Genomic DNA, 42,124 nt, shown 5'->3' on the forward strand with positions numbered 1-42,124 from the left:
GTGGCTGTGCATGGGGTGCGGAGTTTGTTGTTGGTGTCGCGTCGGGGGTTGGCGGCTGAGGGTGCGGTGGAGTTGCGGGACGAACTGGTTGCTGCAGGTGCTGATGTTTCGGTGGTGGCGTGTGATGTGGGGGATCGGGAGGCGTTGGCGGGCGTGTTGTCGGGGGTGGAGTTGTCGGCGGTGGTGCATACGGCGGGTGTGCTGGACGACGGTGTGGTGACGTCGTTGACGGCGGAGCGGGTGTCGGGGGTGTTGCGTCCGAAGGTGGACGGGGCGTGGAATGTGCATGAGTTGACGCGTGGTATGGGTCTGTCGGCGTTTGTGATGTTCTCGTCGGTGTCGGGTGTGATGGGTTCGGCGGGGCAGGGCAGTTATGCGGCTGCGAATGTGTTTCTGGACGCGCTGGCGGTGCACCGTCGTGCGGAGGGTCTGCCGGGGCAGTCGCTGGCCTGGGGTGCGTGGGCGCCGACGGGCGGGATGACCGCGACCCTGTCCGAAGCGGACCGGCAGCGCATCGCTTCCTCCGGTGTTCAGCCGCTCTCCGTCAAGCAGGGGCTGGCGCTACTCGACACGGCGCTGGCCACCGACCACCCCCACCTCGTCCCCCTCGGCCGGATCGCCACCGGAGCCGGGGCACGGCTGCTCGGCGACGTACCCACGATGTTCCGCGGGCTGGTCCGCGGCCGACGGCGGATGGCCGCGACCACCGCTGACGGGGCAGCGGCAGCCGTCGCCCTCGCCACCCGGCTGGAGGACATGAGCGACGCCGAACGCACCCGTACCGTGGTCGAGATGGTGCGCACGGAAGCCGCGTCCGTCCTCGGACACGCCTCCGCACAGACAATCAGCGCGGCCCGGGACTTCCACGACCTGGGAGTCGACTCCCTCACCGCACTGGAACTGCGCAACCGCCTCACCGAGGTCACCGGCCTGCGCCTGCCCGCCACCCTCGTCTTCGACCATCCCACCCCCACCGCGCTGGCGACCCATCTCCTCGCCGAGCTGCTCGACGAGAACGGAGACGTACGCCTTCCTGCCGCCGTGGCCACCGGAGTGTCCGACGATCCGATCGCGATCGTCGGCATGGCCTGCCGGCTGCCGGGCGGCATCGACTCGCCCGAAGACCTGTGGGACCTCGTCCTCCAGGGCCGGGAAGGGACCGCAGACTTCCCCACCGACCGCGGCTGGGACCTGGACACCCTCCTCGGGCCGGGTGACGGTCCGGACGGGCGAGGCCGCAGCGCCACCGCGAGAGGCGGATTCCTGCACGGTGTGGCCGATTTCGACGCCGGCTTCTTCGGGATCTCGCCCCGCGAGGCCCTCGCCATGGACCCCCAGCAGCGGCTGCTGCTGGAAACCTCCTGGGAGGCCATCGAGCGCGCCGCCATCGACCCGGCAGCCCTGCGTTCCAGCGCGACCGGTGTGTTCGTCGGCACCGGCGGCCAGGACTACCTGACCCTCGTGATGAACTCCCCCGAGGACATCGAAGGCCATGCGAGTACCGGGCTCGCGGCCAGCGTCGTCTCCGGGCGGGTCTCCTACGCCTTCGGGCTGGAAGGCCCGGCCGTGACCGTGGACACGGCCTGCTCGTCCTCCCTGGTGGCCATGCACCTGGCAGCCCAGTCGCTGCGCAGCGGAGAGTCCTCACTCGCCCTCGCCGGAGGCGTCACCGTGATGTCCTCCTCGCTGGGGTTCCCCGGCTTCACCCGGCAGGGCGGCCTCGCCACCGACGGCCGCTGCAAGGCGTACGCGGACGCCGCCGACGGCACCGGCTGGTCCGAGGGCGTCGGCGTGCTCGTCCTGGAGAGGCTTTCCGACGCCCGCCGCAACGGACACCGGGTCCTGGCCCTGGTCCGCGGCTCCGCCGTCAACCAGGACGGCGCTTCGAACGGCCTCACCGCCCCCAACGGGCCCGCCCAGCAGCGGGTTATCCGACAGGCCCTCGCCAACGCGGGCCTCACGGCCGCCGATATCGACGTGGTCGAAGGACACGGCACCGGCACCACCCTCGGCGATCCGATCGAAGCGCAGGCCCTGCTGGCCACCTACGGCCGGGACCGGGGCGAGAACGGCCCGCCGCTGCTCCTCGGCTCGCTGAAATCGAACATCGGGCACACCCAGGCCGCGGCCGGGGTGGCCGGTGTGATCAAGATGGTCATGGCCCTGCGGCACGACACCGTCCCGCGGACTCTGCACGTGGACGCACCCTCCACGCACGTCGACTGGTCCGCCGGTGAAGTGCGGCTGCTCACGGAGAACACACCGTGGCCGGCGGTCGCCCGGCCGCGCCGGGCCGCCGTGTCGGCCTTCGGCATCAGCGGCACCAACGCCCACACGATCATCGAACAGGCCCCGCCGGACGGGACACCGGCCGGAGAACCCGCCGTGCTGCCCACCGTGGTGCCCTGGGTGGTGTCCGGTGCATCCGAGGCCGCGCTCGACGCCCAGACGGACCGGCTGGCCCTGCTGCCCGGCACCCCGCCCACGCTGGACGTGGCGTACTCGCTGGCAGCCGGACGCGGCGTGTTCGACCACCGGACCGTGCTGGTCGACGGCGTCGAGATCGCCCGCGGGACGGCTGCGGAGAGCCGGATCACGGCCGTGCTGTTCTCGGGGCAGGGCTCCCAGCGGCTCGGCATGGGCCGGGAGCTGTACGCGCGCTTCCCGGTGTTCGCCGAGGCCTTCGACGCCGTGTGCTCGGCGTTCGACGAGCACCTCGCCCTTCCTCTCCGTACGGTCCTGTGGGGCGAGGACGAGGAGGAGCTGAACGGTACGGCGTACGCACAGGCGGGGCTGTTCGCCGTCGAAGTCGCGCTGTTCCGGCTGGTCGAATCACTCGGTGTCCGGCCCGAGTTCGTGGCCGGTCACTCGGTCGGCGAGATCGCCGCCGCGTATGTCACCGGCGTCTTCGGCCTCGCCGACGCGTGTGCGCTCGTCGCGGCCCGGGGGCGGCTGATGCAGGCCCTCCCCGAGGGCGGCGCGATGATGGCCGTCCAGGCCACGGAGGAGGAGCTGCGGCCGCTGCTCGATCCGGCCCTGGCGTCGATCGCGGCGGTCAACGGGCCGTCCTCGGCCGTCGTGTCCGGAGCCGCCGACGCGGTCGCGCGGATCGGTGCGCACTTCGAGGCCGAGGGGCGCAAAGTCACCCGGCTGCGGGTGTCGCACGCGTTCCACTCCCCACTGATGGACCCCGTGCTGGACGAGTTCCGGGCCGTGGCGGCCCGGATCACCTTCGCCGAACCGCGGTCGGCGCTCGTATCGAACCTGACGGGTGCGGTGGCCGGACCGGGCCTGGTCACCACCCCCGACTACTGGGTGCGGCACGTCCGCGAGACCGTCCGCTTCGCCGATGGCCTCGGCGCGCTGCGCGAGGCCGGGGCCACCGCGTTCCTGGAACTCGGCCCCGACGGCACCCTCACGGCCGCCACCCGTACCGCCATCGGCGTGGACGACGACGCCTCCTGCGTCGCCGTACCCGCGCTGAGGGCCGGCCGGCCGGAGGAGCGGGCCCTGATCGAAGGTCTGGCCCGGCTGCACGTCAGCGGTGTGAACGTCGACTGGACACGGCTTTTCGACGGCACCGCCGCCCGGCACGTCGACCTGCCCACCTACGCCTTCCAGCGCACCCGCCACTGGCCGGAGACCGGGACCGCCGCCCGCCCCGCCCCGCCCCACGCCGATCCCGCCGACACGGAGTTCTGGACGGCTGTCGAAAGCGAGGACCTGGCCGCCCTGGCCACCGGCCTGGACGTGGACGGCGAGGCGCTCGGCGCCGTACTGCCCGCACTGTCGAACTGGCGCAGGCACCGCCGCGATCAGGCGTTGCTCGACGCCCTCCGGTTCCAGGAGGCATGGCGGCCGCTGGACACGGTGGCGGACGGCACACCCGCCGGGACGTGGCTCGTGGTCGAACCCGCGGGTGGCGCGGACGACGACTGGGCCGCTTCGGTACGGGCAGTGGCCGGACCCGGCGCCCCCCACCTCGCCGTGGCGGCCGGAACGGACCGGACGTCACTGGCCGCACTGCTGAAGCAACTCCGGCAGCCCGGAACGGAGTTCACGGGCGTGCTGGCCCTCCCGGCCCCCGACGAGACCGCCACCGTGGCGACGGCCCTCCTCTTCCAGGCCCTGGCCGACGCCGGGATCACGGCACCCCTGTGGTGTGTGACCCGGGGCGCGGTCGCCGTCGCCCGGACCGAGGATCTGCCCTCCCCGGTCCAGGCCGGTGTATGGGGACTCGGCCGGGTCGCCGCCCTGGAACACCCACAGCGCTGGGGCGGGCTCGTCGACCTTCCCGAAGCCCTCGACGCGCGGGCCGCCCGGCGGCTCGGCGCCGTCCTGGCCGGCCTCGACGGAGAGGACCAGATCGCGGTCCGCGACTCCGCCGTGTACGGACGACGGCTGGTGCCCGCGCCCGCCGGGGCGACCGCCCCGGGCCGGCCGGCCGCCACCGCCGACGGCGCGACGCTGTTCGCCGGGGGAGTGGACACGGGCGGGCAGCCCGGCGCCGTCGACGGGACGGTGCTGCTCACCGGCGGAACCGGCGGCCGGGGCAGCCGTACCGCCCGCCGGCTCGCGGCCGCCGGTGTACGCCGCCTGCTGCTCGTAGGACGCCGCGGCCCCGACGCGCCCGGCAGTGCCGAACTCGTCGAAGAACTGCGATCCCTGGGCGCCGAAGCCACCGTCGTGGCCTGTGACACCGCCGACCGGGACGCCCTGGCCGCCGTACTGGCGGCCGTCCCCGCCGCGCATCCGCTCACGGCCGTGGTCCACGCGGCCGGTACCGTCGACGACGGGGTACTGGACGATCTGACCCCGGAGCGGCTGACCGCCGTCCACCGGGCCAAGGCACTGACCGCACTCCACCTGGACGAACTGACCCGCGGCCGCGACCTGTCGGCGTTCGTGCTCTTCTCGTCCGTGGCCGGCGCCGTCGGCACACCCGGCCGGGCGGCCGTCGCCGCCGCGAACGCCGTCCTCGACGCGCTGGCCCAGCAGCGCCACGCACGGGGCCTGCCCGCGACCTCGCTGGCCTGGGGCGCCTGGATGGACGGCGAACCCGAACCCGCCACCGCCCGCACGGACGCCACCGGGCCTGTCGGCCACGAGCGGACCGCCGACCCGGCGGGGACCGCCACAGCGGGTGGTCGTACACCCTCCGGTGAAGCCCCGGCCACCGGCCCCGGCACCGGCCGGGACGGAACCACCGCACGGCGTACGGCCGTCCCCGCAGTCCACCCCGAACTGGCGCTCGCCGCCCTGTGGCAGGCCGTCACCCGGCCCGACCCGACCCTGATCCTGCTCGACCTGCGGCAGCCGCATATCCTCGACACCCTGGTAGGACTGCGGGGCAACCCGCTGCTGGCCGGAATCCCCGCCGCCCGGCAGGCCCTCGCCGACGCCGAAGCAGCCCGCGAGGACATCACCTCACAGGCACACGAACTCACCCTGCGGCTCCGTGCCCTGCCCACCGCCGAACGGCTCGCCCTCGTCACCGGCCTCGTACGTACCCACGTCGCCGCGGTCCTCGGCCACAGCGGCAAGGCCGCCGTCTCCGCCGACCGCAAATTCCGGGACCTCGGATTCGATTCGCTCACCGCCGTCGAACTCCCCGCCCGCCTCCACCTGGCCACCGGCCTGAAACTCTCCGCCACGGCCGTCTACGACTACCCGACCGCCACCGGCCTCGCCGAGCACCTGCTCGGCGAACTCCTCGGCGAACAGCGGCCGGACGGCCAGGCGGCCCGGACAGCCGGCCCCGCCCCCGACGACGACCCGATCGCGATCGTCGGGATGGCCTGCCGTCTCCCCGGCGGGGTCCGTACGCCCGAGGATCTGTGGCAGATGGTCTCCACCGGACGCGACGGCATCGAACCCTTCCCCACCGACCGCGGCTGGGACCTGGGAACGCTCGGCGCCGGCGACCGCGACGGACGAGGCCGCAGCGCCACCCTGGAAGGCGGATTCGTCCCCGGCGTGGCCGATTTCGACGCCGCCTTCTTCGGGATCTCGCCCCGCGAGGCCCTCGCCATGGACCCGCAGCAGCGGCTGCTGCTGGAAACCTCCTGGGAGGCCGTCGAACGGGCCGGTATCGCACCGGGCTCCCTGCACGGCAGCCCCACCGGCGTATTCGTCGGCACCAGCGGCCTCGACTACGCGACACTGATGATGAACTCCCGCGAGGACATCGGCGGCCACGCCGGCACCGGCCTCGCCTCCAGCGTGCTGTCCGGGCGCATCTCCTACACCCTCGGCCTCGAAGGGCCCGCCGTCACCGTCGACACTGCCTGCTCCTCCTCCCTGGTGGCCCTGCACTCGGCCGCCCAGGCACTGCGGGCGGGCGAATGCTCACTCGCCCTGGCCGGCGGAGTCACCGTCATGGCCACCCCCGTCGGCTTCGCGGGGATGACCGTCCAGGGCGGCCTGGCCGCCGACGGCCGCTGCAAGGCGTACGCGGACACCGCCGACGGCACCAACTGGTCCGAGGGCGTCGGCATGCTCGTACTGGAACGCCTCTCCGACGCCCGCGCCAACGGACACGAGGTGCTGGCACTGGTCCGCGGCTCCGCCGTCAACCAGGACGGCGCCTCGAACGGCATCACCGCCCCCAACGGGCCCTCCCAGCAGCGTGTGATCCGCCAAGCCCTCGCGGCCGCCGGACTCACCCCCGCCGATGTGGACGCCGTAGAGGGCCACGGCACCGGAACCGCACTCGGCGACCCCATCGAGGCCCAGGCGCTGCTGGCCACCTACGGCCGGGACCGGGACCCGGACCGGCCGCTGCTGCTCGGCTCGCTGAAGTCCAATATCGGGCACGCCCAGGCCGCCGCCGGCGTGGCCGGTGTGATCAAGACCGTCCTCGCGCTGCACCACGGCATCCTGCCGAAGTCCCTGCACATCGACGAACCCTCGACACACGTCGACTGGACTTCCGGGGCCGTCGAACTGCTCACCGAGGCCCGGCCGTGGCCGCGGGCGGACCGCCCCCGGCGGGCCGGAGTCTCCTCGTTCGGCATCAGCGGCACCAACGCCCACACGATCATCGAACAGGCCCCGCCCGCCGAAGCCCCGCCCGCCGAAGCGTCCGAAGCACCGTCCCCGAAGCCCTCCGCCGTACCCTGGCCGGTGTCCGCGGCCGGCCCCGCCGCCCTGGCCGACCAGCTCACCCGCCTCACGGCCCACGCCGTGGGCCGGGACCCGCTCGATATCGGCCACTCCCTCGCCACCTCCCGGACCGCCCTCGCCCATCGGGCCGTGCTCATCGACGGCACGGAGGTCGCCCGCGGAGAAGCCGCCGGACACACCACCGCCTTCCTGTTCTCCGGGCAGGGCGCACAGCGCCTCGGTATGGGCCGGGAGCTGTACGGCCGCTTCCCCGTGTTCGCCGAGGCCTTCGACGCCGTCTGCGCGCAGCTCGATCCGCTCCTGGAGCGGCCGCTGCGCGAGGTGATCTGGGGGGACGACCCCGAGCCGGTCGACCGGACGGAGTACGCCCAGACCGGGCTGTTCGCCGTGGAGGTGGCTTTGTTCCGGCTGCTCGCCTCCTTCGGCGTACGCCCGGACCTGGTCGCGGGACACTCCGTCGGCGAGATCGCCGCCGCCCATGCGGTGGGCGTGTTCACGCTCCCCGACGCCTGCACCCTGGTCGCCGCCCGCGGCCGGCTGATGCAGGCGCTGCCCGAAGACGGTGCCATGGCCGCCGTCCAGGCCTCGGAAGAGGAAGTACGCCCGCTGCTCACCACGCGGCTGGCGGTCGCCGCCGTCAACGGACCGAACGCGGTCGTCGTCTCGGGCGCCACCGAAGCCGTGGACTCCGTACGGGGCCATCTGGAGCGGAAAGGGCGGAAGACAACGCGGCTGCGGGTCTCGCACGCCTTCCACTCGCCGCTGATGGACCCGATGCTGGACGAGTTCCGGGCCGTTGTGGCCGGTTTGGCCGTCGCCGAATCGGACACTCCGCTCGTCTCCACCCTCACCGGCACCGAGGTCGGAGCCGAACGGCTCCGCGACCCCGGCTACTGGGTCCGGCACGTCCGGGAAACCGTCCGTTTCGCCGACGCCGTGCGCACCCTGGGCGAAGCGGGGACCTCCGCGTTCCTGGAAGTCGGCCCCGGCGCCACCCTCGCGGCCCTGGTCCCACAGACCCTCGGCGACGACAGCCCCGACAGCCCCGGCGACACCGACAGCATCTGCGTACCGGCCCTGCGGGCGGATATGCCCGAGGAGACCGCGCTGGTCACCGCCCTGGCCCGGCTGTACGTCACCGGAGTGGGCGTCGACTGGCCGAAGCTCTTCGACGGCACCGGAGCCCGCCGCACCGGCCTCCCCACCTACGCCTTCCAGCACGACCGGTACTGGCCGCGCCCCGCGCCCCTGTCCGGGGACGTCACCTCGGCCGGTCTGGTGCCCGCCGAACACCCGCTGCTCGGTGCGGCGGTCCCGCTCGCCGGAGCCGACGGCACCCTGTTCACCAGCCGGCTCTCGCTCCGTGTCCACCCGTGGCTGCTCGACCACCGCACCGGCGGGACCACCCACTTCCCCACCACAGCCTTCCTCGAACTCGCCGTCCAGGCGGGCGACCAGGTCGGCTGCGGACACGTCGGGGAGTTCACCGTCACCGCACCCCTGCCGCTCTCCGGCGGTGCCGAACCCGTCATCCAGGTCTGGGTCGGCGCACCCGACGAGGCCGGCGGAGACCGTACGGTCGCCTGCTACGCGCGACCGGGCGACGCGGCCCCCGACGAGCCGTGGACCCGGCACGCCACCGGCGTCCTGACCGCGCGGGCGTTCACCGCGACCCCGGCCCCGGCCGTGTGGCCACCGGCCGGAGCCGCGGCCGTCGACCTCGACGGCTTCTACGGCGACCGCGCACCCGGGCCCGTCTTCCGGGGCCTGCACGCCGCATGGCTGCACGGCGACCAGGTGTTCGCCGAGGTACGGCTGGACGGCGAGGCAGCCGACGACGCCCGCTGGTTCGGCCTGCACCCGGCGCTCTCCGCCGCATCCCTGCACGCGGCCGCCCTCCTCGGCCTCGGCGACGAGGAGCAGCTGCCGCAGCCGCAGGCGTGGCAGGGCCTGACCCTGCACGCCGGCGGCGCCTCCGTACTGCGGGTGCGCCTCGCGCGGTCCGGCGAGGACACGGTCGTCATCGACGCGTACGACGCCGAAGGCGCCCCTGTCCTGTCCGCCGCTTCGGTCACCCTGTCCGCCGCCGGCACCGGACCCGGCACCGCCCGCGCCACCGACCGTGAGCCGCTGTTCCGGCTGGAATGGATCCCGGCCGGCACGGAGGACGCGTCCTCCGCGGTGCCGGCCGCCGTCGCGCTCGGCGCAGACGACCCCTACGGCCTCGGCACCCGTACTGCCACCCTCGCCGAACTCGCCCGGCCCGGCAGCCGAGTGCCGGAACTGGTCGTCGTACCGCTGCCCGAGTGCACCGGCGGCGAGGTGCCCGCCGCCGTGCACACACTGACCCATCAGGTACTGGCCCTGGTACGGGAATGGCTGGACGGGGAGCGGTTCGCCGCCTCCCGGCTCCTCCTCGTCACCCGCCGGGCGATCCGCGCCGCCGACGGCGACACCGTCGACGACCTCGCGGGCGGAGCCGCGTGGGGACTGGTGCGTTCGGCGAACTCCGAGCACCCGGACCGGTTCGCCCTCCTCGACACCGAGAGCGACACCGACGTCGCCGAGGCCGTCGCCCGGCTCGCCGGTCCGCTTGCCGCGGGCGAGGCCCAGTTCGCGGTACGCGACGGAGTCCTGCACGTCGCCCGGCTCGCCCGGCTGGCGACCGCCCCGAGCCTGCTGCCCCCGGCAGGTGAGGGCTGGCGGCTGGCCCTGGCCGAAGACGGCGCGGACGGCGAGCTGCGGCTGGTGCCCTGCCCCGGCCCGGCCCGGCCGCTCACCGAAGGCGAAGTACGGGTCCGCGTCGCGGCCGCCGGCCTGACGGGCGAAGTCACCGACGGCCCGGCCGCCCGGATCGCCGGCACCGTCAGCGCCACCGGACCCGGCGTGACCGGCCTGCGCACCGGCGACCGGGTGATGAGTACGGAACCGGCCGCCGCCGGCCCCTTCGCCGTCCTCCCGAGGAGCGGCCTCGCACCCGTCCCGGACGACTGGACCTGGGCCCGGGCCGCCGCCCCGGCCGGCCCGGCCGCCTCGTACGACATCCGGCACGCCCGGACGGTCCTGCGCACCCGCACCCCGGACAGCGGACCCCTGGACGGCACGGTGCTCACCATGCCGCCCGTATGGAACCCCGAGGGAACCGTCCTGATCACCGGCGGTACCGGCGCACTCGGCCGCCACCTCGCCCGCCGACTGGCCGCGCGGGGCAGCCGGCACCTGCTGCTCACCAGCCGGCGCGGCGCGGCCGCGCCCGGCGCCGCCGGACTGGCCGCCGAACTGGAGGCCCTGGGCGCATCCGTCACCGTCGCCGCCTGCGACACCGCCGACCGGGCGGCCGCGGCCGCCCTGATCGCGGACATCCCGGCCGCACACCCGCTCACCGCCGTCGTCCACACCGCCGGTGTGCTGGACGACGGCATCATCACCTCGCTGACGCCCGCACGGCTGTCGGACGTCCTGCGGCCCAAGGTCGACGCGGCCTGGCACCTCCACGAACTCACCCGCGGCCTCGACCTGGCCGCCTTCGTCACCTTCTCGTCCATCGCGGGTGTCATGGGCAGCCCCGGCCAGGGCAACTACGCCGCCGCCAACTCCTTCCTCGACACCCTCGCCGAACACCGCACGGAACTCGGACTCCCCGGCACCTCCCTGGCCTGGGGCCCCTGGGTGCAGGACGCCGGCATGACCAGCGAACTCAGCGAAACCGACATGCGGCGGATGCAGTCCGGCGGTATGCCCCCGCTCTCCATCGACCAGGGACTCACCCTGTTCGAGGCGGCCCTCGGCTCCGCCGAACCGCTCGTCATCCCGATCGGGCTGACCGGCGCCGGGATGCGCCCGCAGGGCGAGGTCCCCCCGCTGTTCCGGGGCCTGGTCCGCACCGCGCGGCGCACCGCCGCCAACACCGCGGGCGGCGACGCCACCGGCGATCTCACCCGGCAGCTCCTCGCCCTCGGCGAGAAGGACCGGCTGCGCTATCTCACCGATCTGGTACGGACCGAGGCGGCAACCGTGCTGGGCCACGCCTCGGCCGACGCCGTCGACGCCGAACGGGACTTCTACGAGCTGGGATTCGATTCGCTGACCGCCGTCGAACTGCGCAACAAGCTGGCCGCAGGCACCGGTATGCGACTGTCCGCGACGGTCGTCTTCGACACCAGGACCCCCACCGGCCTGGCCGGCTGGCTCCGCGGCGAACTCGCCGAACAGGCCCGCGGCGAGGACACCGCGGGCGCCGGCACCGGCCTGGCCCGTACCTCCGGCGAACCGGAACCCGGCTCACTGGAGCGGCTGTTCACCGACGCCCTGGCCGCCGGGAAGGTCACCGAAGCCCAGCGCATGCTCGCCGCCCTGGCCGCGCTCCGCCCCGTCTTCGAGGAATCCGCCGAACTGGAGGATCTGCCCTACGCGTCAAAACTCTCCGACGGGCCCGCCGCCCCCCGGCTGATCTGCGTCAGCGCACCCACCGCCAACGCCGGTATCCACCAGTACGCCAGGCTCGCCGCGCACTTCCGCGACCAGCGCCAGGTCGCGGCGCTGCCGCTGGTCGGTTTCGAAACCGGGGAACGGCTGCCCGCCACCCCGGAGGTCGCCACCCGGGTGATCGCCGAAAGCGCCCTGCGGGCGGCCGAAGGCAATCCGTTCGTCCTCGTCGGGCACTCCTCGGGCGGCTCCTTCGCCTACGCGGCCGCCGGACTCCTGGAACACACCTGGGGCATCAGGCCCGCCGGCGTGGTGCTGCTGGACACCTACAGCTTCCAGCACAACGACGGAGAAGGCATCGACTACCGGGGCGTGATGCGCCTCAACTTCGCCAACACGGAACCCCGGGACGGCTCCGCGGACGGCCCGGTGGTCCGGCTCACCAACGCCCGGCTGTCCGCCATGGGCCGCTGGATGGTCCTCCTCAGCCGGCTCCGGGTACAGCACACCAGCGCCCCCGTACTGCTGGTGAAATGCGCCAGGCAGCTGTTCGGAACCGACGACCGGCCGATCGAACAGCAGCCGTCGGCGGAGCGCGCGCCCCTGGTCGCCGGAGCCCATGAGCGGGCCGTGGACGCCGACCATCTGTCGATGATCCGCGAGGACTCGGCGCTGACCGCGCAGATCATGGAGGAGTGGCTCACCGCGTACGCACCGACCCCCCGCGGCTGACCCCTACCGCACCGGACACGGACTCCGCGCCCAGTGTCCCGACCCGTACCGCACCGGACACGGACCCCCCTCCGTGTCCGGTGCGCCCCCGTGGTCCGCCGCCGCGGCACGCCTCTAGGGAAAATCGCAGTCCGCGCTGGTGAGACTGGGCGGGAACCCCGGCATCTCACCGCGAGAGGTTGACATCCTGATGTCGAACGAGCAGAAGCTTCGCGCGTACCTGAAGCGGGCCATCGCCGACCTCGACGAGACGCGTGAGCAGCTGCGAGAGGTTCACGAGAAGAGCCGGGAACCCATCGCGATCGTCGGCATGGCCTGCCGCTACCCGGGCGGTGCCGACACGCCCGAGCGGCTGTGGGAGCTGGTACGGGGCGGAGTCGACGCCGTCTCCGCCTTCCCCGCCGACCGCGGCTGGGACCTCGACGCCCTCCACGGCGGCACCGGCACCACCGCGGACGGAGACCCGGCCCGCGGGGCCGCCGGATATCCGCGCGAAAGCGGATTCCTGCACAGCGCGGGCGAGTTCGACGCGGGCTTCTTCGGGATCTCCCCGCGCGAGGCCCTCGCCATGGACCCCCAGCAGCGGCTGCTGCTGGAGACGGCCTGGGAGGCGGTCGAACGCGCCGGGATCTCCCCGCACGCTCTGCGCGGCACCCGGACCGGGGTCTTCATCGGCGCCGGTCACGGCGGCTACGACACGGCCGCCACGACCACCGGCTCCGGACGGATCCGTGAAGAGGTCGCGGGACATCTCCTCACCGGGAACACCGTCAGTGTCGCCTCCGGGCGTATCTCGTACGTCCTGGGCCTGGAAGGCCCGGCCATCACCGTCGACACCGCCTGCTCCTCGTCCCTGGTCGCCCTGCACCTGGCGGTCCAGTCGCTGCGGCGCGAGGAATGCTCGCTCGCGCTCGCCGGTGGTGTCACCGTCATGTCCACCCCGCAGATGTTCGTGGAGTTCGGCCGCCAGGGCGGGCTGGCCGCCGACGGCCGCTGCAAACCCTTCTCGGCCGCCGCCGACGGGACCGCGTGGAGTGAGGGCGCCGGCGTCCTCCTGGTCCAGCGGCTCTCCGACGCCCTGCGGGCCGGGCATCCGGTGCTGGCCCTCGTCCGCGGCTCCGCCGTCAACCAGGACGGCGCCGGCAACGGCCTGACGGCCCCGAACGGGCCCTCGCAGCAACGTGTCATCCGGCGGGCCCTGGCCGACGCGGGCCTCACCGCCGCCGAGGTGGACACGGTGGAGGCGCACGGCACCGGCACCCGGCTCGGCGACCCCATCGAGGCGAACGCCCTGCTGGCGACCTACGGCCAGGGACGTCCGGCGGACCGGCCGCTGCTCCTCGGCTCGATGAAGTCCAATATCGGCCACACCCAGGCCGCGGCGGGTGTCGCGGGCGTCATCAAGACCGTACTCGCCCTGCGCCACGGCATCCTGCCCGGAACCCTGCACATGGACGAGCCGTCCCCGCACGTGGACTGGACGGCGGGCCGGGTACGGCTGCTCACGGACGAGACCGCCTGGCCCGCGGACGGGGACCGGGCGCGGCGGGCGGCCGTCTCCTCCTTCGGCGTCAGCGGCACCAACGCCCATGTGATCCTCGAACAGCCGCCCGCCGCACCCGACGGACCGGTTGCGGCGGACGGCGGAGACGACGCTCCCGGGGTGCTGCCGTGGGTGCTGTCGGCGAGAACCGCCGGGGCGCTGCGCGCCCAGGCGGCACGGCTGGCGGCACACGTCCGGGCCCGCACCGAGCTGAACCCGGCCGATATCGCCTTCTCCCTCGCCACCACACGCGCCGCGCTGGAACACCGGGCCGCGACCGTCGCGGGAGACCGCGCCGCCCTGCTGGCCGGCCTCGACGCCCTCGCGGACGGCGAGGGCATGACCGCCCTCGCGGAGAAGGCCCCCTTCGCCGTGCTCTTCTCGGGACAGGGGGCGCAGCGGCTCGGTATGGGCCGGGAGCTGTACGCGCGTTTCCCGGTGTTCGCGGAGGCCTTCGACGCGGTCTGCGCGGAGCTGGACCTGCCGGTGCGGGAGGTGGTGTGGGGTGAGGACGCCGACGAGCTGAACCGGACGGTGTTCGCCCAGACCGGGCTGTTCGCCGTCGAGGTGGCGCTGTTCCGGCTCGTCGAGTCCTGGGGTGTGCAGCCCGATTTCGTGGCGGGCCATTCGATCGGCGAGGTGGCCGCTGCCCATGTGGCGGGGGTGTTCTCCCTCGCCGACGCGTGCACGCTGGTCGCGGCGCGCGGCCGGCTGATGCAGGCGCTGCCCGAGGGCGGCGCGATGCTCGCCGTCCAGGCCGCGGAGGACGAGGTCCTTCCGCTGCTGGACGCGTCGGTGTCCATCGCCGCCGTCAACGGCCCCACGGCCACCGTGGTCTCCGGCGCCGTGGAAGCGGTCGACACGGTCCGCGCCCACTTCGAGGCGCTGGGTCGCAAGACCACCCGGCTGCGGGTGTCGCACGCGTTCCACTCGCCGTTGATGGACCCCATGCTGGACGAGTTCCGTACGGTCCTGGCCGGGCTGTCCTTCGGAGTGCCCTCGCTTCCCCTCGTCTCCCATCTCACCGGACGGCTCGCCGCCACCCGGGAACTGTGCGACCCGGAGTACTGGCTGCGCCATGTCCGCGAGCCGGTCCGCTTCGGCGACGGCATCCGCACCCTCACGGACCTGGGCGTGACGCGGTATCTGGAAATCGGCCCGGACGGCGTGCTGTCCGCCGCGGTCGCCGAGACCGAGGGCGGCGCGAGCGCCGTCCTGATACCCGCACTGCGCAAGGGCGCGGACGAGGAGACGTCCCTCGTCCGCGCCCTCGCCCGGCTGCACATCTGCGGGGTGGACATCGACTGGGCCGCCTTCTTCGCCCCGGCCGGCGCCGGCCGGACCGACCTCCCCACCTACGCCTTCCAGCATCAGCGCTACTGGCCCTCGGCCGACGGCACGGACCTCCCGCGCGACAGCGGTCCGCAGACCGTCACCGACGCGGTGGAGACAGCCTTCTGGGAGGCCGCCGAACGAGGGGACCTCGCCGCCGCATCCGCCGTACTCGGCATCGAAGACACGCCCGCCGAGGCGTCCCTCGACGAACTGCTCCCCGTCCTCGGAGCCTGGCGCGCCCGCCGCCGGACCCGCGCCGCGGTCGACGCCTGCTCCTACCGGACCATCTGGACCGCCCTCGACAGCCCCGCCGCCGGGCCGCCGCCCGGCACCGGCTGGCTGGCCGTCCTCCCCGAACCGGCGGCGGACGACGCAGCCCTCGGCGCGCTGCTGTCGGCCCTGACCGGCCTCGGCGCACACGTCGAACGGCTCGTCGTGCCCACCGCCGAAGACGCCGACGCTCTCGCGGACCAGGTCCGTACGGCCCTGGCCGGCGCCACCGGCCCGGTATCCGGCGTACTGTCCTTCCTCTCCTTCGACGAACGCCCGCACCCCGCCCACCCGGCGGTCCCGCGCGGACTCCTCGCCACCGCCCACCTGGTGCGCGCCCTGGAGGCCGCCGAACCGGCGGCACCCCTGTGGTGCCTCACACACGGCGCGGTATCCGTCGACGGTACGGAACCGCCGGCCGGCCCCGTCCAGGCACAGACCTGGGGCCTGGGCCGGGTCGCGGCCCTGGAGCATCCGCAGCGCTGGGGCGGACTGATCGACCTTCCCGCCGCCCTCGAAGGCCCCGGCCTCGCGGCCCGGGTGGCCCGCGTACTCGGCGCGGACACGGCCGAGGACCAGATCGCCGTACGGTCCTCGGGCACCTATGCGCGCCGCATCGCCCGCATCGCCCCCACCCGCGACCCGGAGCCCTGGACCGCCCCGCGCGGCACCGTCCTGGTCACCGGCGGTACGGGAGCCCTCGGCGGCCGGGTCGCCCGCTGGCTGGCCGCCGCGGGCGCCGAACACCTGCTGCTGGCCGGCCGCCGCGGCCCGGCCGCCGAAGGCGCGGCCGAACTGGCCGCCGAACTGGAGGCGGCGGGCGCCCGGGTCACCGTCGCGGCCTGCGACACCGCCGACCGCGAGGCGCTGACCGCTCTCCTCGCCGCCGTCCCCGCCGGGCTTCCGCTGCGCGGTGTCGTCCACGCCGCCGGAGTCCTCGACGACGGTGTACTGGACGCACTGACCGGCGCCCGGTTCGAGACCGTGCTGCGCGCCAAGACGGAATCCGCCCGGCTCCTCGACGAACTCACCCGCGACCCGCGAGGCGGCCACGAACTCTCCATGTTCGTGCTGTTCTCCTCCGTCTCCGGTGTGCTCGGCAACGCCGGACAGGCCAACTACGCCGCCGCCAACGCGAGCCTCGACGCCCTCGCCGAACAGCGCCGCGCCGCCGGCCTGCCCGCCATCTCCGTCGCCTGGGGCTCGTGGGCCGAAGCGGGCATGGCCGCCGGCAGCGACGCCCTCGCCGAACGGATCCGCCGCGGCGGCATGACACCCATGGCGCCCGAACTCGCCCTCGCCGCCCTCCAGCAGGCCCTCGCACGCGGTACCGGTTGCGTCACCGTCGCCGATATCGACTGGGACACCCTCGCACCGGCCCTGACGGCCGCCCGGCCCAGCCCGCTCATCGGTGACCTGCCCGAGGTGCGACGCCGCCCGGCACGGAGCGCGGAGAGGACCGGCGAAGAGAGCCCGCGGCTGCGGGGGCGACTGCTGGGCCTGGCGACCGACGCCGAGCGGGAACGCGTACTCACCGATCTGCTCCGTACCGAAATCGCCCGCGTCCTCGGACACGCCTCCGCGGCCACCGTCGACGCCCACCGGGCCTTCCGCGAACTCGGCTTCGACTCCCTCACCTCCGTGGAGCTGCGCAACCGGCTCACGGCCGTCACCGGCCTGCCCCTGCCCGCCACGCTCCTCTTCGACCACCCGACCGCGGCCGCCGTGGCCGCCCGGCTCCGTACCGAACTGCTGGACGGGCAGCCGACGGCCACGGTCGCCACGGTCCGGGCCGAGGCGGACGAACCGCTGGCGATCGTCGCGATGGCCTGCCGCCTCCCCGGCGGCGTCGGCTCCCCGGAGGAGTTCTGGGAACTGCTCGCCCGCGGCGGCGACGCGGTGTCGGGCCTGCCCACCGACCGGGGCTGGGACACCGACGCGCTCTACCACCCCGACCCCGAACACCAGGGCACCAGCTACGTCCGCGAAGGCGGCTTCCTCACCGGCCCGGCCGGCTTCGACGCCGGCTTCTTCGGGATCTCGCCCCGCGAGGCCCTCGCCATGGACCCGCAGCAGCGGCTGCTGCTGGAAACCTCCTGGGAGGCCGTCGAACGGGCCGGGATCGCCCCCGACACCCTGCGCGGAACCCCGACCGGTGTGTTCGTCGGCTCCAACTTCCAGGACTACCAGCAGCTCCTGGACACCTCGCCGGACGACATCAGCGGACATCTGATGACCGGCAACGCGGCCAGTGTGGTCTCCGGCCGGATCGCCTACGCCCTCGGACTCGAAGGCCCGGCCGTCACGGTGGACACCGCCTGCTCCTCCTCCCTGGTCGCCCTGCACCTGGCCGCGCAGGCGCTGCGCCGGGGCGAGTGCACACTGGCCCTGGCCGGAGGTGTCACCGTCATGGCGACACCGCAGATCTTCGTGGAGTTCTCCCGGCAGCGCGGCCTCGCGGCCGACGGGCGCTGCAAGCCGTTCGCGGCAGCCGCGGACGGCACCGGCTGGGCCGAGGGCGTGGGCCTGCTGCTGGTGGAACGCCTCTCCGACGCCCGCCGCAACGGACACCCCGTCCTCGCCGTGCTGCGCGGCTCCGCCGTCAACCAGGACGGCGCCTCCAACGGCCTGACCGCCCCCAACGGCCCCTCCCAGCAGCGCGTCATCCACCAGGCCCTGGCCGACGCGGGACTCGGCGCCGCCGAGGTCGACGCGGTGGAGGCGCACGGCACCGGCACCCGGCTCGGCGACCCCATCGAGGCCCAGGCGCTGCTGGCCACGTACGGCCGGGACCGGGATCCGGACCGGCCGCTGCTGCTGGGCTCGGTCAAATCCAATATCGGCCACACCCAGGCCGCCGCCGGGGTCGCCGGGGTCATCAAAATGGTGCTGGCCATGCGCCACGGCGTGCTCCCGCAGTCCCTGCACATCGACGAGCCGTCCCCGCACGTCGACTGGTCGGCCGGCGCCGTCGAACTCCTCGCCGCCCCCATGGCCTGGCCCGCGGCGGACCGCCCGCGCCGGGCGGGCGTCTCCTCCTTCGGCGTCAGCGGCACCAACGCCCACGTCATCCTGGAAGCGGCCGATCCACTGCCGCAGGGGCAGGCCATGACCGGCGAAAGCACCCGGTCCGGCGGCGGCCCCGCACCCGCATCGTCCGGTACGGGCCCCGGGGCGGCGGGCCGGGACCCGGACGCGCCGCCCGTGACCAGCCGGCCGGAGCCGGACCGTGCCCTCCCGTACGTCCTGTCCGCCCAATCCCCGCAGGCGCTGCCCGCGCAGGCCGCGAGGCTGGCGGCGCACCTGCGGGGCACGGAGGACGCCATCGAGCCGGGCGCGCTCGCCCACGCCCTGGCGACCACCCGTACCGGCATGGAACACCGTGCCGTCGTCGTCGCCTCCGACACCACCACCCTCCTCACCGGACTGGACGCACTCGCCGAGGGCCGGGGCCAGGCATCGCCCGCCATCCTCGAAGGCACCGCCGAAAGCGACGCCGACACCGTCTTCGTCTTCCCCGGCCAGGGCTCCCAGTGGGCCGGTATGGCCCGCGAACTGCTCGACACCTCACCGGTGTTCGCCGCTCGAATGTCCGCATGCGCCACGGCCCTCGACGCGTACACCGACTGGTCCCTGACCGACGTGCTGCGCGGAGCCGAAGGCGCCCCCGCGCCGGAGCGCGTCGACGTGGTCCAGCCCGTGCTGTTCGCCGTCATGGTGTCCCTGGCCGAACTGTGGCAGGCCCACGGCGTCCGCCCGGCGGCCGTCGTCGGGCACTCCCAGGGCGAGATCGCCGCCGCCTGCGTGGCCGGCGCCCTCACCCTGGACGATGCCGCACGTGTGGTCGCCCTGCGCAGCCGGGCCCTGACCGCACTGTCCGGGCAGGGCGGCATGGTCTCCGTCGCCCGGCCCGCCGACGCGGTACGCGCCCTGCTGGCCCCCTGGGGCGAGCGGCTCTCCCTCGCCGCCGTCAACGGACCCGCCTCCGTCGTCGTCTCCGGCGAGCCCGAAGCCCTGGACGCCCTCCTCGACGCCTGCGCCCGGGACGGTGTCCGCGCCAAACGGATTCCCGTCGACTACGCCTCGCACTCCGCGCATGTCGCCCGTATCGAAGAGGAACTGAGCACCGCCCTCGCACCGGTCACCCCCCGCGCGGCAGATATCCCCTTCTACTCCACGGTCACGGGCGCCCCCCTCGACACCACCCTCCTCGACGCCGCCTACTGGTACGCGAACCTGCGCGGCACCGTCGAATTCGAGCAGACCACCCGCGCCCTCCTCGAAGCGGGCCACCGGGTGTTCATCGAGGTCAGCCCGCACCCCGTGATCACGACCGGAGTACAGGACACCATCGAGGCCGCAGGCTTCTCCGCGGCCGCCACCGGCACCCTGCGCCGCGACGAGGGCGGCCTCGACCGGTTCACCCTGTCCCTCGCCGACGCCCACGCCCACGGCACCCGTATCGACTGGGAAGCCTTCTTCGGGTCCACCACCGGCGCCCCGGCCCCCACCGGCCCGCCCCTGCTGCCCACCTACGCCTTCCAGCACCACCGCTTCTGGCCCCGCCCGGCCACCGGCCGCGCCGGGGACATCGCCTCCGCCGGAATCGGCCCGCTCGACCACCCGCTGCTCGGCGCCGCACTGCCGCTCGCCCTCGGCGACGAACTGGTCGCCACCGCCCACTGGTCACGGCGCGCCCATCCCTGGCTCGCCGACCACACGGTCGGCGGCACCGTCATCGTGCCCGGCGCCGCACTCGTCGAGGCGGCCGTCCGGGCCGGCGACGAACTCGGCTGCGGCCGAATCGGGGAACTGACCCTGCACACCCCCGTCCTGCTGCCCGAACGCGGCGGTATCCAGGTACAGATCGCGGTCGGCGCCGCCGGCCCCGACGGGCTGCGGACCGTCACGCTCCACACCCGGCCCGACGACACCCAGGAAGCGGAGTGGACCCTCCACGCCGACGGTACGCTCACCGCGCCCGGCGCGGAGCCCACCGCCGACGCGTTCGCCGCCTGGCCCCCGCCGGGTGCCGAGCCCGTCCCCGCGATCGACGGCTACTACGCGTCCCTGCGCGCCGAAGGGTACGAGTACGGGCCGGTCTTCCAGGGCCTGCGGGCAGCCTGGCGGCTCGGCACCGACATCTACGCCGAAGCGGCCCTGCCCGAGCCCGCCCTCGCGGACGCCGCCCGCTTCGGCATCCACCCGGCTCTGCTCGACGCGGCGCTGCACGCGGCCGGACTCGGCCCGCTGAGCAACACCGAGGGCAGTACCGGGCTCCCGTTCGCCTGGACCGGGTTCACCCTCCACGCCACCGGCGCCACCGCCCTGCGGGTCCGGCTGCGCCCCACCGGACCCGGCACGGTGTCGGTCCTGATGGCCGACCCGCTCGGCCACCCGGTCGCCACCATCGACGCCCTGGCCGTACGGCCGGTGGCGGCAGGCACCCTCGGTGCCGACGACACCGCCTCCCGTACCGTCCGCGAAGCCCTGTTCCACCTCGAATGGGCCCCGCTGGAGCCGACCCCCTCCCCGGCCGCCACCGCCCGCTGGACGGTCGTCGGTGCCTGCGAAAGCGTCCCGTCGGCCGCCCTCACCGAGGGCGGCGCGGCCCTGGCCCACGGGGACGGCGCCGCCGCACCGGCCACCGGTCTGCCGGGGACCGGCACCCCGGACGTCCTGCTGCTCGCCGTCGGCGGGGCCGGACCGGCGGAGACCGGTACCGGGGCCGCTGCCCCCCACCCGGCCGCCGACCCCGCGGCCCGCGCCGCCGACGTACTGGAGCAGGTACTCGGTCTGCTCCAGGACTGGCTGGCCGACGACCGGTTCGACACGACCCGGCTGGTGGTCGCCACCCGAGGCGCCGTCACCCCCGACCCCGGCGGTGCTGTCACCGATCTTCCCGGCTCGGCCCTGTGGGGACTGCTCCGTTCGGCGCAGACCGAGCACCCCGGCCGGATCGTCCTCGCCGACCTCGACGACGACCCCGCCTCCTGGCGGGCCCTGCCCCGCGCGCTCGCCACCGGCGACGAGCCCCAGCTCGCCCTCCGCCAAGGGGCCGCGTACGCACCCCGCCTGGCCCGTACCCACACCTCCGGCACCCTCACCGCACCCGGCGGCACGGCCCCCTGGCGGCTGGACATCCCCGACAAGGGCAGCCTGGACCGGCTGGCCCTGCTGCCCGCCCCGCAGGCCGCCGCGCCACTCGAACCCGGGCACGTGCGGATCGAGGTCCGCGCCGCCGGACTGAACTTCCGCGACGTCCTCAACGCCCTCGGCATGTACCCCGGCGGCGCCGAGTTCCTCGGCTCCGAGGCCGCCGGCCTCGTCGTCGAAACCGCCCCCGGCGTCACCGGCCTGAACGTCGGCGACTGCGTCTTCGGCATGGTCGTCGGCGGCTTCGGCCCCCTCGCGGTCGCCGACCACCGCGTCCTCACCCGGATGCCCGCGGGCTGGACCTTCGCCCAGGCCGCCGCCACCCCCGTCGCCTTCCTCACCGCGTACTACGCGCTGTGCGACCTCGCGCACCTCACCGAGGGCGAATCCGTCCTCGTCCACGCGGCGACCGGCGGCGTCGGCATGGCCGCCGGCCGGCTCGCCCGGCTGTGGGGCGCCGAGGTCTACGGCACCGCGAGCGAACCCAAACAGCACCTGCTGCGGGCCGGGAGCGACGGCCTGCCCGCCGGCCGCGTGGCCTCCTCCCGCACCCTCGACTTCGAGGACGCCTTCCGCACGGCGAGCGGCGGACGCGGAGTGGACGTGGTCCTCAACTCCCTCGCCGGAGAGTACGTCGACGCCTCACTCCGCCTCCTGGCACCCGGCGGCCGGTTCGTCGAGATGGGCAAGACCGATATCCGCGACACCGCCGATATCGCCCGCGACCACGACGGAGCCCACTACCGGGCCTTCGACCTGACCGAGGCGGGACCCGAGCGGATCGGCGAGATGCTCACCGAACTCGTCGCCCTCTTCGAACAGGGCGACCTGCTGCCGCTCCCGGTCACCGCCTGGGACATCACCCACGCACCGGAGGCCTTCCGATACGTCTCCCGGGCCCGCCACACCGGCAAGGTGGTCCTCACCGTGCCCCGGCCGTGGCACCCCGACGGCACCGTCCTCATCACCGGCGGCACCGGAGAACTCGGCCGCGCGCTCGCCCGCCACCTCGTCACCGAACACGGAATGCGGCATCTGCTGCTCGCGGGCCGCCGGGGCCCGGACAGCCCCGGCGCCGCCGAACTCCGTACCGAACTGGCCCAACTGGGCGCCGAGGTCACCCTGGCGGCCTGCGACGCCGCCGACCGCGACGCTCTCGCCGGCGTACTCGCCGCCGTTCCTGCCGAACACCCGCTGACCGCCGTCGTCCACGCCGCCGGTGCCCTCGACGACGGTGTGGTCACCTCCCTCACCCCGGAGCGGCTGCGCACCGCACTCCGCCCGAAGGCGGACGCGGCCTGGCATCTGCACGAGCTGACCCGCCATCTGGACCTCGCCGGTTTCGTCCTGTTCTCCTCCGCGGCCGGAACCTTCGGCAACGCCGGACAGGGCAACTACGCCGCCGCCAACACCTTCCTGGACGGACTCGCCCGCCACCGGCAGCTCACCGGTCTGCCCGCCACCTCACTCGCCTGGGGCCTGTGGGCCCGGGACAGCGAGATGACCGGACACCTCGACGAGAACGCCCGCGCCCGCGCCCGCTCCACCGGCGGACTGCCGCTCACCACCCGCGACGGGCTCACCCTGTTCGACGCGGCACTCGCCGCACACCGGCCGCACCTCGTACCGGTACGCCTGAACAACACCGTGCTCCGCCGCCGTACCCCCGAAGCCCTGCCGTCGATGCTGCGCACCCTGTTCCGGGGCTCGGCCGGACGGCGCGCGGCCGACACCGGACCCGGCACCGCCGTCGCGGGCGGACTGCGGCAGCGGCTGGCCGCGCTGCCCGCAGCCGAACGGCGGACCGTCCTGGTCGACCTCGTCACCAGCTACGCGGCCGCCGTACTCGGCCACGCCGACGCCGGCCCGATCCACACCGGGAAGGCCTTCCGCGACCTCGGCTTCGACTCGCTGACCGCCGTCGAACTCCGCAACCGGCTGGCCGCCGCGACCGGCCAGCGGCTGCCCGCGACCCTGGTCTTCGACCACCCCAACCCCGTCGCCCTCGCCGAACACCTCGGCGGCCTGCTGACCGACGCCGCACCCACGGCCGGGGGCGCCGCGGCCCACGCCCCCGCCGCCCCGGACGACGACCCCGTCGTCATCGTCGGCATGGCCTGCCGCTACCCCGGCGGCGTCCGCTCCCCCGAAGACCTGTGGACGCTGCTGGCCGACGGCACCGACGCCGTCGCCGGCTTCCCCACGGACCGGGGCTGGGACCTGGAGCACTTCTACGACTCCGTCCCGGACGACCCGGACGCCTCCCGCACCCTGGAAGGCGGATTCCTGTACGACGCCGCCGACTTCGACGCGGACTTCTTCGGCATCAGCCCCCACGAGGCCACCGCCATGGACCCGCAGCAGCGGCTGCTGCTGGAGACCGCGTGGGAGGCGGTGGAGCGGGCCGGAATCGACCCGGTGTCGCTGCGCGGCAGCCGGACCGGTGTCTTCGCCGGTCTGTCCTCCAGCGACTACATGACGCGCGGCGCCGAGGTCCCCGAGACGCTCGCCGGATACGTCAACACCGGAAACGCCGTCAGCGTCGTCTCCGGCCGGGTCTCCTACGCCCTCGGTCTGGAGGGCCCGGCCGTCACCGTCGACACCGCCTGCTCGTCCTCCCTGGTGGCCCTGCACCTGGCCGCCCAGGCGCTGCGGGCCGGTGAATGCACGCTCGCCCTGGCGGGCGGAGTGACCGTGATGTCCTCCCCGGTGATCATCGTGGACTTCTCGCGGCAGCGCGGACTCGCCGCCGACGGCCGCTGCAAACCCTTCTCGGCGGACGCCGACGGCACCGGCTTCTCCGAAGGCGCCGGACTGCTCGTCCTCGAACGCCTCTCCGACGCCCTGCACCACGGCCATCAGGTCCTGGCCGTCGTCCGCGGCTCGGCCGTCAACCAGGACGGCGCCTCCAACGGGCTCTCCGCCCCCAACGGACCGGCCCAGCAGCGGGTCATCCGCCAGGCCCTCGCCAACGCCCGCCTGACCGGCGCCGATATCGACGCGGTGGAGGCGCACGGCACCGGCACCCGGCTCGGCGACCCCATCGAGGCCCAGGCCCTGCTGACCACCTACGGCCGGGACCGGGGCACGGACCGGCCACTGCTGCTGGGCTCCGTCAAATCCAACCTCGGACACACCCAGGCCGCGGCCGGTGTCGCCGGAGTGATGAAAATGGTGCTCGCCATGCGGCACGGCACCCTGCCGAAGTCGCTGCACGCCGACAAAGTGACCCCGCACGTGGACTGGTCGGCGGGTACCGTACGCGTCCTGGACGAGGCGGCCGCCTGGCCGGCCCCCGACGGCCGCCCGCGCCGGGCCGGCGTCTCCTCCTTCGGTATCAGCGGAACCAACGCGCACCTGATCCTGGAGCAGGGCCCGGATACCGCGCCGGCCGCCGGTGCAGCACCCCCCGCCTCCCCGGCCGTCGGCAGCTCGCCGGGTGCCGCTACCGCCCCCCACCCGGTGAGGGCCACGGCGACCAGCACGGACGATCCCGCTCCGGCCCCCGCTGCGGAAAGGACCATGGCGAGCAGTACGGACGATCCGGTTCCGGCCCCGGACACCCCCGACGCGGCGGACGCGCGGCCCGCCCGGCCCCTGCCCTGGCTGCTGTCCGCGCGCAGCGCACCCGCACTGCGCGGACAGGCGCAAGCCCTGCTCACCCACCTCGACACCCCCACCGGCGGCCGGTCCGCACCGCTCGACCTCGCGGCCTCCCTCGCCACCCGCCGGGCCACCCTCGAACACCGCGCGATCGTCATCGCGGCAGATCCGCACACCCTGCGCACCGCGCTGGCCGCACTCGCCGACGGCACCCCCGCCCCCGGCCTCGTCCAGGGCCGGCACACCTCGGGCCGCGACCGCAGGACCGTCCTGGTCTTCCCCGGCCAGGGCTCCCAGTGGACCGGAATGGGCGCCGGACTCCTCCGGGCATCGGACGAGTTCGCCGCCCGGATCGCCGCCTGCGAACGGGCCCTCGCCCCGTACACGGACTGGTCCCTGACCGCCGTACTCCGCGGCGGACCCGCCGCCCCGCCGCTCGCCCGCGTCGACGTGGCCCAGCCCGCGCTCTGGGCCGTCATGGTCGCCCTCGCCGAGGTCTGGCAGGCCCACGGCGTCCGCCCGGCGGCCGTCGTCGGCCACTCCCAGGGCGAGATCGCCGCCGCCTGCGTGGCCGGCGCCCTCTCCCTGGAGGACGGCGCCCGCGTGGTCGCCCTGCGCAGCCGGGCCATCGCCGCCGGGCTCTCCGGCCTCGGCGGCATGGTCTCCGTGGCGGCGTCCCACGAGGACGTCCTCACCCGCCTCACAGGCCTGGGCGAGGGGATCTCCGTCGCAGCGGTCAACGGCCCCGGCTCCGTCGTGGTCTCCGGCGAGCCGGACGTCCTCGACGCACTCATCGACGCCTGCACCCGCGACGGCATCCGCACCAAGAAGATCCCCGTCGACTACGCCTCGCACTCCGCGCACGTCGAACGCATCCGCGAGACCGTCCTCGCCGACCTCGCCGGCATCGAGACCCGTGAACCGCGTATCCCCTTCCTCTCCACCCTCACCGGCCGGTGGATCGCCCCCGGCACCGCGCTGGACGCCTCCTACTGGTACGAGAACCTGCGCCGCACCGTCCGGCTGGAGGACGGCCTGCGCACTCTCCTCACCCAGGGCCACGACGTCTTCGTCGAATGCAGCCCGCACCCGGTGCTGACCGCCGCCATCGAGGACACCATCGCCGCCGCCGGAGCGGACGCCTCGGCCCTCGGCTCGCTGCGCCGCGAGGACGGCGGCCCCGAACGGCTGCTGACCTCCCTCGCCGAGGCGCACGCGCACGGTGTACGGGTCGACTGGAGCGGCATCCTGAGCGGCGGCCGGTCCACCGAGCTGCCCACCTACGCCTTCCAGCGCAGCCGGTACTGGCTCGACGCGGCCCCCGCCGGGCCCCGGCCCTCCGAGGCCCTGTTCGAAACCGTCTGGACGGAACCGGACCCGGCCCCGGCCCCGTCCGCTCTCGCCGAACCGGCCACCGGCATCCAGTCCTTCACCGGCCTGCCCGCTCTGGCGGAGGCCATGGCAGCCGACGACACCCGCACCTTCGCGGAGACGGTGCTGCTGCGCCTGCCGGCGGCCGGCGACGCCGAGCCCGGTGCCGACAGCGCCCCCGTACGGGACATGCTGCACCTCGCCCGGACCTGGTCGGCGGATCCACGCTGCGCGGACTCCCGGCTGGTCCTCGTCACTTCGGACACCGACGCCGCACTCACCGACGCCGCGATCCACGGCCTGATCCGCTCGGCGCAGGCCGAACACCCCGACCGGTTCCTGCTGGTCGACACCGACGGCGACCCGGCCTCCGAGCAGGCGCTGCCGGGCGCCGTCACGGCCGCCGCGGCCGCCGGCGAAACCCGGCTCGCCCTGCGCAACGGCACGGTGACCGTGCCGAGGCTCCGGCGCACCGCACCCCCGCAGACCCCCTCCAACCCCCCGGTCTGGCAGTGGGACACCCACGGCGACGGCACCGTACTGATCACCGGCGGCACCGGCACCCTCGGCGCCCTCGTCGCCCGCCACCTGGTGACCCGGCACGGCGTCCGGCAGCTGCTGCTCATCGGCCGCCGCGGCCCCGCCGCCCCGGGCGCCGAGGATCTGCGCGACCAGCTCACCCGCCTGGGGGCGACCGTCACCATCACCGCCTGCGACGCCGCCGACCGCGACGCCCTCGCCGGCGTACTCGCCGCCGTTCCTGCCGAACACCCGCTCACCGCCGTCGTCCACGCGGCCGGAGTCCTCCGGGACGGGCTCCTGGAGAACCTCACCACCGAGGATCTGGACCTCGTCTGGCGCCCCAAGGCCGAAGCCGCCTGGAACCTGCACGAGCTGACCCGCTCCACCGGACTCTCCGCCTTCGTCCTCTTCTCCTCCTTCGCCGGAACCATCGGCGGCCCCGCCCAGGCCAACTACGCCGCCGCCAACTCCTTCCTCGACGCCCTCGCCCACCGGCGCCGGGCCCAAGGCCTCACCGCCGTCTCCCTCGCCTGGGGATACTGGGGAGATTCCAGTGAAATGACGTCCAGGCTGGACCCCGTGGATGTCGCCCGTTTCACACGCTCCGGAATACTTGCGCTCTCGGCGGACCAGGGACTCGCCCTGCTCGACGCCGCCGCGACCGTCGACCGTGCCCTCCTGGTCCCCGTACGTCTCGACCCACGGGCCCTCGCGACCGCGGGCCCCACGCCTGCCCTGCTCCGCGGACTCGCCCCGGTACGGACGGCGGTACGGATCCCCGCCGGCCCGCTCGACGCCGCCACCGGGCCGGGGACCGGGCACGACGGCTTCGCGGAGCGGCTCGCGGGACGGACCGAGGCCCAGCGCGACGCCCTGCTGCTCCACCTGATCACCGGCCACGTCGCCACGGTCCTCGGCCATGAATCGCCCGCCGCGATCGAAGCCGAACGCGGCTTCCTCGACCTGGGCATGAGTTCCCTCACCGCCGTGGAACTGCGCAACCGACTCAACGCCGAGACCGGGCTCCGGCTGCCGACGACCGCAGTCTTCGACCATCCGACCCCACTGGCCCTCGCCCGGCATCTGCGCGCACAACTCGCCTCCGGCGACGGCGCGGAGCCGGCCGGCTCCCTGCTGCCGGGGCTCGACGACCTGGAGCGGGCCTTCGCGTCCGGTGCGGACTCCGCGCTCGACGCGGTCGGCCGCGCCCGCCTGACCGCCCGCCTCAAAGCCCTGCAATGGAAGCTCGACGACACCGCCGATGACACCCGCGAAGGGCATGAAGAGCACGAAGAGCATGCGGACGGCACCGCTGTCGACGCCGATCTCGAAGCGGCCTCGACGGACGACGAGATCTTCGGCCTGATCGACAAGGAACTCGGCCTCGCCTGACCGAGCCGGCCGCCCGTACCGAGCCGGCCGGCCACCGCACCACGCGTACCGCCCTTCCCGACTGTGAGGTTCTCCCACCCATGGCACCCAAGGCCGGCCCCTCCTCCGAGGACAAGCTCCGCGACTATCTCAAGAAGGTCACCGCCGACCTGCGGCGCACCAAGCAGAGGCTGGAGTCCGTCGAGGCCCGGGACCACGAGCCGATCGCCATCGTGGGCATGGCCTGCCGGTTCCCCGGCGGCGTCCGGTCCCCCGAGGACCTGTGGACGCTGCTGGCCGACGGCAGGGACGCCGTCGGCGACCTGCCCGAGGACCGCGGATGGGACACCGCGGCGCTCTACGACCCTTCCCCGGGCACCCCGGGGAAGAGCTACGTACGCCACGGCGGTTTCCTCGACGCGGCCGCCGACTTCGACGCCCGGCACTTCGGCATCGCCCCCCGCGAGGCCCTTGCCATGGACCCGCAGCAGCGGCTGCTGCTGGAAACCTCCTGGGAGGCCGTCGAACACGCCCGGATCAGCCCCGACGCCCTGCGCTCCACCGAGACAGGCGTGTTCATCGGCGGCGCCGACACCGACTACGGCTCCCTCGCCGAACAGGCCGCCGAAACCGAAGGCCATCTGCTGACCGGCGGCGCGGTCAGTGTCCTGTCCGGCCGGATCGCCTACGCCTTCGGGCTCGAAGGCCCGGCCGTCACCGTGGACACCGCCTGCTCGTCCTCCCTGGTCGCCCTGCATCTCGCCGTACGCGCCCTGCGGGCCGGCGAATGCACCATGGCCCTGACCGGCGGTGTCGCGATCATGCCGACCCCCCGGCTGTTCACCGAGTTCTCCCGCCAGCGGGGCCTCGCAGCCGACGGCCGCTGCAAGCCCTTCGCCGAGGCCGCCGACGGCACCGGATGGGCCGAAGGCGTCGGCGTCCTGCTGGTGGAGCGGCTGTCGGACGCACGCCGCAACGGCCACCGGGTCCTCGCCGTCGTCCGGGGAACGGCGGTCAACCAGGACGGCGCCAGCAGCCGCCTCACCGCCCCCAACGGGCCCTCCCAGCAGCGCGTCATCCAGGCGGCACTCGCCAATGCGCAGCTGACCGGCGACCGGATCGACGCCGTCGAGGCCCACGGCACCGGTACCACCCTGGGTGACCCGATCGAAGCTCAGGCACTCCTCGCGACCTACGGCAGGGACAGGCCGGCCGGCCAACCGCTGCTGCTCGGCGGCATCAAATCGAATATCGGGCACGCGCAGGCCGCGGCCGGTGTGGCCGGCGTCATCAAGATGGTCATGGCGATGCGGCACGGCGTCCTGCCCAAGAGCCTGCACGTGGACCGGCCGACCTCGCACGTCGACTGGAGCGCGGGCGCCGTCGAACTCCTCACCGAGCGGACCGACTGGCCCGCCACCGGCCGCCCGCGCCGCTCGGCGGTCTCCGCTTTCGGAATCAGCGGCACCAACGCCCATGTGGTGCTGGAACAGGCCGAACCGACCCCGGCGGAGACGGAGAGGGAGACGGCGACGGCCGGGCCCTCGGTGGTGCCGGGACCGGTGCCCTGGGTCCTGACCGGCCGCACGGAGGAGGCATTGCGGGACCAGATCGCGAACCTGTGCGGAGACGGGCAGCACTCCGGCGCCCACCCGGCCGATATCGCCCTGACCCTCGCGGCCGGCCGGTCCGTACTCGGCCACCGCGCGGTACTGCTGGACGGCGCGCAGCCGGTGGCGGAGGGCGTGGCCCGGGGAGGCCGGACGGCGTTTCTGTTCTCGGGGCAGGGGTCGCAGCGTCTGGGGATGGGGCGTGAGTTGTATGCCCGTTTCCCTGTCTTCGCGGAGGCTTTTGATGCGGTCTGTGCTGAGTTGGATGTTCCGGTGCGTGAGGTGGTGTGGGGTGGGGACGCGGATGCCCTGAACCGGACCGTGCATGCCCAGGCCGGTTTGTTCGCGGTTGAGGTGGCGTTGTTTCGGCTGGTCGAGTCGTGGGGGGTGACTCCGGACTTTGTGGCTGGTCATTCGATCGGTGAGGTGGCTGCGGCTCATGTGGCGGGGGTGTTTTCCCTGGCTGATGCGTGTGCGCTGGTGTCGGCGCGTGGCCGGTTGATGGATGCGTTGCCGGAGGGTGGTGCGATGCTGGCGGTGCGGGCGGGCGAGGACGAGGTTCTGCCGCTGCTGGGCGCGTCGGTGTCCGTTGCCGCGGTCAACGGCCCTTCTGCGGTTGTGGTGTCCGGTGCCGAGGAAGGGGTGGAGGCGGTACGGGTCCACTTCGAGGCCCTGGGCCGTAAAACGACCCGGCTCAAGGTCTCCCACGCCTTCCACTCGCCGTTGATGGACCCGATGCTGGACGGTTTCCGTGCGGTCGTCTCCGGGCTGTCGTTCTCCGTGCCCGCGATCGCCCTGGTGGCGGGCGCGGAGGAGCTGTGCGATCCGGAGTACTGGGTGCGGCACGTCCGCGAAGCCGTCCGCTTCGCGGACAGTGTGCGGGCGCTGCACGAGCAGGGCGTGACCCGCTTCCTCGAACTCGGCCCGGACGGCACCCTGTCCGCCCTGGCCGCCGGATGCCTCCCCGACGACACTGACGCCGTACTCGTACCCCTCCTGCGCAAGAGCGTCGACGAGGAGACGGCCGCACTGACCGCCGTCGCCCGGATGTTTGTCGACGGCGCGGATGTGGACTGGACATCGGTGCTGCGCGGCACGGGCGCCCGGCTCATCGACCTTCCGACCTACGCCTTCCAGCGGCAGCGCTACTGGCCGACCCCCGGTGCCGCACCGGCCGGTACGGTCCGGGCCGCGGGATTCGACGCGGCCGGGCATCCGCTGCTCGACGCCTCCGTCGAACTGTCCGACGCCGAAGGCATGCTGTTCACCTCCCGCCTGTCCGCCCGGTCGCACCCCTGGCTGGCCGACCATGTGGTCCACGGATCGGCCCTCCTGCCCGGAACCGCGTTCCTGGAGCTGGCCGTCCGTGCCGCTGACGAGGTCGGCTGTGGCATCGTCGAGGAGCTGACGCTCGCCGCGCCACTCGCTCTACCGGAGGAGGGCGGTGTCCAGCTCCAGCTGAGGGTGGCCGCCGCCGACGGCAACGGCCGCCGGACGGTGAGCGTCCGCTCCCGCCGTGAGGGAGCCGACGACCGTGCGTGGCTCACCCACGCGACGGGTGTACTGGCCATGGGCGAGCGGACGGTCGCCCTGGACGCACCGGGCGCCGCCTGGCCCCCGGCCGGTGCCGAACCGGTCGACCTGACGGGCCTCTACGACCGTATGTCCGGGGCCGGATTCGACTACGGCCCGGTCTTCCAGGGCCTGCGGGCCGCCTGGCAGCAGGGCGAGAACGTGTACGCGGAGGTCGCACTGCCCGAGGGCGTCGACGGCAGCCCCTACGGCCTGCACCCCGCGCTGCTCGACGCCGCGCTGCATGTCACCGCCTTCAACGGGGTGCCGCGGGGTGTGGTGCCGTTCTCCTGGGAAGGTGTGTCCCTGCACGCCTCCGGCGCTTCGTCGGTCCGGGTGCGGGTGACCCGTACCCGCGAGGATTCGCTCACCGTCGCCGTCGCCGATACGGCCGGTGAGCCGGTGGCATCGGTGGAATCGCTGGTGCTGCGTCCGGTCGGTGCCGCCCGTCCGGGGGACCGGGACCCGGTGTTCGGTGTGGAGTGGGTACCGGTCCGGGTGCCGGGTCCGGTGGCGGTGTCCCCGGACGTGGTCATGGTGCGGCTTTCGGGCGACGAGGACGTGGTGCGGTCGGCGCACACTCTGCCGGCGCGGGCGCTCTCGCTGGTGCAGGAGTGGCTGGAGGAGGAGCGGTCCGCCGATTCCCGGCTGGTGTTCGTCACCCGTGGCGCACTGTCCGGCGAGGACCCGGCCGGCGCTGCGGTCTGGGGGCTGGTGCGTTCGGCGCAGTCGGAGCACCCCGGCCGGTTCCTGCTGGTGGACGTGGCGGGCGAGGAGCCCGTGAGCGGCTTGCTGGACACCGTACTGGCCGTGGACGAACCCCAGTTGCTGCTGCGCGAAGGCGAGGTGCTCGCCGCCCGGCTGACCCGCGCCGGGGCTGACCGTGAAACGGCTCCGGAGTGGGCGGGCGAGGGAACGGTTCTGATCACCGGTGGTACGGGTGGTCTGGGGCGGGTGATCGCCCGACACCTGGTGGCCGAACACGGCGTACGCAGCCTGCTGCTGGTGAGCCGCAGCGGCCCGGCCGCTGAGGGAGCCGCCGAGCTGGTCGCGGAGCTGACCGGGCTGGGTGCCGAGGCCGTCGTCGAAGCCTGCGATACCGCCGATGCGGCAGCGGTGACGAAGCTGTTCTCCCGCCATCCGGTGCGGGCCGTGGTCCACACGGCGGGTGTGATCGACGACGGTGTGGTGGAGGCGCTGACGCCCGAGCGGCTGTCGGCGGTCCTGCGCCCCAAGGTGGACGCCGCGTGGAATCTGCACCAGGCGACCAAGGACCGCGACCTCGCCGCGTTCGTGCTGTTCTCCTCCGTCTCCGGCCTCTTCGGCGGCCCCGGCCAGGCCAACTACGCCGCCGGAAATGCCTTTCTGGACGCGCTCGCCGAGCGCCGCCGAGCCGCCGGACTGCCGGGCACCTCTCTGGCCTGGGGCCCGTGGACCCGGGACGGCGGCATGACCGGCACCCTGTCCGAGACCGACCGACTGCGCATCTCCCGTACCGGCATGCCGGAACTCTCCCCGGAGGAGGGTGCCCGGCTCTTCGACGCCGCCCTGCTTGCGGATACGGCACTGGTCGCCCCGGTGCGGTTCGACTTCGCGGCCGTACGGGCGCGGACCGAGGTACCCGCCCTCCTGCGGGGGCTGGTCCGGCCCCGCACCCGGAGTCGGCGTCCGGCGGCCTCCGGCGCTCCCGGTTCGCCCGCTGCGACGGGCCTGCTGCGTACGCTCTCCGACCTCACGGGCGACGAGCGGCGCGAGCTGCTCCTGGACCTCGTACGCGGGCACGTCGCAGCGGTCCTGGGACATACCGACGCCACCGCCGTCGAGCCGTCGCGAGCCTTCCAGGACCTCGGCTTCGACTCCCTGATGGCCGTCGAACTGCGCAACCGGCTGGGCGCGGCGGCAGGCCTGCGGCTGCCGGCGACTCTGGTCTTCGACTACCCGACGGCCGATGTGCTGGTCGGTTTCCTGCTCGACGAGCTGTACGGCGGCGGTACGGCCGACACGACGGCGCTGCTGCCCGCGGGGGCCGTGGCGGCGCAGGGCGACGATCCTGTGGTGATCGTGGGTATGGCGTGTCGTTTTCCGGGTGGGGTGGAGTCGCCGGAGGATTTGTGGCGGTTGGTGTCCGATGGTGTGGATGCTGTTGGTGGGTTTCCGGTGGATCGTGGCTGGGATGTGGGGGGTGAGTCGTTCGCGCGGGCGGGTGGCTTCCTCTACGGCGCGGCGGACTTCGACGCCGGTTTCTTCGGGATGAGTCCGCGTGAGGCGTTGGCGACGGATGTTCAGCAGCGTCTGCTGCTGGAGACGGTGTGGGAGGCGGTGGAGCGGGCCGGGATCGACCCGGTGTCGTTGCGCGGCTCGCGGACCGGCGTCTTCGCCGGTGTCATGTATACGGATTATCGAACCCTTCTGGAGGGTGAGCAGTTCGACGGATTCCGGGACAACGGCAGTGCGCCGAGTATTGCTTCCGGTCGGGTGTCGTACACGTTTGGTTTTGAGGGTCCGGCGGTGACGGTGGATACGGCGTGTTCGTCGTCGTTGGTGGCGGTGCATTTGGCGGGGCAGGCGTTGCGGTCGGGGGATTGTTCGCTGGCGGTGGCGGGTGGTGTGACGGTGATGTCGACGCCGTCGACGTTTGTGGAGTTCGGGCGTCAGGGTGGTCTGTCGTCGGATGGGCGGTGTCGGGCGTTTTCGGATGCGGCTGATGGTGTGGGCTGGGGTGAGGGTGTGGGTGTGGTGGTGTTGGAGCGGTTGTCGGATGCGGTGCGGAATGGGCATCGGGTGCTGGCTGTGGTGCGTGGGTCGGCGGTGAATCAGGATGGTGCGTCGAATGGTCTGACGGCTCCGAACGGTCCGTCGCAGCAGAGGGTGATCCGGCAGGCGCTGGCGAGTGGTGGTCTGTCGGTGTCCGATGTGGACGTGGTGGAGGGGCACGGCACGGGGACGACGCTGGGTGACCCGATCGAAGCGCAGGCCCTGATCGCGACCTACGGCCGGGATCGGGCGGAGGGGCAGCCGTTGTGGCTGGGGTCCTTGAAGTCGAATATCGGGCATGCGCAGGCCGCGGCGGGCGTCGCGGGGATCATCAAGATGGTCATGGCGATGCGGCACGGTGTGCTCCCGCGCACGCTGCACGTGGAGGCGGCGTCTTCGCATGTGGACTGGGCGGCGGGTGAGGTCGAGCTGTTGTCGGAGGAGCGTGCCTGGCCGGAGTCGGGGCGGGTGCGTCGGGCGGGTGTGTCGTCGTTCGGTATCAGTGGCACGAATGCGCATGTGGTGCTGGAGCAGCCGGAACCGGTGATCCCGGAGGCTGTGGAACCCTCGGTCGTGCCGGGTGTGGTGCCGTGGCTGGTGTCGGGGAAGACGGAGGAGGCGCTGCGCGACCAGATCGCGCGGTTGCGGTCGTATGCGGAGGATGCGGGGCTGCGGCCGGTGGATGTGGGTCTGTCCACTCTCGGCCGGTCGGTTTTTGCTCACCGGGCTGTGGTGCTCGACGGTGAGCAGGTCATCGAGGGCCGGGCGCTGGGCGGGAAGACGGCGTTCCTCTTCTCGGGGCAGGGGTCGCAGCGTCTGGGGATGGGGCGTGAGTTGTATGCCCGTTTCCCGGTGTTTGCGGATGCTTTTGATGGGGTCTGTGCTGAGTTGGATGTTCCGGTGCGTGAGGTGGTGTGGGGTGGGGACGCGGATGTTCTGAACCGGACGGTGTTTGCTCAGGCGGGTCTGTTCGCGGTCGAGGTGGCGTTGTTCCGGCTGGTCGAGTCGTGGGGGGTGACTCCGGACTTTGTGGCTGGTCATTCGATCGGTGAGGTGGCTGCGGCGCATGTGGCGGGGGTGTTCTCCCTGGCTGATGCGTGTGCGCTGGTGTCGGCGCGTGGCCGGTTGATGGATGCGTTGCCGGAGGGTGGTGCGATGCTGGCGGTGCGGGCGGGCGAGGACGAGGTTCTGCCGCTGCTGGATACGTCGGTGTCCGTTGCCGCGGTCAACGGCCCTTCTGCGGTTGTGGTGTCCGGTGCCGAGGAAGGGGTGGAGGCGGTACGGGTCCACTTCGAGGCCCTGGGCCGTAAAACGACCCGGCTCAAGGTCTCCCACGCTTTCCACTCGCCGTTGATGGACCCGATGCTGGACGGCTTCCGTGCGGTCGTCTCCGGGCTGTCGTTCTCCGCGCCCACGATCGCCCTGGTGGCGGGCGCGGAGGAGCTGTGCGATCCGGAGTACTGGGTGCGGCATGTCCGTGAAGCCGTCCGTTTCGCGGACGGTGTGCGGGCGCTGCACGAGCAGGGCGTGACCCGCTTCCTCGAACTCGGCCCGGACGGCACCCTGTCCGCCCTGGCCGCCGGATGCCTCCCCGACGACAGTGACGCCGTACTCGTACCCCTCCTGCGCAAGAACCGTGAGGAGGAGACGGCCACCCTCCAAGCCCTCGCCGAGCTTCATGTCGCCGGCGCCGGGGTCGACTGGGCCGCACTCTTCACCGGTACCGGCGCCCGTCCCGTCGAACTGCCCGCCTACGCCTTCCAGCACCGGCGCTACTGGCCGATGGGCGGCAGCTTCGGGCGCGGTGGTGACATACGGCTCGCAGGTCTGGAATCGGCTGAACACCCGCTGCTGGGCGCGGCCGTGGAGCCGGCGGACTCGGATACGTACCTCTTCACGGGACGGCTGTCGCCGGCCACCCACCCGTGGTTCGCGGACCACGTGGTCATGGGTACGGTGCTGGTCCCGGGAACGGCCCTGGTCGAGATGGCCGTCCGCGCGGGTGACGAAGCGGGATGCCCGGTGGTGGAGGAACTGACGCTCGCCGCGCCGCTCGCCCTGCCAGCCGAGGGCGGCGTCCGGGTGCAGGTGGCGGTGGGCGCGCCCGACGAGTCCGGCCGCCGAACGGTGACGATCCACTCCCGCCCCGACGGCGCGGACGAGTCCCCTTGGATCCAGCACGCCACCGGCGCGCTCGCCCCCCCGACTGCTCGGGACACGGCCTTCGACGCGGCGGTCTGGCCGCCGGCCGGCGCGGTGGTGCTGGACACGGCGGAGGTGTACGAGCGGTTCGCCGAGGCAGGGTTCGAGTACGGCCCGGTCTTCCAGGGCCTGCGAGCGGCCTGGCGGCTCGACCACGAGGTCTGCGCGGAGGTCGCGCTGCCGCAGGACACGGATCTGACCGGATTCGGTCTGCACCCTGCCCTGTTCGACGCCTGCCTCCACGCGGCCGTGCTCCTCGGCGACGGGGAACAAGGCGTGCCCTTCTCCTGGTCCGGCGTGTCTCTGCACGCCTCAGGCAAGTCCGCTCTGCGGGTACGGCTGTCCCGTACGCCCGACGGGGCGATCTCGGCGGCTCTGGCGGATGCCGACGGAGAACCGGTTGCCTCGGTGACGGCGCTCACCGTGCGTCCGATCTCCGCCGAACCACAGCATGATGCCCTGTTCGGGGTGGAGTGGGTGCCGGCCCGGGTGCCGGGGGCGGTGGCGGCGGGGCCGGATGTGGTGGTGCACCGGCTGACCGCCGAGGGCGCTGTACCGGGCTCGGTGCACGCGCTGTCGGCTCGGGTGCTGGCTCTGGTGCAGGAGGTACCGGAACCGTCGCGGCTGGTACTGATGACCCGGGGTGCGGTGTCGGGTACGGATGTGGCCGCAGCGGCGGCGTGGGGGCTGGTGCGTTCGGCGCAGTCGGAGCAGCCGGGCCGGTTCGTGCTAATCGATGTGGAGGGTGAGGAGCCCGCCGCACTGCTGGAGTCGGTGCTGGCTGTCGACGAGCCGCAGGTACTGGTACGCGACGGTGAACTGCTCGTGCCCCGGCTTGCCGGGATCGCGGCCGTGGCGGACTCCGCCCCGGTGTGGGCGGGCGAGGGCATGGTTCTGATCACCGGTGGTACGGGTGGTCTGGGGCGGGCCGTCGCCCGGCATCTGGTGACCGAACACGGTGTCCGTGGCCTGCTCCTCGTCAGCCGCAGCGGCCCGGACGCCGAGGGCGCCGGCGAACTCGTCGCCGAGCTGAAGCGGCATGACGTACAGGTCGCGGTCGAGTCCTGTGACATCGCCGAGCCGGCCGCCGTACGCGACCTCTTCACCCGCCATGACGTACGGGCGGTGATCCACACCGCCGGTGTGATCGATGACGGGGTGATCGGCTCGCTGACGAACGAGCGGCTCTCGGCCGTGCTGCGGCCCAAGGCCGACGCGGCCTGGAACCTGCACGAGGCGACGAAGGACCGCGACCTCGCCGCGTTCGTCATGTTCTCCTCCGTCGCCGCCGCGTTCGGCAGCGCGGGGCAGGCGAACTACGCGGCCGGCAATGCCTTCCTCGATGCCCTGGCCGGGCACCGACGGGCCCTGGGTCTGCCGGGAACCTCCCTGGCCTGGGGGCCCTGGGAGCAGACCGGCGGAATGACCGGTTCGCTCACCGACGCAGAGGTCGAGCGCATCACCCGGTTGGGCATGCCACCGCTGCCCGTGGCGGACGGCCTGGGCCTGTTCGACGCCGCACTCTCGGCCGAGCGGCCGGTGATTCTGCCGGTCCGGCTCGACCTCGCCGCGATCCGCGCACGGGGCGAGGTGCCGACGCTGCTCCGTGGGCTGATCCGGACCAGGGCGCGCCGCACCCTGCGCACGGGGACGGCCGACGCGGCCGCACTGCGTACGAGACTGTCCGGCCTCGCCGCCGCGGAACGGCACGAGGCGGTGCTCGACCTGGTGCGCGTGCAGATCGCGCTGGTCCTCGGGCACGGAGGCGCGGCCGACGTGGATCCGGCGCGGGCCTTCCAGGATCTGGGCTTCGACTCCCTGACGGCGGTCGAGCTGCGCAACCGGCTGGGTTCGGTGACGGGGCTCCGCCTGCCCGCCACGGTGGTCTTCGACTACCCGACGGCGGACGCGCTCACCGGATTTGTCCGCGACGAAATCCTCGGGGGTGAGGCCGAAGCCGCTCCGATCGCCGTACGCCGGGCCGTGGCGGCGCAGGACGACGATCCTGTGGTGATCGTGGGTATGGCGTGTCGTTTTCCGGGTGGGGTGGGGTCGCCGGAGGATTTGTGGCGGTTGGTGTCCGATGGTGTGGATGCTGTTGGTGGGTTTCCGGTGGATCGTGGCTGGGATGTGGGGGGTGAGTCGTTCGCGCGGGCGGGTGGTTTCCTCTATGACGCGGCGGGGTTCGATCCGGATTTCTTCGGGATGAGTCCGCGTGAGGCGTTGGCGACGGATGCTCAGCAGCGTCTGTTGCTGGAGACGGTGTGGGAGGCGGTGGAGCGGGCCGGGATCGACCCGGTGTCGTTGCGCGGCTCGCGGACCGGCGTCTTTGCCGGTGTCATGTACAACGACTACGCGAGTCTGCTCGACGGCCGGGAGTTCGAGGGGCAGCAGGGCAGCGGCAGTGCGCCGAGTATTGCTTCCGGTCGGGTGTCGTACACGTTTGGTTTTGAGGGTCCGGCGGTGACGGTGGATACGGCGTGTTCGTCGTCGTTGGTGGCGGTGCATTTGGCGGGGCAGGCGTTGCGGTCGGGGGATTGTTCGCTGGCGGTGGCGGGTGGTGTGACGGTGATGTCGACGCCGTCGACGTTTGTGGAGTTCGGGCGTCAGGGTGGTATGTCGTCGGATGGGCGGTGTCGGCCGTTTTCGGATGCGGCTGATGGTGTGGGCTGGGGTGAGGGTGTGGGTGTGGTGGTGTTGGAGCGGTTGTCGGATGCGGTGCGGAATGGGCATCGGGTGCTGGCTGTGGTGCGTGGGTCGGCGGTGAATCAGGATGGTGCGTCGAATGGTCTGACGGCTCCGAACGGTCCGTCGCAGCAGCGGGTGATCCGGCAGGCGCTGGCGAGTGGTGGTCTGTCGGTGTCCGATGTGGACGTGGTGGAGGGGCACGGCACGGGGACGACGCTGGGTGACCCGATCGAAGCGCAGGCCCTGATCGCAACCTACGGCCAGGACCGTGAACTCCCGGTACTCATCGGCTCGGTGAAGTCCAATATCGGGCATGCGCAGGCCGCGGCGGGTGTGGCCGGAGTCATCAAAATGGTGCTGGCCATGCGGCACGGCGTGGTGCCGAAGACATTGCACGTCGATGCGCCGTCCTCGCATGTGGACTGGGCGGCGGGTGAGGTCGAGCTGTTGTCGGAGGAGCGTGCCTGGCCGGAGTCGGGCCGCGTACGCCGGGCGGGTGTGTCGTCGTTCGGTATCAGTGGCACGAACGCGCATGTGGTGCTGGAGCAGCCGGAACCGGTGATCCCGGAGGCTGTGGAACCCTCGGTCGTGCCGGGTGTGGTGCCGTGGCTGGTGTCGGGGAAGACGGAGGAGGCGCTGCGCGACCAGATTGCACGGTTGCGGTCGTATGCGGAGGATGCGGGGCTGCGGCCGGTGGATGTGGGTCTGTCCACTCTCGGCCGGTCGGTTTTCGCATATCGGGCTGTGGTGCTCGACGGTGAGCAGGTCATCGAGGGCCGGGCGCTGGGCGGGAAGACGGCGTTCCTGTTCTCGGGGCAGGGGTCGCAGCGTCTGGGGATGGGCCGTGAGCTGTATGCCCGCTTCCCCGTCTTCGCGGAGGCTTTTGACGCGGTCTGTGCGGAGTTGGATGTTCCGGTGCGTGAGGTGGTGTGGGGTGGGGACGCGGATGTTCTGAACCGGACCGTGCATGCCCAGGCGGGTCTGTTCGCGGTCGAGGTGGCGTTGTTCCGGCTGGTCGAGTCGTGGGGGGTGACTCCGGACTTTGTGGCTGGTCATTCGATTGGTGAGGTGGCTGCGGCGCATGTGGCGGGGGTGTTCTCCCTGGCTGATGCGTGTGCGCTGGTGTCGGCGCGTGGCCGGTTGATGGATGCGTTGCCGGAGGGTGGTGCGATGCTGGCGGTGCGGGCGGGCGAGGACGAGGTTCTGCCGCTGCTGGATGCGTCGGTGTCCGTTGCCGCGGTCAACGGCCCTTCGGCGGTTGTGGTGTCCGGTGCCGAGGAAGGGGTGGAGGCGGTACGGGTCCACTTCGAGGCCCGGGGCCGTAAAACGACCCGGCTCAAGGTCTCGCACGCCTTCCACTCGCCGTTGATGGACCCGATGCTGGACGGTTTCCGTGCGGTCGTCTCCGGGCTGTCGTTCTCCGTGCCCGCGATCGCCCTGGTGGCGGGCGCCGAGGAACTGTGCACCCCGGAGTACTGGGTGCGGCACGTCCGTGACGCGGTCCGCTTCGCCGACAGCATCCGCACCCTCACCGAAGCGGGCGTGACCCGCTTCCTCGAACTCGGCCCGGACAGCGTGCTGTCAGCCCTGGGCCAGGATTCGGCACCGTCCGACAGCCTCTTCCTGGCCGCACTGCGCAAGGGTCGCACCGAGGAAGAGACGGCCGTACGCGCCTTGGCCGAGCTTCATGTCGCCGGCGCCGGGGTCGACTGGGCCGCACTCTTCACCGGTACCGGGGCCCGCCCCGTCGAACTGCCCACCTACGCTTTTCAGCGCCGGCGCTTCTGGCCCGCCGGCCCGGTACTGCGGGCCGGTGACGTGCGGTTCGCGGGGCTCGGTGCGACCGAACATCCGGTGCTGGGCGCGTCCGTGAGCCTGGCGGACGAGGACGGGACGGTACTGACCGGCCGTCTCTCGCGGCAGACCCACCCGTGGCTGGTCGACCACACCGTCAAGGGCGCGGTGCTGATGCCGGGCACCGGTCTCCTCGAACTCGCCCTGAGGGCGGGAGCCGAGGTCGGCTGTGCCGGAGTGGAGGAGCTGACGCTCGGTGCGCCGCTGGTGCTGCCCGAGCAGGGTGGCGTACAGATCCAGGTACGGGTATCGGCACCCGAGGCCGGCGGTCGTCGGACCGTCGGTGTCTACTCGTCCACCGAAGGCGCCGGCGACGGGGTATGGGTCCGGCACGCCGACGGGGCGCTCACCCCGGTCACTGTGGATACCGCCGGGTTCGACGCGGTGACCTGGCCGCCGGTGGACGCGGAGCCCGTTCCCGTCGAAGGTGCCTACGAGCGATTCGCGGAGGCCGGGTTCGGTTACGGGCCGGTGTTCCGTGGGCTGCGGGCGGTATGGCGTCGCGGCGAGGAACTCTTCGCCGAAGTCGCGCTGCCGGTGGAGGAGCGGGCTGCCGCGGGCCGGTTCGGCCTGCACCCAGCCCTGCTGGACGCTTCCCTGCACGCCGGTCTGCTGGAAGGCGACGGCGATGACACGATCATCCCCTTCACATGGAACGACGTCACGCTCCACGCCGTGGGCGCCGCCGAGGTACGGGTACGGCTGACGCGCGTCGGCGACGCGGGCCTGTCGTTGCAGATGGCCGACACGGCCGGACAGCCGGTGCTGTCCGTGGGCTCGATGCTCAGCCGTCTCGTCTCCGGGGAGCAGTTGGGGGTTTCGGGGGGTTCGTTGTTGGGGGTGGAGTGGTCGGTGGTTGCGGCTGCTCCGGTGGCTTCGGTGGCTTCGGTGGGTGTGTCGTGGGTTGGTTGGGAGGAGGTTGTGGCGGGGGGTTCGGTGCCGGGGGTGGTGGTGCTGGATTGTGGTGTGGGGGTGGGGGTGGGGGATGTTC

Annotated in this window: 3 protein-coding genes; all 3 read left to right on the forward strand. The window is 73.3% G+C overall.

Annotated features, from left to right (window positions below):
• Positions 1 to 12,282: type I polyketide synthase (locus ACIQ9E_RS29445; protein ID WP_403712206.1), on the forward strand; the 12,282-nt coding region annotated here is incomplete at its 5' end.
• 187 nt (positions 12,283 to 12,469) lie between these two features.
• The gene (locus tag ACIQ9E_RS29450; RefSeq protein ID WP_403712208.1) at positions 12,470 to 28,474 is read left to right on the forward strand and encodes a type I polyketide synthase; all 16,005 of its coding nucleotides are present in this window, start codon (positions 12,470 to 12,472) and stop codon (positions 28,472 to 28,474) included.
• Positions 28,471 to 42,124, forward strand: a 13,654-nt coding sequence (locus ACIQ9E_RS29455) for an SDR family NAD(P)-dependent oxidoreductase (RefSeq protein ID WP_403712210.1), incomplete at its 3' end; no start/stop codon positions are given. The genes ACIQ9E_RS29450 and ACIQ9E_RS29455, both read left to right, overlap by 4 nt.

The organism is Streptomyces sp. NPDC094448, assembly GCF_044763775.1.
Lineage (GTDB): Bacteria > Actinomycetota > Actinomycetes > Streptomycetales > Streptomycetaceae > Streptomyces.